43 protein-coding genes and 2 tRNA genes are annotated in these 56,995 nt (G+C 70.9%); 9 read left to right on the top strand and 36 right to left on the bottom strand.

Going from position 1 to position 56,995, the window contains the following annotated elements; genetic code table 11:
* Positions 1-109 precede the first annotated feature (109 nt).
* Together hemW and ACWD2L_RS37145 are read right to left on the bottom strand one after the other, a co-directional pair.
* Positions 110-1,342, bottom strand: a complete 1,233-nt coding sequence (gene hemW / locus ACWD2L_RS37150; protein ID WP_351340105.1) for a radical SAM family heme chaperone HemW — start codon at positions 1,340-1,342, stop codon at positions 110-112.
* A gap of 72 nt (positions 1,343-1,414) precedes the next feature.
* Positions 1,415-3,370, bottom strand: coding sequence for an ATP-binding SpoIIE family protein phosphatase (locus ACWD2L_RS37145; protein WP_351340102.1), 1,956 nt, complete (start codon positions 3,368-3,370; stop codon positions 1,415-1,417).
* A 102-nt stretch (positions 3,371-3,472) separates the two neighbouring features.
* Here ACWD2L_RS37145 and ACWD2L_RS37140 point away from each other — a divergent pair, with 102 nt between their 5' ends.
* Both ACWD2L_RS37140 and ACWD2L_RS37135 read left to right on the top strand, forming a co-directional pair.
* Positions 3,473-7,609, top strand: a complete 4,137-nt coding sequence (locus ACWD2L_RS37140; RefSeq protein ID WP_351340099.1) for a HAMP domain-containing protein — start codon at positions 3,473-3,475, stop codon at positions 7,607-7,609.
* A 12-nt stretch (positions 7,610-7,621) separates the two neighbouring features.
* A complete protein-coding gene (locus ACWD2L_RS37135) occupies positions 7,622-8,200 on the top strand; it encodes a response regulator (protein WP_351340097.1) in 579 nt (192 codons plus the stop codon).
* A 222-nt stretch (positions 8,201-8,422) separates the two neighbouring features.
* Here ACWD2L_RS37135 and ACWD2L_RS37130 read toward each other — a convergent pair whose 3' ends face one another.
* Both ACWD2L_RS37130 and lepA read right to left on the bottom strand, forming a co-directional pair.
* Positions 8,423-10,312 (bottom strand): AMP-dependent synthetase/ligase, encoded by a 1,890-nt coding sequence (locus ACWD2L_RS37130; protein WP_351340094.1) that lies wholly within the window; start codon positions 10,310-10,312, stop codon positions 8,423-8,425.
* Between the two features lie 255 nt (positions 10,313-10,567).
* The gene (gene lepA, locus ACWD2L_RS37125; RefSeq protein ID WP_351340091.1) at positions 10,568-12,439 is read right to left on the bottom strand and encodes a translation elongation factor 4; all 1,872 of its coding nucleotides are present in this window, start codon (positions 12,437-12,439) and stop codon (positions 10,568-10,570) included.
* 233 nt (positions 12,440-12,672) lie between these two features.
* Between lepA and rpsT the strand changes: the two genes are divergently transcribed.
* Entirely contained in the window at positions 12,673-12,939 is a 267-nt protein-coding gene (gene rpsT / locus ACWD2L_RS37120) for a 30S ribosomal protein S20 (RefSeq protein ID WP_351340089.1), read from the top strand.
* A gap of 291 nt (positions 12,940-13,230) precedes the next feature.
* Here the strand turns inward: rpsT and holA are convergent, their stop codons facing one another.
* The 8 genes from holA to leuS form a co-directional block, all read right to left on the bottom strand.
* Entirely contained in the window at positions 13,231-14,217 is a 987-nt protein-coding gene (gene holA, locus ACWD2L_RS37115) for a DNA polymerase III subunit delta (RefSeq protein WP_351340086.1), read from the bottom strand.
* A gap of 126 nt (positions 14,218-14,343) precedes the next feature.
* Entirely contained in the window at positions 14,344-14,589 is a 246-nt protein-coding gene (locus tag ACWD2L_RS37110; protein ID WP_351340083.1) for a hypothetical protein, read from the bottom strand.
* A 42-nt stretch (positions 14,590-14,631) separates the two neighbouring features.
* Positions 14,632-15,444, bottom strand: a complete 813-nt coding sequence (locus tag ACWD2L_RS37105) for a YceI family protein (RefSeq protein WP_351340080.1) — start codon at positions 15,442-15,444, stop codon at positions 14,632-14,634.
* Between the two features lie 202 nt (positions 15,445-15,646).
* On the bottom strand, positions 15,647-18,256 hold the full coding sequence (locus tag ACWD2L_RS37100; protein WP_351340077.1) for a ComEC/Rec2 family competence protein: 2,610 nt from the start codon (positions 18,254-18,256) through the stop codon (positions 15,647-15,649).
* A 41-nt stretch (positions 18,257-18,297) separates the two neighbouring features.
* Entirely contained in the window at positions 18,298-19,287 is a 990-nt protein-coding gene (locus tag ACWD2L_RS37095) for a ComEA family DNA-binding protein (RefSeq protein WP_351340075.1), read from the bottom strand.
* A 138-nt stretch (positions 19,288-19,425) separates the two neighbouring features.
* Complete coding sequence (locus tag ACWD2L_RS37090; protein ID WP_351340072.1) at positions 19,426-20,274, bottom strand: DegV family protein; 849 nt, start codon at positions 20,272-20,274, stop codon at positions 19,426-19,428.
* An 84-nt stretch (positions 20,275-20,358) separates the two neighbouring features.
* Entirely contained in the window at positions 20,359-21,081 is a 723-nt protein-coding gene (locus ACWD2L_RS37085) for a hypothetical protein (RefSeq protein ID WP_351340069.1), read from the bottom strand.
* 127 nt (positions 21,082-21,208) lie between these two features.
* The gene (leuS, locus tag ACWD2L_RS37080) at positions 21,209-24,139 is read right to left on the bottom strand and encodes a leucine--tRNA ligase (protein WP_351340066.1); all 2,931 of its coding nucleotides are present in this window, start codon (positions 24,137-24,139) and stop codon (positions 21,209-21,211) included.
* A gap of 385 nt (positions 24,140-24,524) precedes the next feature.
* On the opposite strand from leuS, the gene ACWD2L_RS37075 reads away from it, so the two are divergent.
* Positions 24,525-25,757: a cytochrome b/b6 domain-containing protein gene (locus ACWD2L_RS37075; protein WP_351340064.1), complete on the top strand. Its 1,233-nt coding sequence runs from the start codon at positions 24,525-24,527 to the stop codon at positions 25,755-25,757.
* A complete protein-coding gene (locus tag ACWD2L_RS37070) occupies positions 25,754-27,331 on the top strand; it encodes an NADH-ubiquinone oxidoreductase-F iron-sulfur binding region domain-containing protein (RefSeq protein WP_351340061.1) in 1,578 nt (525 codons plus the stop codon). The genes ACWD2L_RS37075 and ACWD2L_RS37070 overlap by 4 nt, the downstream gene beginning before the upstream one ends.
* Before the next feature lie 58 nt (positions 27,332-27,389).
* Here the strand turns inward: ACWD2L_RS37070 and ACWD2L_RS37065 are convergent.
* Positions 27,390-27,462, bottom strand: a tRNA-Ala gene (locus ACWD2L_RS37065).
* 148 nt (positions 27,463-27,610) lie between these two features.
* Between ACWD2L_RS37065 and ACWD2L_RS37060 the strand changes: the two genes are divergently transcribed.
* The gene (locus tag ACWD2L_RS37060) at positions 27,611-28,807 is read left to right on the top strand and encodes a glycosyltransferase 87 family protein (RefSeq protein ID WP_351340059.1); all 1,197 of its coding nucleotides are present in this window, start codon (positions 27,611-27,613) and stop codon (positions 28,805-28,807) included.
* Here the strand turns inward: ACWD2L_RS37060 and ACWD2L_RS37055 are convergent.
* From ACWD2L_RS37055 to ACWD2L_RS37015, 9 genes are all read right to left on the bottom strand, one after another.
* Positions 28,776-29,009, bottom strand: a complete 234-nt coding sequence (locus ACWD2L_RS37055; RefSeq protein ID WP_266719727.1) for a hypothetical protein — start codon at positions 29,007-29,009, stop codon at positions 28,776-28,778. The two genes, ACWD2L_RS37060 and ACWD2L_RS37055, sit on opposite strands and share 32 nt — an antisense overlap.
* 9 nt (positions 29,010-29,018) lie before the next feature.
* On the bottom strand, positions 29,019-29,213 hold the full coding sequence (locus ACWD2L_RS37050; RefSeq protein WP_351340057.1) for a hypothetical protein: 195 nt from the start codon (positions 29,211-29,213) through the stop codon (positions 29,019-29,021).
* 225 nt (positions 29,214-29,438) lie between these two features.
* Positions 29,439-29,511: transfer RNA gene (locus tag ACWD2L_RS37045), tRNA-Ala, on the bottom strand.
* 107 nt (positions 29,512-29,618) lie between these two features.
* The gene (locus ACWD2L_RS37040; protein ID WP_351340055.1) at positions 29,619-30,266 is read right to left on the bottom strand and encodes a histidine phosphatase family protein; all 648 of its coding nucleotides are present in this window, start codon (positions 30,264-30,266) and stop codon (positions 29,619-29,621) included.
* Entirely contained in the window at positions 30,263-30,700 is a 438-nt protein-coding gene (gene rsfS / locus ACWD2L_RS37035) for a ribosome silencing factor (protein ID WP_351340050.1), read from the bottom strand. Before rsfS ends, ACWD2L_RS37040 begins: the two co-directional genes overlap by 4 nt.
* A gap of 106 nt (positions 30,701-30,806) precedes the next feature.
* Positions 30,807-32,441: an LCP family protein gene (locus tag ACWD2L_RS37030; RefSeq protein ID WP_351340048.1), complete on the bottom strand. Its 1,635-nt coding sequence runs from the start codon at positions 32,439-32,441 to the stop codon at positions 30,807-30,809.
* Between the two features lie 26 nt (positions 32,442-32,467).
* The gene (gene nadD, locus ACWD2L_RS37025) at positions 32,468-33,130 is read right to left on the bottom strand and encodes a nicotinate-nucleotide adenylyltransferase (RefSeq protein WP_351340046.1); all 663 of its coding nucleotides are present in this window, start codon (positions 33,128-33,130) and stop codon (positions 32,468-32,470) included.
* 44 nt (positions 33,131-33,174) lie between these two features.
* Positions 33,175-33,336, bottom strand: coding sequence for a hypothetical protein (locus tag ACWD2L_RS37020; protein ID WP_351340043.1), 162 nt, complete (start codon positions 33,334-33,336; stop codon positions 33,175-33,177).
* 65 nt (positions 33,337-33,401) lie between these two features.
* Positions 33,402-33,542 carry a hypothetical protein gene (locus tag ACWD2L_RS37015; RefSeq protein WP_351340041.1) on the bottom strand — a complete coding sequence of 47 codons (141 nt, stop codon included), beginning with the start codon at positions 33,540-33,542 and terminating at the stop codon, positions 33,402-33,404.
* Positions 33,543-33,665: 123 nt separating this feature from the next.
* Between ACWD2L_RS37015 and ACWD2L_RS37010 the strand changes: the two genes are divergently transcribed.
* The gene (locus ACWD2L_RS37010; RefSeq protein WP_351340038.1) at positions 33,666-34,772 is read left to right on the top strand and encodes a M48 family metallopeptidase; all 1,107 of its coding nucleotides are present in this window, start codon (positions 33,666-33,668) and stop codon (positions 34,770-34,772) included.
* 41 nt (positions 34,773-34,813) lie between these two features.
* Here ACWD2L_RS37010 and ACWD2L_RS37005 read toward each other — a convergent pair whose 3' ends face one another.
* From ACWD2L_RS37005 to proB, 5 genes are all read right to left on the bottom strand, one after another.
* Positions 34,814-35,896: an SCO2583 family membrane protein gene (locus tag ACWD2L_RS37005; protein ID WP_351340036.1), complete on the bottom strand. Its 1,083-nt coding sequence runs from the start codon at positions 35,894-35,896 to the stop codon at positions 34,814-34,816.
* An 89-nt stretch (positions 35,897-35,985) separates the two neighbouring features.
* Positions 35,986-36,567 carry an SCO2584 family spore wall biosynthesis protein gene (locus ACWD2L_RS37000; RefSeq protein ID WP_451193290.1) on the bottom strand — a complete coding sequence of 194 codons (582 nt, stop codon included), beginning with the start codon at positions 36,565-36,567 and terminating at the stop codon, positions 35,986-35,988.
* A 49-nt stretch (positions 36,568-36,616) separates the two neighbouring features.
* Positions 36,617-37,906, bottom strand: a complete 1,290-nt coding sequence (locus tag ACWD2L_RS36995; RefSeq protein ID WP_351340031.1) for a glutamate-5-semialdehyde dehydrogenase — start codon at positions 37,904-37,906, stop codon at positions 36,617-36,619.
* A gap of 153 nt (positions 37,907-38,059) precedes the next feature.
* Positions 38,060-38,548 carry a hypothetical protein gene (locus ACWD2L_RS36990; RefSeq protein ID WP_351340029.1) on the bottom strand — a complete coding sequence of 163 codons (489 nt, stop codon included), beginning with the start codon at positions 38,546-38,548 and terminating at the stop codon, positions 38,060-38,062.
* 166 nt (positions 38,549-38,714) lie between these two features.
* Entirely contained in the window at positions 38,715-39,869 is a 1,155-nt protein-coding gene (gene proB, locus ACWD2L_RS36985; protein ID WP_351340026.1) for a glutamate 5-kinase, read from the bottom strand.
* A gap of 269 nt (positions 39,870-40,138) precedes the next feature.
* On the opposite strand from proB, the gene ACWD2L_RS36980 reads away from it, so the two are divergent.
* Positions 40,139-42,220: a hypothetical protein gene (locus ACWD2L_RS36980; protein ID WP_351340025.1), complete on the top strand. Its 2,082-nt coding sequence runs from the start codon at positions 40,139-40,141 to the stop codon at positions 42,218-42,220.
* Between the two features lie 470 nt (positions 42,221-42,690).
* On the opposite strand, the gene obgE is transcribed toward ACWD2L_RS36980, so the two are convergent.
* The 7 genes from obgE to ACWD2L_RS36945 form a co-directional block, all read right to left on the bottom strand.
* Positions 42,691-44,139 (bottom strand): GTPase ObgE, encoded by a 1,449-nt coding sequence (gene obgE, locus ACWD2L_RS36975; protein ID WP_351344251.1) that lies wholly within the window; start codon positions 44,137-44,139, stop codon positions 42,691-42,693.
* Positions 44,140-44,266: 127 nt separating this feature from the next.
* Complete coding sequence (gene rpmA / locus ACWD2L_RS36970) at positions 44,267-44,521, bottom strand: 50S ribosomal protein L27 (RefSeq protein ID WP_351344254.1); 255 nt, start codon at positions 44,519-44,521, stop codon at positions 44,267-44,269.
* A 14-nt stretch (positions 44,522-44,535) separates the two neighbouring features.
* The gene (gene rplU, locus ACWD2L_RS36965; protein WP_326024203.1) at positions 44,536-44,856 is read right to left on the bottom strand and encodes a 50S ribosomal protein L21; all 321 of its coding nucleotides are present in this window, start codon (positions 44,854-44,856) and stop codon (positions 44,536-44,538) included.
* A 195-nt stretch (positions 44,857-45,051) separates the two neighbouring features.
* A complete protein-coding gene (locus ACWD2L_RS36960; protein ID WP_351344257.1) occupies positions 45,052-46,365 on the bottom strand; it encodes a phospholipase D-like domain-containing protein in 1,314 nt (437 codons plus the stop codon).
* Between the two features lie 241 nt (positions 46,366-46,606).
* Positions 46,607-50,572: an Rne/Rng family ribonuclease gene (locus ACWD2L_RS36955; RefSeq protein ID WP_351344260.1), complete on the bottom strand. Its 3,966-nt coding sequence runs from the start codon at positions 50,570-50,572 to the stop codon at positions 46,607-46,609.
* A gap of 248 nt (positions 50,573-50,820) precedes the next feature.
* The gene (locus ACWD2L_RS36950) at positions 50,821-51,633 is read right to left on the bottom strand and encodes a TIGR03936 family radical SAM-associated protein (protein WP_351344263.1); all 813 of its coding nucleotides are present in this window, start codon (positions 51,631-51,633) and stop codon (positions 50,821-50,823) included.
* Positions 51,634-51,679: 46 nt separating this feature from the next.
* Entirely contained in the window at positions 51,680-52,522 is an 843-nt protein-coding gene (locus tag ACWD2L_RS36945; RefSeq protein WP_351344266.1) for a hypothetical protein, read from the bottom strand.
* Between the two features lie 123 nt (positions 52,523-52,645).
* Here ACWD2L_RS36945 and ACWD2L_RS36940 point away from each other — a divergent pair, with 123 nt between their 5' ends.
* Complete coding sequence (locus ACWD2L_RS36940) at positions 52,646-53,230, top strand: TerD family protein (RefSeq protein ID WP_351344269.1); 585 nt, start codon at positions 52,646-52,648, stop codon at positions 53,228-53,230.
* 65 nt (positions 53,231-53,295) lie between these two features.
* On the opposite strand, the gene ACWD2L_RS36935 is transcribed toward ACWD2L_RS36940, so the two are convergent.
* Both ACWD2L_RS36935 and ACWD2L_RS36930 read right to left on the bottom strand, forming a co-directional pair.
* Positions 53,296-55,239 carry a TIGR03960 family B12-binding radical SAM protein gene (locus ACWD2L_RS36935; RefSeq protein ID WP_351344272.1) on the bottom strand — a complete coding sequence of 648 codons (1,944 nt, stop codon included), beginning with the start codon at positions 55,237-55,239 and terminating at the stop codon, positions 53,296-53,298.
* 40 nt (positions 55,240-55,279) lie between these two features.
* Positions 55,280-56,806: a CYTH and CHAD domain-containing protein gene (locus ACWD2L_RS36930; protein WP_351344275.1), complete on the bottom strand. Its 1,527-nt coding sequence runs from the start codon at positions 56,804-56,806 to the stop codon at positions 55,280-55,282.
* Positions 56,807-56,995 lie beyond the last annotated feature (189 nt).

Genomic DNA, 56,995 nt, shown 5'->3' with positions numbered 1-56,995 from the left:
ATCGCCGGCGGGACTTGATGATTCAAGCCCCGCCGGCGATTGAGGCGATCTTTCAAGCCCCTGCGGCGATTGAGCAGCGGGGTCCGGGGCGGCGCCCCGTGGCGTGGGCTCAGTCGACCAGGTCGCGGACCACCGCGTCCGCCAGCAACCGCCCGCGCAGCGTCAGCACCGCACGCCCCCGGTCGAACGGCTCCCGCTCCAGCAACCCGTCCCGCAGAGCGCCTCGCGCGGCCGCGAGCCCATCCGCCCGAAGCAGCTCCAACGGGCAACCGTCACGGAGCCGTAGCTCGAGAAGGATCCGCTCGACGCGGCGGTCCTCCTCCGCCAACACCTCACGCCCCGCCCCGGGCGACCGCCCCTCCGCCAGCGTCGCCGCATACGCCCCCGGGTGCTTGACGTTCCACCACCGCACCCCGCCCACGTGCGAGTGCGCGCCGGGCCCGGCCCCCCACCAGTCGGCCCCGCGCCAGTACAGCTCGTTGTGGAGGCAGCGCCCGGCCTCTGACGTCGCCCAGTTCGACACCTCGTACCAGTCGAACCCGGCCGCGCCGAGGACTTCGTCGGCGATCAGGTAGCGGTCCGCGTGCACGTCGTCGTCGGTCATCGGCACCTCGCCGCGCCGGATCCGCCGCGCGAGCTGCGTGCCCTCCTCGACGATCAGGGCGTACGCGCTGACGTGGTCGGGCCCGGCCCCGAGCGCCGCGTCCAGCGTGGCCCGCCAGTCGTCGTCCGTCTCGCCCGGCGTGCCGTAGATGAGGTCGAGGTTGACGTGGTCGAAGCCCGCCGCCCGCGCCTCCGCCACACATGCCTCGGGCCGCCCCGGCGTATGCGTACGGTCGAGGACCTTCAGGACGTGCTGCCGGGCGCTCTGCATACCGAACGAGATCCGGTTGAAGCCGCCGGCCCGCAGCTCCGCCAGGTACGCCGGGTCCACAGACTCCGGGTTCGCCTCGGTCGTGATCTCCGCGTCGTCCGCGAGCCCGAACTCGTCGCGGACCACGGCCAGCATCCGTACGAGGTCGGCGGCGGGCAGCAGCGTGGGCGTGCCGCCTCCGACGAAGACGGTGCGGACCGGACGCGGGTCGTCTCCGAGGACCTTGCGCGCGAGGCGCACCTCGTCGGCGAGCGTCTGCGCGTAGTTGTCACGGGACGCGAGTACGCCGCCCGTGCCGCGCAACTCAGTGGCCGTGTACGTGTTGAAGTCGCAGTAGCCGCAGCGCGTGGCGCAGTACGGGACGTGCAGGTAGAAGCCGAGGGGTCGGGACCCGGCCCCGGCGAGGGCGGACGCGGGCAGCGAACCGTCGTCGGGCACGGGCTCACCATCGGGAAGTGCGGAAGGCATGCCCCCATTGTCCCGCCTCGCGGGAACTTCCTGAGCGCACCCGCACCGACCCGTGCTCCCGCTCCTCCCGCCTCACTGCGCCTGGAGCACCAGCAGCGCCAGGTCGTCGTCCGGCGGGCTGTCGCCGAAGGCGTGCACGAGCCGCCGGATCCGCTCCGCGAGCAGCGGCGCCGTCAGGCCCGCGCACCCGGCGAGCGCCTGCGCGAGCCCGTCGCCGTCGTCGAACTGGAGGGCCCCGCGGCGCCGCTCCGTCACCCCGTCGGTGACGCCCAGGAGCGTGTCCCCCGTGCCCATCACGAACGTTTCGCTCGTGTAGTCCGGGTCGTCGACGACGCCGAGCAGCATCTGCGGCGTGGCCGCGGCGACGACCTCGCCGCCGGGCCGCATGAGCAGCGGCAGCGGATGCCCGGCGGAGGCGAGGGTGCAGAGCACGCCGTCCTCGGTGGGGGTCAGCTCGCCGTAGAGGAGCGACAGGAAGCGGGCGGTGGAGCCCTCCGGTGGCACGCCGCGGCCGTCGGCCGCGGCGAGCGCGCGGGCCGCGGCGTCGGAGGCCTCGGTCGCGTCGTCGAGCAGCAGCCGGTTGAGCCGGTCGAGGACCTGCGAGACCTGGTACTCCTCGCGGGCCAGGAGCCGCAGCCAGGGGCGTACGAGCCCGATGACGACGGCGGCCTCGGGGCCCTTTCCCTGGACGTCGCCGAGCGCGAAGCACCAGCGTCCGGCGCCGGCCGGGAACACGTCGTAGAAGTCGCCGCCGGGGCCGCCTGCCTCCTTCGGCTCGTACACGAGGGCGCTCTTCACGCCGGGGATCTCGGCGATGGACGTGGGCAGCAGGCCGCGCTGCAGGATGCGGCTGATGGTGGCCTGCCGGGTGAAGCGGCGGGCCGCGCTGACGGCGAGGGCGACGCGCCGGCTGAAGTCCTCGACGAGCCCGGTGACCTCGTCGGGGAATCGGTGCAGTCCGGCCCGTCCGATCAGCAGGATGCCGAGCGCGCGGCCGCCCGCGGAGAGCCGGTAGGCGACCGCCGCGCCGGTGTCCTGGGTGACCGGGCCGCCCTGCCCGTCGAAGGGCCAGGGCACGGGGACGGCGCCGGAGAGGCGGTCGGGCAGCCGCGGGGGTTCCTTCTCCAGGAGTCCGCGGAGCTCTTCGGTGCGGCGTTCGTGGGTGTGCCAGACGCGGGCGAGCCGGGGCAGCTGCACCGGTCCCGCGCCCAGCTCGTCGTGTTCGACAACGCCCGGCAGGCCGCGCCCCTCCTCCTCGTAGAACCAGATGGCGCACCAGTCGGCGAGCCGTGGGACGAGGAGCTGGCCGACGAGCGCGGCGACCATGTCCTCGTCGAGCTGGCCGGCGAGCAGGTCGGAGGCCTCGGCGAGGAAGGAGAGCGCGCCGCGGTTGATCCAGTCCTGGTCCTGGGGGGCGCGCCGGGACGCGGGCGCCAGGATCTCCGCGGCGCGCAGGCCCCTCTGCAGGCTGCGCATGCGGGCCGGGGTGTCGGGAATCTCCGCGGCGGCCGGCGGGGCGTCGGCGGGGACGCGCGCCCAGACGGTCTTGGTGCCGTGCCCGTAGGTGATGCCCCACAACTCGGCGAGGGAGGCGACGAGTTGGAGGCCGCGGCCGTACTCTGGGGTCTCCGGTGAGCGGAAGCCGCGGTCGTTGCGGACGGCGCGGGCCGGGTGTCGGTCGGTGACCTCGACGACGAGTCCGGCGGTGACGCTGCCGTCCGGGGCGGCGTCCTCCAGGCGGCACAGGAGGTCGACTCCGGTGCCGGCGTGCACGACGGCGTTGGTGACGAGTTCGCTGAGTACGACGGTCGCGTCGTCCATGAGGCGTCCGTCGAGGGTGAGAGCCACCGAGAGCTCGGGCAGTTCGGTCCAGTCGGCGAAGGCGGCACGCAGGAACCGGCGGGCGGCAGCGGGCGCGAGCGGGTTTCCGGGCAGCGACGTGCGCGCGACGATCGGCTCCCCGGTCGGCTGCTCGGGCGCGTCCGGGGCGCCAAGAGCGCTCTCCCGCTGGATCGGAATGGAACCCACGTTTCGGCTCCTGAGTAGTTGTGGCAAAGACGCCTCAGGCGACACCGACAGAGTGACAGACTGACCACGCCCATAAGCGCGGAGTTACCTAAGTAGGCCGCTATGAGTGAGAACAGTGGTATGCGTGCACCTCAGAAGGGCTACGGTGACGAAGCCATCCGTGCGAGCGATCTCCGGCCTCTGCTGGCGGCGCTGACGGCCGCCCGGGACGGCACGTTCACGCATGTGCCGATCGCCGCGGACGGGATCGTCGGTGAGCTCGGCGCGACATTCAACCAGCTCGCGGACCGCAGCGTGCACTTCAACGCCGAACTCGCGCGGGTGCGGCGGGAGATCACCCGGCACGGCCGACTCGACGAGCGCCTGGAGGCGAGCCCGGGGCAGGGTACCTGGGTGACCCGGGTGGGCGACGTCAACACCATCGTCGACGCGCTCGTCGCGCCGACCGCGAACGCCACGCGGGTGCTGGAAGCGGTGGCGGGCGGTGACCTGACGCAGCGCGTGGACCTGCACGACGGCAGTCGCCAACTCCGGGGCGATCTGCGGCGGTTGGGGCGTTCGGTCAACAAGATGGTGGACCAGCTCTCCCTGTTCACCGGCGAGGTGACGCGGGTGGCCCGCGAGGTCGGCACCGAGGGCCGGCTCGGCGGGCGCGCCAAGGTGACGGGCCTGTCCGGGAGTTGGCGCGATGTGACCGAGGCGGTCAACACCATGGCGTCGCGGCTCACGGCGCAGGTGCGGGACATCGCGCTCGTGACGACGGCGGTGGCGCGGGGCGACCTGACGCGCACGGTGACGATCGAGGCGACGGGCGAGCTGCTCGAACTGAAGCTGACCGTGAACACGATGGTCGACCAGCTCTCCGCCTTCGCCGACGAAGTGACACGAGTGGCCCGCGAGGTCGGCACCGAGGGCCAACTCGGCGGCCGCGCCCAGGTCCGCGGCGTATCGGGCGTCTGGAAGGACCTCACCGACAACGTCAACTTCATGGCGTCGAACCTGACCTCCCAGGTCCGCAACATCGCCCAGGTCACGACCGCCGTGGCCGACGGCGACCTGAGCCAGAAGATCACGGTCGACGCCCAGGGCGAGATCCTCGAACTCAAGTCGACGATCAACACCATGGTCGACCAACTCTCCGCGTTCGCCGACGAGGTGACACGGGTGGCCCGCGAGGTGGGTACAGAGGGCCAACTCGGCGGCCGCGCCCAGGTCCGCGGCGTATCCGGGGTCTGGAAGGACCTCACCGACAACGTCAACTTCATGGCCGACAACCTGACGTCGCAGGTGCGCAACATCGCGCTCGTGTCGACCGCGGTGGCGCAGGGCGACCTCGGCAAGAAGATCACCGTCGAGGCGAAGGGCGAGATCCTCGAACTCAAGTCGACGATCAACACCATGGTCGACCAGCTCTCCGCCTTCGCCGACGAGGTCACCCGCGTCGCCCGCGAGGTCGGAACCGAGGGCAACCTCGGCGGCCAGGCCCAGGTGCGGGGCGTGTCCGGGGTCTGGAAGGACCTCACCGACAACGTCAACTTCATGGCGTCGAACCTGACCTCCCAGGTCCGCAACATCGCCCAGGTCACGACCGCCGTGGCCCAGGGCGACCTCGGCAAGAAGATCTCGGTGGACGCGCGCGGCGAGATCCTCGAACTGAAGGACACCGTCAACACGATGGTGGAGCAGTTGCGCGGCTTCGCCGACGAGGTGACCCGCGTGGCCCGCGAGGTCGGCACCGACGGCCGGCTCGGCGGGCGTGCAACCGTCCACGGCGTGTCGGGCGTCTGGAAGGACCTGACCGACAACGTCAACTACATGGCGGACAACCTGACTTCACAAGTGCGGAACATCGCGCAGGTCGCCACCGCCGTCGCCCAGGGCGACCTCTCCAAGAAGATCGATGTGGACGCGCGCGGCGAGATCCTCGAACTGAAGACGACCATCAACACGATGGTCGACACGCTCTCCTCGTTCTCCTCCGAGGTGACCCGCGTGGCCCGCGAGGTGGGCTCCCAGGGCCAGTTGGGCGGCCAGGCGCGGGTCGAGGGCGTGTACGGCACGTGGAAGCGCCTGACGACGAACGTGAACGAGCTGGCGCTGAACCTGACCACGCAGGTCCGCGCCATCGCCGAGGTCGCCTCCGCGGTCACCTCGGGGGACATGTCCCGCTCGATCACGGTCGACGCGCAGGGCGAGGTCGCCGAGCTGAAGGACAACATCAACCTGATGGTGGCCAACCTCCGCGAGACGACCCGCGCGAAGGACTGGCTGGAGTCCAACCTGGCCCGCCTCGCCGCCCTGATGCAGGGCCACCGCGACCTGATGGAGGTCGCCGACCTGATCCTGCGCGAGCTGACACCGCTGGTGAACGCCCAGTACGGCGCCTTCTTCCTCGCGGAGGAGGACGACGACGGCACGCGGCAGCCAACGGCCGTACCCACCAAGGGGCTTGCGTACATCGCCGGGTACGGCTCGGGCTCCGCATCTGTCATCGACACGGGCGGGATGCCGGTCCACGGCCTCGTACGGCAGGCGGCCCTGGAGAAGAAGCGGATCCTGGTGGAGGAGGTGCCGCCGGACTACATCAACATCAACAGCGGGCTCGGCGAGGCGGCGCCCGCCTCGGTCGTGATCATCCCGATCCTCTTCGAGGACAAGCTCCTCGGCCTGATCGAGCTGGCCTCCTTCTCCCGCTTCTCCGACGTCCACCTGGCGTTCTTCGACCAGTTCGTGAACACCATCGGCGTCGCCATCAACACCATCATCGCCAACTCCCGTACGGAGTCCCTGCTCGGCGAGTCCCAGCGCCTCGCCATCCAGCTCCAGGAGCGCTCGAACGAACTCCAGCGCCAGCAGGCGGAGTTGCAGCGCTCGAACGCTCAACTGGAGGAGAAAGCCGCCCTGTTGGCGACCTCCTCGCAGTACAAGTCGGAGTTCCTGGCGAACATGTCGCACGAGCTGCGCACCCCGCTCAACTCCCTGCTCATCCTGGCCCGGCTGCTCTCCGACAACCCGGACGGGCATCTCAACGGCCAGGAGGTCCAGTTCGCGACGACGATCCACCGCTCGGGCTCCGACCTGCTCCAGCTCATCAACGACATCCTCGACCTGTCGAAGATCGAGGCCGGCCGGATGGACGTACGCCCCAAGAAGCTCCCCCTCATCAAGGTCCTCGACTACGTCCACGCGACGTTCCGGCCCATCACCCTCGACCGCGGCCTCGCCTTCGAGGTGTCGGTCGGCGAGGACGTGCCGCGCGAGATGTTCTCCGACGAGCAGCGCCTCCAGCAGATCCTGCGCAACCTCCTGTCGAACGCGATCAAGTTCACCGCACAGGGCCGGGTCGAACTGCGGGTCCGCCTGGTCAAGGCCCCCGAAGGGGCCCAGTCGGCCGAGGGCGACGATCTGCTCGCCTTCGCCGTCACCGACACCGGGATCGGCATCCCGCGCGACAAACTCGCCGTCGTCTTCGAGGCGTTCCAGCAGGCCGACGGCACGACGAACCGCAAATACGGCGGCACGGGCCTCGGCCTGTCCATCAGCCGGGAGATCTCCGCGCTGCTCGGCGGCCACATCGTCGCGGAGAGCGAGCCCGGCGAGGGCTCCACCTTCACGCTGTACGTCCCCGTGCGCTGCCCCGGGCACGAGCCGCCTCCCGGGCAGGAGCCGTCCACCCTGCCGCAGTCGGCCCTCGTACCCGAGCAGGGCTCCCCGACGGACATGTACGCGTCGCAGCAGCCGGAACAGGAGGACAACTGGCCGGCGCCGACGAAGCTGGAGCAGTGGAAGACGGGCAGGCCGGGCCTGGTCCTGCCGGGCCGCCGCGTCCTGATCGTCGACGACGACATCCGCAACGTCTTCGCGCTCACCCACGTACTGGGCCGCGTCGGCATGCCCGTCCTGTACGCGGAGAACGGCCGCGAGGGCATCGAGACCCTGGAGAGCCACCCCGATGTCGAACTCGTCCTGATGGACATCATGATGCCCGAGATGGACGGCTACGAGACGATCTCCGTCATCCGCGGTACGCCACGATGGGCCGGACTGCCCATCGTGGCGCTCACCGCCAAGGCCATGCCCGGCGACCGCGAGAAGTCGATCGCCAAGGGCGCGAACGATTACGTACCGAAACCGGTGGACGTCGACCAGTTGCTGAACGTTGTGTGCGAGCTGCTGGCCCCCGAGGAGGCGGACCCGTCCGCAACCGAGGTCTCCGGTACACCGGCGACCACTGAGTGAGGCACCGTCAACATGACCACTGCAGAGTCCACTTCAGCGGATCGGGCCAGCATCCTCCTTGTCGACGACATGGAGGACAACCTGACCGCACTCGAAGCCGTACTGGGCCCCCTCAACGAGCCGTTGGTCAGGGCCCGTTCGGGAGAGGAGGCGATGAAGGCGCTGCTGCGCAGGCAGTTCGCCGTCGTCCTCCTGGACATCCGGATGCCCGGCATGGACGGCTTCGAGACGGCGACGAACATCAAGCGTCTCGACCAGACGAAGGACGTCCCGATCATCTTCCTGACGGGCACGGAGGCCGACACCGGCTACGCCTTCCGCGGCTACGCGACCGGCGCCGCCGACTACCTGACCAAGCCCTTCGACCCATGGGTGCTGCGCGCGAAGGTGACGGTCTTCCTCGACCTGCACCGCAAGAACCGCCAGCTGCAGCGCCTCCTGGCGCGCGAGCACCAGCAGTTGGACGACCTCGCGGCCCGCATGACGACGATGGAGCGCCTCCTGGCCGAGGACGCGAACCCCGACGTGCGCGAACTGCGCCACGACATCGGGGAGATGAAGGAGACGCTGCGGATGGTGCGCCGGGGTTAGGGCCTGTCCGGCGGATCATGGCGCAGTCGCGGGCTCTGGCACGCCCATCTGCGGCGTTGTCGTCAATCACCATCGCTCCGCGATGCCTCAATCCTCCGCCTTGCAGCTCGACGCACCAGAGCCCGCTTGCCTGCACCGATCGATCGAGGCCACACGCAAGCGCCATGATCCGCCGGACAGGCCCTAGCGCACTTCGACCGCGGCGCCTCCTTCCTCGGGCCGTCAGCCCTCGATGCTCCCGGCGTACATCTCGTCGAGCAGCGCCTTGTACTCCCGCTCCACGACCGGGCGCTTCAGCTTCAGGCTGGGCGTCAGCTCGCCGTGCTCGATGTCGAGGTCGCGCGGCAGGAGCTTGAACTTCTTGATGGTCTGCCAGCGCTGCAGGCCCTCGTTGAGCTCCTTCACGTAGCCCTCGACGAGCTGCACCGTCTGCGGCGCCGCGACGACCTCCTCGTACGAGGAGCCGCTGAGGCCGTTCTCCTTGGCCCACTCCAGGATCGACGGCTCGTCGAGCGAGATGAGCGCCGTGCAAAAGTTCCGGTCGGCGCCGTGCACCAGGATGTTGGAGACGTACGGGCACACGGCCTTGAACTGGCCCTCGACCTCGGCGGGCGCGATGTACTTGCCGCCCGACGTCTTGATGAGGTCCTTCTTGCGGTCGGTGATCCGCAGGTAGCCGTCGTTGGACAGCTCGCCGATGTCGCCGGTGTGGAACCAGCCGTCCGACTCCAGGACCTCGGCGGTCTTGTCGGGCAGCCCGTGGTAGCCCTCCATGATGCCGGGGCCGCGCAGCAGGATCTCGCCGTCGTCCGCGATCCGCACCTCGGTGCCGGGCAGCGGCTTGCCGACGGTGCCGGTGCGGTAGGCCTCACCGGGGTTCACGAACGAGGCGGCGCTGGACTCGGTCAGGCCGTAGCCCTCCAGGATGTGCACGCCCGCGCCGGCGAAGAAGTAGCCGATCTCGGGAGCGAGCGCGGCAGAGCCGGACACACACGCCCGCAACTGCCCGCCGAAGGCCTCCCGCAGCTTGCCGTAGACCAGGCGGTCCGCCGCCTTGTGCTTCGAGGCGAGCTTGAACGGCACGGACGCGACGCCGGTGCGGCGGAAGTTGTCCTGGCTGACCTTCGCGTACTCGCGTGCGACCCCGGCCGCCCACTGGAAGATCTTGTACTTGGCGGAGCCACCGGCCCGCGCCTTCGCGGCGACGCCGTTGTAGACCTTCTCGAAGATGCGCGGTACGGCGGCCATGTACGTCGGCTGCACGATCGGCAGATTCTCGATGATCTTGTCCACGCGGCCGTCGACCGCGGTGACGTGCCCGACCTCGATCTGGCCACTGGTCAGCACCTTGCCGAAGACGTGCGCGAGCGGCAGCCACAGGTACTGCACGTCGTCGCCGCTCACGAGCCCGGTCGCCGCGATGGCCTTCGCCATGTACGACCAGTTGTCGTGCGGTAGCCGGACGCCCTTGGGCCGGCCGGTGGTGCCGGAGGTGTAGATGAGCGTGGCGAGCTGGTCCTTCTCGATCGCCCCGACCCGCTCCGTCACGGCGTCCGGGTTCTTCTCCAGGTACGCGGCGCCGCGCGCCTCCAGGTCCTCCAGGGTGAGCACCCAGCCGTCGGGGTCTGCGGCGTCGGGCTCGACACCCGTCGCGTCGATCACCACGACGTGCCGCAGCTCGGGCAGCTCGGCCCTGCGCGCCCGCGCCTTGGCGAGCTGCGCGGCGTCCTCGGCGACGATGACCTTGGACTCGGAGTCGGACAGGATGAACGCCGACTCCTCCTCGTTGGTCTGCGGGTACACGGTGGTGGTCGCCGCGCCCGCGCACATGATGCCGAGGTCGGCGAGCACCCACTCGACACGGGTCGAGGAGGCGAGCGCCACCCGCTCCTGCGGGCCCACTCCCAGCTCGACGAGGCCCGCGGCGATGGCGTACACGCGCTGCGCGGCCTGCGCCCAGCTCAGCGACTTCCAGTCGTCGGGGCCCGTGCCGGAGGCCGAGGGCACCGGATAGCGGTAGGCCTCCGCGTCCGGCGTCGCCGCCACGCGCTCCAGGAAGAGGTTCGCCACGGAGGGCGGACGGTTCTCGATCAAGGTCTGTGTGTCGCTCACGACGTCCTCCGGGGCCCGCGGCAGTGCGGCTGGTTCAGCGGCTTGTTTAACTGGTGAGTAACCATTGGGCAGTGATCAGGGTAAGGGTCACCGTCCTGGCGCGTAAGGGGCTCCGGCCTCCGACTTCATCGGACTCTCCCCCATCTCCCCCACCCCACACACGGCCCTCACAAAAGCAGCGGGCGCCTGCCCTGAGAAACGGACAGACGCCTCTTGCTTCGTACGATCCTCATGCGCGGGGACCGGCGCGGCGGGTTACTTCTTGCTCTTGGCGCCGCCACTGTCGTCACTGGAGAGCACAGCGATGAAGGCTTCCTGCGGCACCTCGACGGAGCCGACCATCTTCATGCGCTTCTTGCCCTCCTTCTGCTTCTCGAGGAGCTTGCGCTTACGGGAGATGTCACCGCCGTAGCACTTGGCGAGGACGTCCTTGCGGATGGCGCGGATGGTCTCGCGGGAGATGACACGGGAGCCGATGGCGGCCTGGACCGGGATCTCGAAGGCCTGCCGCGGGATGAGCTCCCGCAGCTTGGCCACCAGACGCACGCCGTACGCGTACGCGGCGTCCTTGTGGGTGACGGCGGAGAACGCGTCGACGCGGTCGCCGTGCAGCAGGATGTCGACCTTCACCAGGTCGGAGGCCTGTTCGCCGGTGGGCTCGTAGTCCAGGGACGCGTAACCGCGGGTCTTGGACTTCAACTGGTCGAAGAAATCGAAGACGATCTCGGCGAGGGGGAGGGTGTAGCGGATCTCCACCCGGTCCTCGGAGAGGTAGTCCATGCCGAGCAGGGTGCCGCGACGGGTCTGGCAGAGCTCCATGATCGCGCCGATGAACTCGCTGGGCGCGAGGAGCGTGGCGCGCACGACGGGCTCGAAGACCTTGTCGATCTTGCCCTCGGGGAACTCGCTCGGGTTGGTGACCGTGTGCTCGGTGCCGTCCTCCATGTCCACGCGGTAGACCACGTTGGGGGCGGTGGCGATGAGGTCGAGCCCGAACTCGCGCTCGAGCCGCTCCCGGATCACGTCGAGGTGCAGCAGCCCCAGGAAGCCGACGCGGAAGCCGAAGCCGAGCGCGGCGGAGGTCTCCGGCTCGTAGACCAGAGCGGCGTCGTTCAGCTGCAGCTTGTCGAGGGCCTCGCGCAGGTCCGGGTACTCCGAGCCGTCCAGCGGATAGAGACCCGAGAAGACCATCGGCTTCGGGTCCTTGTAACCGCCGAGGGCCTCGGTGGCGCCCTTGTGCAGGGAGGTGATCGTGTCACCGACCTTGGACTGCCGGACGTCCTTCACGCCGGTGATGATGTAGCCGACCTCGCCGACGCCGATGCCGTCGGCCGGGGTCATCTCGGGGGACGACACACCGATCTCGAGCAGCTCGTGCGTGGCCCCGGTGGACATCATCCGGATCCGCTCACGCTTGTTGAGCTGACCGTCGACGACTCGTACGTACGTCACGACGCCCCGGTAGGAGTCGTAGACCGAGTCGAAGATCATCGCGCGGGCGGGGGCGTCGGCGACGCCGACCGGCGGGGGGATCTCGGCGACGACCTTGTCGAGCAGCGCCTCGACGCCCACGCCGGTCTTCGCGGAGACCTTGAGCACATCGTCGGGGTCGCAGCCGATGAGGTTGGCGAGCTCCTCCGAGAACTTCTCCGGCTGGGCGGCCGGAAGGTCGATCTTGTTGAGCACCGGAACGATCTTGAGGTCGTTCTCCATCGCCAGGTACAGGTTGGCGAGGGTCTGCGCCTCGATGCCCTGGGCGGCGTCGACAAGCAGGACCGTCCCCTCGCACGCGGCGAGCGAGCGGGACACCTCGTACGTGAAGTCCACGTGACCCGGCGTGTCGATCATGTTGAGGACGTGGGTACTGCCCTTGTCGGGCCCCTCCGTCGGGGCCCAGGGCAGCCGCACCGCCTGGGACTTGATCGTGATGCCGCGCTCTCGCTCGATGTCCATCCGGTCGAGATACTGAGCACGCATCTGCCGCTGCTCGACCACCCCGGTCAGCTGGAGCATCCGGTCGGCGAGCGTCGACTTGCCGTGGTCGATGTGCGCGATGATGCAGAAGTTGCGAATCAGAGCCGGGTCGGTGCGGCTCGGCTCGGGCACATTTTTAGGGATCGCGGGCACGCAGGGTCCTGTCTCTTGAGGCCTTCTGCCTCGGGTCGGCCTCGGTTGGGATCAATACGTAGCCTCCATGGTCCCATGAGCGGGGGGCTGCGCCCGGTTTGGGCCGCCCGGATGACGGCTGATACCGTGGGCAGCTGTGTCTCATGCCCTCTAAGCCGAGGCACACACTCAGTGACAATCACCGGTACGGGTCCCTGACCGGCCCCGTGCCTGAACCTGAAAAGGCTCATTTCGTGGCGAACATCAAGTCCCAGATCAAGCGGATCAAGACCAACGAGAAGGCGCGACTGCGCAACAAGACGGTCAAGTCCTCCCTCAAGACCTCGATCCGCAAGGCCCGCGAGGCCGTTGCCGCCGGTGACGTCCAGAAGGCCGTCGAGGCTCAGCGCGCTGCCGCGCGTCAGCTCGACAAGGCCGTCTCCAAGGGCGTTATCCACAAGAACCAGGCCGCCAACAAGAAGTCGGCGCTTGCTTCGAAGGTCGCGTCCATCCAGGCCTGAACCTGACCTGACCTGACCTGATCGACCGTCGGTGGGACCCGGGCGGGCCCTCTCTCTCCGCCCCCGACCGACACCCAAGAGCCCGCACGCGACTGCGTTCGCCACGCGGGTGCGGGCTCACACAGCTTGACCCGAGGCCCCACCCTTTTCAGGGCGGGGCCTTCGGCGTTCCCTGGAGTCTCTTCCTCTTCTCCAGCCCGTCCGGCCATCTCCAGCCCGTCCGGCGTTTGAGGACAAGGGGGTCTGGGGGCGCAGCCCCCAGGGACGGGAAGGGGCGGCGGGGGCGATTCCCTAACGCCCCCGCGCCCGGGCAGCCCGCGCCACGGTCACCACAGCCTTCTCCAGCGCGTACTCCGGGTCGTCCCCCGCCCCCTTCACCCCCGCATCCGCCTCCGCCACCGCCCGAAGCGCCACCGCAACCCCATCCGGCGTCCACCCCCGCATCTGCTGCCGCACCCGATCAATCTTCCACGGCGGCATCCCCAACTCCCGCGCAAGATCCGCCGGCCGCCCCCCACGCGCGGACGACAGCTTCCCGATCGCCCGCACCCCCTGAGCCAACGCACTGGTGATCAGCACCGGCGCCACCCCGGTCGACAACGACCACCGCAGCGCCTCCAGCGCCTCGGCCACCCGCCCCTCCACGGCCCGGTCGGCGACGGTGAAGCTGGACGCCTCGGCCCGCCCCGTGTAATACCGCCCGACAACGGCCTCGTCGATGGTCCCCTCGACGTCGGCGGCGAGCTGCGACACCGCGGACGCCAGCTCCCGCAGATCACTCCCGATGGCATCGACGAGCGTCTGCGACGCCTCACCAGTGGCAGACCGCCCGATCGCCCGGAACTCGGCACGCACGAACGCCAGCCGATCCGCCGCCTTCGTCATCTTGGGGCAGGCGACCTCCCTGGCCCCGGCCTTGCGCGCCGCGTCGAGCAGGCCCTTGCCCTTGGCGCCACCGGCGTGCAGCAGCACCAGCGTGATCTCCTCGGCGGGCGAGCCGATGTACGCCTTCACGTCCTTGACCGTGTCCGCGGACAGGTCCTGCGCATTGCGTACGACGACGACCTTGCGCTCGGCGAACAGCGAGGGACTGGTCAGCTCGTCCAGCGTCCCCGGCTGCAACTGATCAGAGGTCAGGTCCCGGACGTCGGTGTCCGCGTCCATGGCGCGCGCGGCCGCCACGATCTGCTGCACCGCGCGGTCGAGCAGCAGCTCCTCCTGCCCCACCGCGACGGTGAGAGGAGCGAGCGGTTCGTCATTTGCAGTCTTCCTGGCCATCGCGCCAAGCATCCCACGCACCACTGACAAGCCCCCCCATCAAGCCCCTGCGGCGATTGAGCAGCGGGGTCCGGGGCGGAGCCCCGAGTCGTCACCGCGGACGGCCTCACAGCAACGGCAACAGCCCTACGGCTCCTCGCGCCACCCCTCCCACTCCGCCGCGAACTCATCCAGCTCCCCGGCGGCCAGCCGCCCCGTCGCGTCCTCGACGACCAGCAGCCACTGCGCGTCCTCGGCGTCGTCCTCACCGGCCAACGCGTCCCGTACGAGCTGGGGTTCCTCGGCCACCCCGAAGCGCTCCCGGAGCGCCTCCGAGGCCTCCTCCGCGGCGTCCCGGTCGGGCAGCACCAGTACGTGTCTCACATCGCTCACGCCACCATTTTCCGGCACACCGGCGGCGCCGCACGCACGGGGTCAGTCCTTGGGCACGACCTGTATGTCGAGCTCGATGCGGACGCTGGAGCCGACGACGGCGATGCCCCTCGCCAGCATGGTCTGCCAGCTCACGGTGAAGTCGTCGCGGTGCAGCTCCGTGGTCGCCCGGCAGGCGGCCCGGGTCTCGCCCTCCATGCCGGTGCCCACGCCCAGGTAGTCGGCCTCCAGCGTGACCGTCCGGGTCACGCCGTGCAGCGTGAGCGCCCCGGTGATCGCCCAGCGGCCGCCGCCTCTGTGCACGAAGCGGTCGCTGTAGAACTCCAGCGTCGGGAAGCGCTCGACGTCGAGGAAATCGGCGGACCTGAGGTGGTCGTCGCGCATCTTGACGTTCGTGTCGATGGACGAGGCGTCGATGACGACGTGCATCGCGGAGTCCTCGACCCGCTCGGCCACCCGCAGCACACCGGCGAACGTGTTGAACCGGCCGTAGACCCGCGCCATCCCGATGTGCCGCGCCGTGAACCCGATCGAGGAGTGCGTCGGCTCGACCTCCCAGTCCCCCGGCGTCGGCAGCGCCGGAGGCGCGGACACCTGGAGCGTGACGTCACCGAGCGCCGCCTGCTCGCCCTCGGCCACGGTGGCCCCACCGCGGAACGACGCGTACCCCTCGGCCGACACCGCGAGCCGGTAGTCCCCTGCGGGCACCGTCGCCACGAACGAGCCGAACGGACCGACGCCCCCGCTCACCACCTTGCGCCCCATCACATCGTTCACCGAGAACTCGGCGCCGCGCACCGGCTCACCCACGGCATCGATGATCCGGCCACTGAGCACCCCCGCGCCCGGCGGCATCGCCCTCCCCCCGAGAGAACTCGAATCTACTGACCGGTTAGTACGGTTTCTCCGCCGGAAGCCAAACATGTCCCACCCACCCCAGAACGCCTGGACAACTGCCTGAACTGCTGTATTCGACAAGCATTCGATCATCGTGGGCGGTTTCGAGGCAACATGCGCCCGCATGGCAAGAAAACGACCCTGAGCGGCATCGGCCGCGCTACGAGGCGACCCGGAGCTCCCCACCGCCCCCTCCCACGACCGCCACCGCCCCGTCCCGGTCCGTCCTGAGCACGGCCGCACCGCGCGCCCGCAGAGCCGCCAGGGTGCTGGGCGCCGGGTGACCGTACGAGTTGTCGCGGCCCACCGAGATCAGCGCGACGCGGGGCGCGGCCCTGCGCAACAGTTCCGGGTCCTGGTAGGCCGAGCCGTGATGGGCGACCTTGAGCACGTCCACCTGGGGCAGCCGGGCCCCGGCGGGCGATCTCAACAGGGCGCGCTGCGCCGGGGGTTCGAGGTCGCCGAGGAGCAGCAGGGCCAGCCCCGCGACGCGGACGAGCAGGGTCACGCTCGCGTCGTTCGGACCGTCCGGCGGCGGGGCCGGGTCCGGCGGCGGCCACAGCACCTGCCAGTCGAGCGGTCCCGCTCTGCGCCGCTCCCCCGCCACCGCGCGCACCACCGGGACCCCGCGCCGGGCGGCCTCCCTCCGCACGAACGCCACCTGCTCCGACGGCTCCTCGAACCCGGTCGCCTCGATCTGACCGACGGCCCTTCCCCGCAACACCCCCGCGAGCCCGGCCACATGGTCCGCGTGGAAGTGCGTGAGCACCACCGCCGGGATCCGGGTGACGCCAAGCGAGCGCAGGCACCGGTCGACGAGCAGCGGGTCGGGGCCCGCGTCCACCACCACTCCGGCCCCCGCCCCGGCCGCGAGCACCAGGGCGTCGCCCTGCCCCACGTCGCACATGGCCAGGCGCCAGCCGGCCGGCGGCCAGCCGGTGACGCCCCGCACGAGCGGCGCGGGCCGCGTGATCACCAGGACGAGCAGCAGCGCGCAGACCCCGCAGATCCAGGGTGACGCGAGTGCTCTGCGCCCCACGAGCACGAGGGCCAACGTGCCGAGCGCGAGCAGCGCTCCGCCGCGCCAGCCACCCGGCCAGTCCAACCCGCTGCCGGGCAGTGCGGCCCCGGCCCTGGCGATGTCCGCGATCCACCCGGTGGGCCAACCGGCGCACCAGGCCAGGGACTTCGCCACCGGCATCGCGAGCGGCGCCGTCGCCAGCGCCGCGAACCCGAGCACGGTCGCCGGCGCGACCGCGAACTCCGCGAGCAGGTTGCACGGCACCGCCACCAGGCTCACCCGCGCCGCCAGCACCGCGACGACCGGAGCGCACACCGCCTGCGCGGCGGCGGCGGCCCCCAGCGCCTCGGCGAGCCGCGCCGGCACCCCGCGGCCACGCAGCGCCGCACTCCACCGCGGGGCCAGCGTCAACAGCGCGCCCGTGGCGAGCACCGACAGCAGGAACCCGTAACTCCGCGCCAGCCACGGGTCGTACAGGACGAGCAGCAGCACCGCTGTGGCCAGGGCCGGGATCAGGGATCTGCGGCGCCCGGTGGCCACGGCGAGCAGTGCGATCAGCCCGCACGCCGCCGCCCGCAGCACGCTCGGCTCGGGCCGGCACACCACGACGAAGCCGAGCGTGAGGGCCCCGCCGAGCACCGCGGTCGTCCGCAACGGCAGCCCGATCCGGGGCGCCAGGCCGCGCCGCTCGACGCGTTGTGCCGTGCCGGGCGGGCCGATCAACAGGGCCAGCAGGATCGTGAAATTGGCCCCACTGACCGCCATGAGGTGCAACAGGTCCGTCTCCTCGAAGGCGGTGTGCAGCTCCGGTGTCACACGCGCCGTGTCGCCGACGACGAGCCCGGGGAGCAGTGCGCGCGCGTCCGCGTCGAGCCCGCCGGTGGCCTCGCGCAGCCCCGCCCGCAGCGTCCCGGCCACCCGCTGCGACCGGCTCGGCGACCCCACGACCCGTGCCCGCTCCTCGCTCCCGACCCGCAGCACCGCCGCGACCCGGTCCCCCGCGACCATCGTCGGCGCGAAACTCCCCCGCACCCGCAACCGGGTACTGGGCAGCACGGCCAGCCACGAACTGCCTTGCACCTGCGACCACTTGTCGGGCACCTCCGAGGACGCAAAGCCCGTTTCCCCTCGACCTCCTCCAGACTCCCCCTCCCCTCCGTCCCCTCCATGCCCCCTGTCCCCTCTGTCGGCCCCCTCGCCTCCCGCGTTCACCAGGACCAGCACAGGCGCCCGCGTCCGCACCGTGTCCCCGTCCGGCCCCGTCACCCGCACCACATCCGCCTCCACCAGCACCGACGCCGGCGCCACGTGGTCCCCGCGGATTCGCGGCCGGGTGAGCCGGGGGTCGGAGGTAACCTCCAACTCGACGCCCCCGCGGGCGAATTGAGCCCCGAGTTCAGGCACGGGGCCGCGCCGCAGGTCAGCCCCGTGCAGACCGGCGGAGGCCGCGGCCGCGGCGGTGCACAGGAGCAGCGCCGCCGCCGACGGACCACGCCAGGACCGCGCCACACGCCTGGCCCCGCCACGCCCCGCGATCAGCAACCCCGCCCCACCGAGCGCACACGCCACCGCCACGAGCCCCGCCCACCACGGCGAACCGGCCACCGTCAGCGCCGCCGTGCCCCACGCCGCCAGCGCGGGCGGCACCAACCGCAGGTCCAGCGGCCCCTCTTGGCGAGGATGCGCGTCACCGAGCCGCCCGACCCTGGACACCGCCTCCCCGTCACCGCCAACGACCGGTCGACGCAAGACCGGACGGTTCACGGACGGCGGACGCAAGACCCGACGGTTCACGGCCGCACCGCATTCTGCAGATCCTCGAAGCGGCGATCCCCGATGCCATTGACCTCGCGCAGCTCGTCGACGGAGCGGAAGCCGCCGTGCTCCGTGCGGTAGTCGACGATGTGCTGCGCCAGTACGGGGCCGACGCCCGGCAAGGTGTCGAGCTGTTCCAGGGTGGCGGTATTGAGGCCGATCGGGCCCGCCGGGGCCGACGCTCCCGCCGCCCCGCCCGACGGCGCGGCGGCGGCAGCCGCCGCGGGTGCGCCCACCTGGACCTGCTCGCCGTCCACGAGGAGCCGCGCCCTGTTGAGCCCCTCGGTGTCCGTACCGGGGCGCAGCCCGCCGGCCGCCCGTAACGCGTCCGCGACGCGGGCCCCGGCGGGCAGCCGGTGGACCCCCGGCCTGCGCACCTTTCCGCTGACGTCCACGACGATCCCCGCGGCGCCGCTCGCCACGGGCTCCGGCCCCACCGCGGCGGGCGAGGCATCGCCGTCCGAGGGCGGCCCCACGGCTCGCGGCGCCGCCGCCCGCACCGTCTCGGGCGCCCGCACCGGCTGCGTTCGGCCCGCCCAGAAGTGCTGCACGGCGAAGAGCCCCACCACTGCGACGAGGACGGCCAGCGCCACGGCCCCGCGCCGCTCGACCCCGCACCGCGTCTGCACCCACAGCGGCAACCGGTCCCGCAGGGCGAGCGCCGCACGCTCCCGCCGTGAGGGCGCCGGGACCGCAGCAGGCTCGACCGGCGGCTCGGGCTCGGGATCGGGCTCACGCACCCACGACGGAGCGGGAGCAGCCCGTGCCGTAGCCGTACCCCGCACCTCCCGCTCCGGCGGCGCGAACAGCGCCTCCGCCCGCAGCCGGGTCCGCTCCGCCTCGACGCGCCTGCGCCGAGCGCGCCGCCGCACCACGTGCCGCTGCCGGGCGCGGCTGTCCGACGCGGCGCCGCGCCCCGGCCCGCTTGATGCGTGTGCTGTCCGTGTCCGTGATCGAAGTTCCATGTCACGAGACGGTAGGCACCGCGCCGCCGACAAGTGGATCTTGCTCAACTTCCGGGGACAACCCACAAGTTGTGGAAAACTCCGTCACCCACACGACCCCCACGAGGCCCCCACGCGACCGACGGAGTACGCGCCGCCCTACGTCCGCGGCGAGACCACGGCCCCCAGCAGTCCCGGTCCCGTGTGCGCCCCGATCACCGCTCCCACCTCGCTGACGTGCAGCTCGGCCAGGCCCGGCACCTGCTCGCGCAGCCACTGCGCGAGCGCCTCCGCCCGCTCCGGCGCGGCCAGATGGTGCACGGCCACGTCCACCTGCGCGCTGCCCGCCCGCTCGGCCACGATCTCCTGCAGCCGCGCGATCGCCTTCGACGACGTACGGACCTTTTCCAGGAGTTCGATGCGGCCGCCGTCGAGCTGGAGCAGCGGCTTGACCGCGAGAGCGGACCCGAACAGTGCCTGCGCGGCGCCGATCCGGCCGCCCCGCCGCAGATAGTCCAGCGTGTCGACGTAGAAGTACGCCGAGGTGCCCGAGGCCCGCTTCTCCGCCGCGTTCACCGCCTCGTCGGCCGTGCCTCCCGCGTCGGCCGCCTCCGCCGCCGCGAGCGCGCAGAAGCCGAGGGCCATGGCCACCATCCCGGTGTCAACGACGCGCACCGGGACCGGGGCCTCGCGCGCGGCCAGCACCGCGGCGTCGTACGTCCCGGAGATCTCGGCGGACAGGTGCAGCGAGACGATGGCGGTGGCGCCGGACTCGGCCACCTTGCGGTAGGTCTCGGCGAACCGCTCCGGGCTGGGTCTCGACGTCGTCACCGAGCGGCGCTTCTGCAGCGCCTCCGCGACCGAGCGAGCGGAGATCTCCGTACCCTCTTCGAGCGCCCGGTCACCCAGGACCACGGTCAACGGCACCGCCGTGATGCCGTGGCGCTCCATCGTCCGCTGCGGCAGGTAGGCCGTTGAATCGGTGACGATCGCGACATGGCGGGACATGCACCGGAGATTACCTGCCACGGTCGCCCGGCGGCAGCCCGGCCCCTGCCTCCCGGCCGTCGTCCGACACGGTCCCGGGGGCGATCAAGTCGTGCTCTCCGGACGGGGTTTCTTCTCCCACGGATACGCGGGGCGTACACCTGGCGGAGTGATCGCGGCCCGGTTCCGCTCCCGGTCCCGCCGCTGCCCGCGGTCCGTCCGCGGCGCCTCCCGGGCGGCGCCCGGCTCGGATTCGGCGCCGGATTCCGCTCCCGGCGCCGGCTCGGTCGTCCAGTGCCGCAGCGCCCCTGCCTCCAGGTCGATCTGCGAACTCAGGGCGTCCAGGTCGTCGCTCGCGAACCGGCCGGCCCGGTCGCGAGCCGCGTGCCGCAGCGCGTCGGCGGAGCGCGTGATCCGCTCCGTACGCGTCCTGAGCTCCGGCAGCACCCGAGCCACCTGCTCCTTGTCGGGCTCGCTCTCCATGCGCTTCAGCTCGGCGTCCACCTCGTGCCCGTGCGCGCTCAGGCGCTCGAAGAGGCCGAGGGACTCCTTGAGCGAGGAGTCCTCCGCCACGCGCGCGTGCAGCGCGTCCTGCGTGGCCCGCATGGAGGTGCGCAGATGCAGCCGCAGCTGCGCCAACTCGGCGGCCGCTCCGGGCTGCACATAGCTCCTGGCGCGCAGTGTGGTGTCCTCCACCGCACGCCGCGCCTGCTCGACCTTGCGGTCCACCCCGCGCTTGGCCGCGCCGACCGCCTTCACCGTCACGTACCCGCCGAACGCCAGGAACACGACGAAGAGCAGCGCAATGATCACAAGCACGGTTTCCATAGCGCTCTCTCCTCCAGGTCGCCCCGCCGGGCCGCTCTCTCCACCGTAAACGGAGCGGGCAGGCCGAGGGTTCCAGCGGAACCCCCAACCTGCCCGTAGGGAACAACCCTGAGCCGCGGGACCGCGCCTACGCGGGCACGATGTTCACGAGCTTCGGCGCCCGCACGATCACCTTGCGGATGCCGGCGCCGTCCAGCGCAGCGACGACCTTCTCGTCGGCCAGGGCGATCTTCTCCAGCTCCTCGTCGGAGATCGCAGGGGAGACCTCCAGGCGGGCCTTGACCTTGCCCTTGATCTGGACGACGCAGGTCACGGCCTCGTCGACCGCGTACGCGGGGTCGGCGACCGGGAAGTCCTGGTGGACGACGGAGTCGCTGTGGCCCAGCTTGCGCCACAGCTCCTCGGCGACGTGCGGGGCCAGCGACGCGACCAGCAGCACCAGGCGCTCGGCAACAGAGCGCGGCAGCGAGGCTCCCCCGTACGACTTGACCAGGTGGTTGTTCAGCTCGGTGACCTTGGCGATCGCGGTGTTGAACCGCATGCCCTCCAGGTCGCCGCGGACGCCGTCGATCGCCTTGTGCAGGGCACGCAGCGTGGCCACGTCGATGTCCGCCTCGGGCACGTCCACGACGGTGACCTCGCCGGTCTCCTCGTCGACGACGTTGCGCCACAGGCGCTGGAGCAGCCGGAACTGGCCGACCACCGCGCGCGTGTCCCACGGCCGGGAGACGTCCAGCGGGCCCATCGCCATCTCGTACAGGCGCAGCGTGTCCGCGCCGTACTCGGCGCAGATCTCGTCCGGCGTGACGGCGTTCTTCAGGGACTTGCCCATCTTGCCGAGCAGCCGGGAGACCTTCTCGCCCGCGTAGTAGTAGGCGCCGTCGCGCTCCTCCACCTCGGCGGCCGGTACGGCGATCCCGCGCGCGTCCCGGTAGACGTACGCCTGGATCATGCCCTGGTTGTAGAGCTTGTGGAACGGCTCGGCCGACGAGATGTGGCCCAGGTCGAACAGCACCTTCGACCAGAAGCGCGCGTACAGCAGGTGCAGTACGGCGTGCTCGGCGCCGCCCACGTACAGGTCGACACCGCCGGTGGGCATGCCCTCGCGGGGGCCCATCCAGTACTGCTCGATCTCCGGGTCGACCAGCTTCTCGCTGTTGTTCGGGTCCAGGTAGCGCAGCTCGTACCAGCAGGAACCCGCCCAGTTGGGCATGGTGTTGGTCTCGCGGCGGAACGGGCGCGGGCCCTTGCCGTCGCCCAGGTCCAGCGTGACGTTGACCCAGTCCTCGTTGCGCGACAGCGGCGTCTCGGGCTTGGTGTCGGCGTCGTCCGGGTCGAAGGTGCGCGGGCTGTAGTCGTCGACCTCGGGCAGCTCCAGCGGCAGCATCGACTCGGGCAGCGCGTGGGCGATGCCGTCCTCGTCGTAGGCGATCGGGAAGGGCTCGCCCCAGTAGCGCTGGCGGCTGAACAGCCAGTCGCGCAGCCGGAAGTTGACCGTGCCCGCGCCGATGCCCTCGCGCTCCAGCCACTCGGTCGTCCGCGCCTTGGCGTCGGCGACGCCCAGGCCGTCCAGGGAGATGTTCTCGCCGCTGGAGTTGACCAGCTTCGCGTCGCCCGAGACGAACGCGTCGTCCCACGTCGCCGGGTCGGTGCCACGGTCGTCCGAGGGCTGCACGACACAGCGCATCGGCAGCTCGAAGGCGCGCGCGAAGGCGAAGTCGCGGCTGTCGTGGGCCGGGACGGCCATGATCGCGCCGGTGCCGTAGCCCATCAGTACGTAGTCGGCGATGAAGACCGGGACCTGCTCGCCGCTGACCGGGTTGATCGCGTACGCGCCCGTGAAGACGCCGGTCTTGTCCTTGGCCTCGGTCTGGCGCTCGACGTCGGACTTCGAGGCGGCCTGCTTGCGGTAGGCGGCGACGGCGTCGGCGGGGGTCGCGTGACCGCCCGTCCACACGTCGTGCGTGCCCTCAGGCCAGGCGTCCGGGGTGATCTTCTCGACCAGCTCGTGCTCGGGGGCCAGCACCATGTAGGTGGCGCCGAACAGGGTGTCCTGGCGGGTCGAGAAGACGGTGATCTTCTCCTCGCCGGAGCCAGAGCCGGAGCCGGCACCCTCGGCGGACGGTACGGCGAAGTCGATGCGCGCGCCCTCGGAGCGGCCGATCCAGTTGCGCTGCTGCAGCTTGATCGCCTCGGGCCAGTCCAGGCCGTCCAGGTCGTCGATCAGGCGGTCCGCGTAGGCCGTGATGCGCATGTTCCACTGGCGCAGCTTCGACTTGAAGACGGGGAAGTTGCCGCGCTCGGAGCGGCCGTCGGCGGTGACCTCCTCGTTGGCCAGGACGGTGCCCAGGCCCGGCGCCCAGTTCACGGGCGCGTCGGAGGCGTACGCCAGGCGGTAGTCGCTCAGGATGTCGGCGCGCTCGGCCTCGCTCCGGCCGCCCCAGTCGCCGCCACCGGGCACGGCGCGCTCACCGGTCTCGAACTGCTTGACCAGGTCGGCGATCGGACGGGCCTTCTTCAGGTCGTCGTCGTACCAGGAGTTGAAGATCTGCAGGAAGATCCACTGCGTCCACTTGTAGACCTCGGGGTCGATCGTGGCGAACGACCGGCGGTTGTCATGGCCCAGGCCGAGCCGACGCAGCTGCGCCTTCATGGTGACCATGTTGGCCTCGGTCGACGTGCGCGGGTGGGTGCCCGTCTGCACGGCGTACTGCTCGGCCGGCAGGCCGAACGCGTCGAAGCCCAGGGTGTGCAGCACGTTGTGGCCCGTCATGCGCTGGAAGCGCGCGAAGACGTCCGTGGCGATGTAGCCCAGCGGGTGGCCGACGTGCAGGCCCGCACCGGAGGGGTACGGGAACATGTCCATGATGAACTTCTTGGGCCGCGAGACGACCTGCTGGTCGCCCGCCAGGTCACCGCTCGGGTTCGGCGCCTCGTACGTGCCGTCGGCGTCCCAGAAGTCCTGCCAGCGTGCCTCGATGTCGGCGGCCATGACCGCCGTGTAGCGGTGCGGCGCGACCGCCGCCTCGGAAGCGGCGGCGGTGTTCGTCTCGCTCATGATCCTCAAAGCTCCATCGATCGTCTCTGCCGGCGGCCCGTGCCTGGGAAATGAAAAAGCCCCTCGCACAGGAGGGGACGCCGCGCCGATTCCGACCACTCACCCAGGGGGCGGGTCGGGACTGATCAGCGCGGCTCGCTAAGCAGAAGGCGTACGGCACGCATGGCGTCAGGGTACCGCAGCCGCCACCCGGCCTGCGACGGGCCTCCCCGCGGGCCACCGCACCCCAGGGGTTACTCGGCGTACCGACCCCTATCGGGACAACGTAAAGACCAAACATCTCGTAGATAACAGCGAGATAACTCAAACCTCGTACTGCCCGGTATGCCTCGATCTAGAGTGCGGGCCGTGGGACCACCGTGCCGAACCGTTCGGAGTCACCCCCATGAACCCTCGAACCCCCCGCTCTTTGAACTCCCTTCGTACGACGGGGAGTTCACTCACCCCCGGTGCCAGCCGTCGCAGGAGAACAGGGCTGCTCATCGCGGGAGTCCTCCTCCTGTTGCCCGTGCTCGTGTCCACCGGCGGCGACGCCGTGCGGACGACGCTCGACTTCGGCGCGGGCGTGCTCTGCCTGGTCTCGCTGACCTCGTCCGTCGTCTGGGGCCTGGTCGCCTCCGACCGGGTCTTCCTCACCTCGCGGCAGCGGCTGCTCGCGCAGGCCGTGCACCGGATCACCGCGGTCGCCTCGCTGGTCTTCCTGCTGCTGCACATCAGCGTGAAGCTCGCGCTCTCGCACGTGACGCTGCTCGGCGCGCTGGTGCCGTTCTCCGGGGGCTTCAGCGGCAGCGCGGGCCTGATCGGCCTGGGGGCGACCGCCGGACTCCTCATGGTCACCACGGGCGTCACGGGCGCGCTGCGCAGCTCCATGGCCTCCCCCGCCCGGCTCGCCACCCGCTGGCGCGCGACCCACATGCTCGCCTACCCGGCCTGGTGCTTCGCCCTCATGCACGGCATGTACGCGGGCCGACCCGCGAAGGGGTACGTGACCGTCCTGTACTGCCTGGCACTGGTCGCGGTCGCCGGCGCGATCGCCCTTCGGGCGTCGCCGCAGGCCGTGCGGCGCAAGGTGGCGGTGCGCATCCTCGAATTCCTGGACGCGGGACCGCGCGCGGGCGGCACCAGGCGGGCCGGGTCACCCCTCCCACAGCCCCGCACGGAGCCCGCACCGGCCGCCCCGCAGGCCCGCCCGGAGCCCGCCCCGCAGCCCGCCTTCGACCCGCCTCCCCCGACGCAGGCCGACATCGGCTTCGCGGCCGCCTACCGCGCAGTGTCCGCCGTCCCCCGCTCGGAGCTGCCCACGCAGTCGGTCCCGCACCTGGAGCAGTACCCCGAACCCATGGCATCCGAGCGCTGGCCCGCCCCCTCCCCGCCGCCACCGGCCCAGGCCCCGCCCTCCCTGTACGACCCGACGTACGACACCCCCTACGGAGGCGTGCCCGGCTACCCCGCCCCCTACGGGGACGGCACGAACAGCGGCGCCTACGAAGGTCTCCGCGAAGACGTCTACGAAGGCCTCTACAGAGAAGCGCCCGATCCCACCGAACCGCTCCCCGGCCCCTACCAAGCACCCACTTCCGGTGAGCCCTGGACCACGCCCTACGGAGGCCCGCAGTGAACACCGCACTGCCCGACGTCCCTGAAGTCCGGGTCGTCGGACTTCCCCAGCTCACTTCGGGGTTCGACCTCGTGGAGCGGCTCGACCTCGACATGCACCTGAAGGTGCACGGACCACTGGAAGCCATGGCGGGCGAGCCGCTCGCGCAGCTGGCCCAGGCGATATCCCTGCGCGGCCGGGGCGGCGCGGGCTTCCCCTTCGCCAAGAAGCTTCGCGCGGTCGCGGAGTCGGCGATCCGGCGCGGAGTGCGCCCGGTGGTCGTCGTCAACGGCAGCGAGGACGAGCCGGCCTGCCGCAAGGACACCGTGCTGATCAACCGGGCACCGCATCTGATCCTGGACGGCGCCCTGCTCGTCGCGGAGGCGATCGGCGCGCGCACGCTCGTCATCGGCGTGACCCGCGACAGCACCGAGGCGTCGATGCAGGCGGCCCTCGCCGAGCGCGGCCTGACGAACCGTCGGAACGCACCGCTCCGCGCGCGCGTGCAGCGCAATCCGGTGCGCATGGTCACCGGGGAGTCCTCGGCCCTGATCCGCTCGGCGGACGGCGGCCCGCCCATGCCGCCGGGCCGCAAGGTCCGCGCCTCCGACTCCGGCGTCGGCGGCGCCCCCACGCTCCTGTCGAACGCGGAGACCTTCGCCCAGCTCGCCATCGCGACCCGCACGGGCGCCGAGCGCTACTGCCGCACAGGGCTGCACGACGAGCCCGGCACGGTCCTGCTGACGCTCTCCGGGGCGGTCGCCCGCCCGATGGTCCTGGAAGTGCCGTCCGGCGTCCCGCTGGGCTACGTACTCCAGCTCGCGGGCGCTCCCCCGCTCCCCCAGGGCGTCCTCACGGGCGGCTATCACGGCAAATGGCTCGACGGGATGGGCGCGCAGGACGCCATCGTCTCCCGCGCCTCCCTGGAGGCCTCGGGCGGCGCGCTCGGCGCCGGGGCGATCCTGCCGATCGGCCCGGACACCTGCCCGCTCGGCGAGGCCCTGAAGGTGGCGCAGTGGCTGGCCTCGGAGAGCGCGGGCCAGTGCGGCCCCTGCTACCTGGGGCTGCCCGCGGCGGCGCGCGGCCTCGAGGACGTACTGAACGGAGGCGGCCCGACCGCCCTGGAGGCGCTGCGCGAGGTCACGCGCGCGGTGAAGCGGCGCGGGGCGTGCAAGCACCCGGACGGTTCGGCGGCGTTCATCGAGTCGACGATCTCGGCGTTCACCGACGACCTGGCCGCGCACGTGCTGGGCGCCGGCTGCGGCCGCCCGGTGCTCGGTGTGCTGCCGCTGCACGCGGAGGCGCCTGCGAGCCCGGCGTCCACCGGGAAGCGGCTCGCCGTCGACTGGACGCTGTGCCAGGGCCACGGCCTGTGCGCGGACATCGTGCCGGAGCTGCTGCAGTTGGGCCCCGACGGCTTCCCGACGGTCGCGGAGGCGGCCGTGCCCGGCTACTCCGAGGCGAACGCGGTGCGGGCCGTACGCCGCTGCCCCGCCCTTGCACTGCGGATCGAGGGGGACGCCTCGGCGGCCCCACAGGACCGCAGGCCCTCGCGCCCGGCGCTCCCGCCCGGCCGCAGCCGCGCCCGGAGGTAGCCCGTAGACACGAACAAAGACGGGCCATCCGAATCGGATGGCCCGTCTCACATTCCTGTGGAGCTAAGGAGAATCGAACTCCTGACCTCCTGCATGCCATGCAGGCGCTCTACCAACTGAGCTATAGCCCCGCGCTTTGGTCCTCCGGGGCTCCCTTGTCGGTCTCCCCGGCGGCGTCGCCAACATTACACGGTCACCTGGGTGCATCACCAAATCGTTTCCCTTCCGCCCCCTTCTGTAGGGAAAAGTCGCCCTTGACGACTACTAGTGTTCCCTCATGTGACTGTGCTCGCCCTGCCCCGCACCCGCCATGCACCGGCAGCGCTGGGAGCCTGCCTGCTCTCGTTCACGGCCTTCGTGATCGCCCAGCGCGCGGCCGACGTCTCCATGATCGACCTGATGGTCTACCGGGCGGAGGGCTGGACGGTCCGCACGGGCGGCGACCTGTACGCACTGCGCGCGACCTACGCCGACCTGCCGACCACCTACCCGCCGTTCGCCGCGCTGCTGTTCCTGCCGCTGACGTTCCTGGACGTGGTGACCATGAAGGTCGCCGCGACCGCCCTGAACCTCGCCCTCCTCTTCGGTTTCGTGCACCTCTCCATGCGCCTCGTACGACGCCACGCGCGCGTGGAGCACGCCTTGTGGGTGGCGGCCGTCGCCGTGTGGTGCGAGCCGGTGTGGACGACGCTGCGCTACGGGCAGGTCAACCTGCTGCTCGCCGTGCTCGTCCTGTGGGACCTGACGCGCCGGCCGGGGCACCGCTGGGTGGGCCTGGGGATCGGCGTCGCGGCGGCGATCAAACTGACGCCCGCGCTGTTCGCCGTCTTCCTGCTGTGCACGGGGCTCGCCCAGTTGGCGCGGGGCGGGGCCTGGCGGCCGTGGGTGCGCGGGGCCTGCGTGGCGGTGGGCTCGTTCGTCTGCGTGACCGTACTGACGGCCGTCGTCCTGCCTCGCGACTCCCGGTACTTCTGGACGCGGATGGTCTTCGAGTCGGACCGCCCCGGCCACGCCGAGGAGACCGGCAACCAGTCGCTGCGCGGCGTACTGGCCCGGCTGCTGCACACCGCGGACCCCGGCGCCTGGTGGGTCCTCGCCGCCGCCGTGACGGCCCTCGCCGGGCTCACGGTCGCGGTCGCGGCGGCACTGCGCGGGCGCCTCGCCCAGGCGACGGTGGCGTGCGCGACGACGGCGCTCCTGGTCAGCCCGGTCTCGTGGTCCCACCACTGGATCTGGTGCGTGCCGTTGGCGCTGCTCGTGTGGGAGTCGGGCCGTCAGAAGGCCGCGCTCGCCCTGACCTTGACGTTCTGCACCTACGCACTGTGGTGGGTACCGCACACGCACGGGCGGCCCGAACTCCACCAGAACGTAGGGGAGTCGATGCTTTCGGCGCTCTACGTAGGAGTGGCCTGCGCCTTCCTGGCGTACGCGGCGATCTCGGAGGTCAGGCTCTGGCGAACGAGTAGAAGCGCTTGAGCGTGCAGTGCTCGTCCAGGAGGCGGCCGTAGATCGGCTCGCCCTCCAACTCCCGGTACGTCTCGATCGGGTCGCCTTTTATGATCAGCGCCCGCGCGCACTCCTCGCACCAGTACTGGTAGTCGGGGTTCAGCGGCTCCATGTCGCGCACGATGGGCGTGCCGCTGCCGCACCAGTCGCACTTCCTCCTGTGTGCACCCATGTGTTCCGCTCAGCTCCAGCTGTGGCCGCAGGCCGTGCACACGTACGAGATCCCGCCGTTGTCGCCGAGCATCTGGGCGACGTGGATGGAGCCGCAGGACGGACAGTTGAGGGACGGGGCTTCTTCCGAACCGGCCGGGGGCTCGGCGGATATCGCTGCCATACCGAGGAAGCGATCGGCTTCCTCGTTGATGCTCAAGGGCATCGCGTACTCCCTCCCCAGCGGGCCACCTTCGTCGGTCGGACACAGCCCCGTTCCGGCCGTCCGATTCTGCCACGGCGGAAGCGACCCGGTCAGCGACGCCCGCGTACCAGTCCGGACACGACGTCCGCAGAGGTATACGCCCCGGGCGGCCCCGGCGCCTCAAACCCACCGCGAAATCGGCAACGAAAAATCCCGCCCCTTACGGGACGGGATCTCTGATTCCTGTGGAGCTAAGGAGAATCGAACTCCTGACCTCCTGCATGCCATGCAGGCGCTCTACCAACTGAGCTATAGCCCCTCGCGTTCTTCCCCCTCCGGGCTTTCCCCCGGCGGGCCGAACAAGAAGAACTTTAGCCTGCGACCTGCCGGAAAGTGAAATCCGGCCCAGCGGGCCTGGAGCAGGCCCTAGTCGTCGTCGCCGAGGACCGGTTCGGGCAGCGTGCCGGCGTTGTGCTCCAGCAGACGCCAGCCGCGGACGCCCTCGCCGAGGACGGACCAGCAGCAGTTCGACAGGCCGCCGAGCCCCTCCCAGTGGTGGGCCTCCAGGCCGAGCAGCCGACCGATGGTGGTGCGGATGGTGCCACCGTGGCTGACCACGACGAGCAGGCCGTCGTCGGGCAGCTTGTCCGCGTGCCGCAGCACGACGGGCGCGGCCCGGTCGGCGACCTCGGTCTCCAGCTCACCACCGCCGCGGCGCACGGGCTCGCCGCGCTTCCACGCCGCGTACTGCTCGCCGAAGCGGGCGATGATCTCCTCGTGCGTGAGGCCCTGCCACTCCCCCGCGTACGTCTCGCGCAGGCCCTCGTCGTACGTGGCGTCGAGGCCCGTGAGCGCGGTCAGTTCGGCGGCGGTGGTCGAGGCGCGCGCGAGGTCGGACGCGACGATCGCGTCCGGCCTCAGGGAGGCGAGCAGCCGGGCAGCGCGGTGGGCCTGCGCGACACCGGTCTCGGTCAGGCCGATGTCCGTGGTGCCCTGGAAGCGGCGCTCCAGGTTCCACGCGGTCTGGCCGTGCCGCCACAGGACGACGCGCCGCCCCCGGGAAGCGCTCGTCACAGCACGTCCTCGGCCTCGACCTCCGCGGCCCGCTCCTTGGCGTGCTCCTCGCCCTTGCCGCGGGTGGCCTTGGCCTCCTCGGGCAGGTCGATCTCGGGGCAGTCCTTCCACAGCCGCTCCAGGGCGTAGAAGACGCGCTCCTCGCTGTGCTGGACGTGGACGACGATGTCGACGTAGTCGAGCAGGATCCAGCGGGCGTCACGGTCGCCCTCGCGGCGCACCGGCTTGACGCCGAGCTCCTTGTTCAGCTTCTCCTCGATCTCGTCGACGATCGACTTGACCTGGCGGTCGTTGGGCGCCGAAGCGAGCAGGAAGGCATCCGTGATGGACAGCACATCGCTGACGTCGTAGGCGATGATGTCGTGCGCGAGCTTGTCTGCGGCCGCCTGCGCGGCGACGTTGAGGAGCTCGATGGAACGGTCAGTGGCGGTCACTACAAGGCTTTCCGTCGGCGGTCTGAATCCCCTGAGAGATCCCTCAGGGGGTACCCCAAGGGTCTCACGGTCCGCCGACACGCCCGACGGCCTTACCGGTGGGCGGTCACCGGCCGGTGTAGTCCCGGCCCAGCACGACGGAGACGTCCGCGTTCCGCGCCGCCTTGCCCTTCGTCACGGAGGACGTCGGCAGGCCCAGCGTCTTGGCGACCTCTACGGCGTCCTTCTTGTGCGCGGCGTCCGCGTACGCGACCCGGGAGGTCGCGATCGCCGTTCCGGTTCCGCCCGACACGAACGTGTAGCCGCCGTTGACCAGGGCGACGCGGGCCTTCTCTGTGCGGGCCTTGTCACCGGTGGCGTTCTCGATGCCGACGCGCGGGGAGTCGCCGCTGGACGGGGACTTCACGGTGCCGCCGAGCACGTTCTCGACCACGGAGTCCGCGGTGGACCGGGAGACGCTGCCGCCCTGCTGCACCGGAAGGAGGTCGGTCTTGTAGTCGCCCTCCTTGGCCCGGTCGGCGAGCTTGGCGAGGAAGGCCCCGAGGTCCTTCTCGGTCAGCGACGGGTCGAGGATCTGGGCGAGCGTCTGCACGGTCGTCGTCGCGGCCTGCGGGTCGGACGACAGCTTGCGCAGCACGCCCTGCATGACCTGCCCGAACCGGCTCAACTGCGCCGTCTGCGGCTCGCCCTTGGCCCGGTACGTGGCGTACGCCACGGCAGCGGGGCCGCTGAGGGTCTGGTCCGCGCCCTTGTGGACGAGCACGGTGCCCTTCTTGGCGGGGTCGGGCACGCTCGTGTCGGTGCTGACGTCGATGTTCCCGACGAGCTCGACGAGGTTGTTGAGGTACGGGGTGTCGAGCCGCCAGGTGCCCTGGATGTCGGTGCCGAGCAGGGTGTCGAGGCCGTCGCTCGTGCCGGAGGAGCCGTCCTCGTCGACGGACTTGGCGAGCGTGGTGCCGGTGCCGTCCTCGTCCGCCAGGGCGAGGGAGTTCGGCAGCAGGACGGCGGTGGCCCGCTTCGTGGTGGTGTTGTTCACGAGCAGCGCCGTGGACGTCCCGCCGCCCTTGGTGTTGTGCAGGTGGACGACGATGACGTCACGGTTCTGCGGACCGGTCGCGGCGGCCGCGCCGGCCTTCGCCGCGTCCTTCGACAGGAACGGCAGCTTGTCCTGGGACCAGAGGTAGCCGGCGCCGCCGACCAGGCACAGGGCGAGGACGACGACGAGGGCGACGCCCCGGTTGCGCCCGCGGCGCCGCGCCTCCTCGCGCCGCTCGGTGCGCGACTCGGTGAACTTCAGCCAGTCGATGACGTCTTCGGAGTCCTCGTCCGGCTCCTCGACGAACTCGAACTGCTCGGTGCGGTAGTCGCGCTCGGGCTGCGGGGCCTGTGGCGGCGCGGGCGCCCGAGCCGGCTGCGGGGCCTGCTGCGGGATGTACGCCGTGGCCTGCTGGGGCTGTGGCTGGTACGGCTGCTGGGCCTGCTGCGGTGCTCCGCCGTAGGTGTCGTACGTGTCGTAGGTGTCGTACGAAGGGGCCTGCTGGGGCTGGTAAGGCTGCTGGGGCTGCTGCCCGGTCGGCTGCTGCTGCTGCCCGCCCGCGTACGGGTCGTAGCCGTATCCATACGGGGAGTTCTGCTCGTACGACGGCGCCTGCTGGACCGGCCGGTAGACCGGCCGGCCGGACTCGTCATATCCGACCAGCTCGTAACTCTGCTGGTCGTAACCGTCGTATCGGTCGTTCACCGATGCCCCTCTCGGCGGTGCAGGGTTCAGTCGCCTCGGTACAGCTGGCGCTTGTCGATATAGCGCACCACACCGTCCGGCACCATGTACCAGATGGGGTCACCCTTGGCGACCCTGTCGCGGCAGTCCGTGGACGAGATGGCGAGGGCGGGAACCTCGACGAACGAGACGCCGCCCTCCGGCAGACCCGGGTCGGCGAGCGTGTGGCCCGGCCGCGTGACTCCGATGAAGTGTGCCAGGGAGAACAGCTCGTCGGTGTAACGCCAGGTGAGGATCTGGCCGAGAGCGTCGGCACCCGTGATGAAGAAGAGGTCGGCCTCGGGGTTGAGCTGACGCAGATCGCGCAGTGTGTCCGTCGTATAGGTCGGACCACCGCGGTCGATGTCGATGCGGCTCACCGAGAACTGCGGGTTCTCGGCGGTCGCGATGACCGTCATCAGATAGCGGTCCTCGGCAGGAGAGACGTTCTTGTCGCTCTTCTGCCAGGGCTGCCCGGTGGGCACGAACACGACCTCGTCCAGGTCGAACTGTGCGGCGACCTCACTGGCCGCCACCAGGTGTCCGTGGTGGATCGGGTCGAACGTTCCGCCCATGACGCCGAGGCGTCGCTTGGTCGGTGAGGCCCACTCGTGATCCGGGCCGCCGGCCGGGCTGTTGACCGGGCCGGTAGGCATGTCCTGCGCTCCCATGCGAGCAGAGCCTACTGGCCCGTTCCCCATGGTCTCGCCCGGGTTCAGCGGTCGCGGTTGAACCGGGTGGTGATCCACAGCAGCAGAATGAGGATGATGAAGGCCCCGCCGCCCGTCACGAGGGGGCTGAGGCTTTCGTGGTTGCCGCCGTGCTCGCCCTCGGCAGCGAGAGTGGCGAGCTGGGCAGCGGTGCTGGGGAGGCTCATCGTCAGCAGGACCTATCCGGTGTGGGATCGGGAGAAGGACTTCTGACCCATCGTAAGCGGTGGGTTCAGTCGTCGCTCTTGTAGCCCCGCAACAAGAACCAGGCGAGGAAGCCCGCGCCCAGTACGCCCACAATCAGCACGGTGCGCAACAGGTTCCCCGCGCCCTGTTCCGATGCCGCGCTGATGACGTGATCGATGTGCTCCATGACGGTTCGCTCCTTCGGTGTGCTGCCCCGTCACGGTATATCCGCCTAGGGTGGACCCCACCTTGGGGGCACGGCCGGAACACGGCGAAACACGTCGAATCTCACGGACATGGGGGAAGTCGGATGCCCGACGAACCGAACGAGCAGCACGAGAACGTACCGAGCAGGCAGCGTCGGCGCTTCCCGGGGATCTCCTCGCGGGCGTACGAGCACCCCGCGGACCGCTCGGCGCTTGTGGCGCTGCGCAAGCTCAGCGGGTTCGACACGGTCTTCAAGGCGCTGAGCGGACTGCTGCCCGAGCGCAGCCTGCGCCTGCTGTTCCTGTCGGACTCGGTGCGGGTGTCCGAGGAGCAGTTCGCGCACCTCAACACGATGCTGCGGGACGCCTGTTACATCCTGGACCTGGAGAAGGTCCCACCGATGTACGTCAATCAGGACCCGCAGCCGAACGCGATGTGCATCGGCCTCGACGAGCCGATCATCGTCGTCACCACGGGACTTGTGGAACTCCTCGACGAGGAGGAGATGCGGGCCGTGGTCGGCCACGAGGTGGGCCACGCGCTGTCGGGCCACTCGGTCTACCGGACGATCCTGCTGTTCCTGACCAGCCTCGCGCTGCGCGTCGCGTGGATCCCGCTCGGCAACCTCGCGATCATGGCGATCGTGACGGCGCTGCGCGAGTGGTTCCGCAAGTCCGAACTCTCCGCGGACCGCGCCGGGTTGCTGGTCGGCCAGGACCTGGAGGCCTCCATGCGCGGCCTGATGAAGATCGCGGGCGGCAACCATCTGCACCAGATGAACGTGGACGCGTTCCTCAAGCAGGCCGAGGAGTACGAGGCCGGGGGCGATCTGCGCGACTCCGTGCTGAAGATCCTCAACGTGCTGCCGCGCTCGCACCCGTTCACCACGGTGCGCGCCGCAGAGCTGAAGAAGTGGGCGGCGAGCCGTGACTACCAGCGCCTGATGGACGGTCACTACCCGCGCCGCAGCGAGGACAAGGACACCTCGGTGACGGACTCGTGGCGCGAGTCGGCCTCGCACTACACGGAGAACATGAAGACCTCGAAGGACCCGCTGATGAAGCTGGTCAGCGACATCGCGGGTGGTGCGGGGGACCTGGGCGGCCGGGTGCGGCGCGGCTTCGGGAACTTCGGCGGCGGGGGCAACAGCGGGAACCACGGCACGACCGACGAGGGTGAGGACACGGGCAACGGCAGCGGCGAGCGCTGATCCGCCCCCCTGCCCGAACCGCTCGGGCCTCACGTGCGGGGCTACACGTGCGGTTGCGCGTCCGGCGCGAGTGCGCCGCACAGCGCGGACGCACTGTCCGTCGCGTACGGGTCGGTGCCGGCCGGGCCGCCCTCCTTCGCGCTCTGGCCCGCGAGCAGCGGATGCAGATACCCGGCGGCGTCGGACGAGCAGGCGAGCGGGCCCGCCTGGACGTAGGACACCACCAGTTCGGTCTGGTGGTTGCGCAGGTCCTGGCGGTCGAAGCGGAAGTGCATGGAGCGGCGGACGGTGAACAGGGAGGCCTTCGCCTTCTTGTCGCCGTTGTCGGCTGGACGCAGCGCGTAGACGAAGGTGTGGTCCGAGGTCACTTCGAGGGTGTCCGCGTCGGTCTCGGCCACGTGCAGCGCGCCGCGGACCCGGATGCGCGAATCGGCGAGGGCGGCCTGCGAGGGATCGAAGCGGACGAGCCAGCCGGTGGCCGCGTGCCGCCCGTCGGTGACCGGCCTGTTGACGCTCTGGTCGAACTGCGGGAGCTGCTGCGGGTCGATCAGCATCCGCACGGGGCGCACGGCGCCGCGTGTGAGCACGTCGGGGTCGAGCGAGGAGTCGACGAGGTAGTCCTTGGCCGTGGTCAGCGCGGTGACGACCTGGCTGTCGGAGAAGTGCGCGGTGGCCTTGGGGTCGACCGGGAGGTCGATGGCGCGGGCGGCGCGCTTGAACCGGGCGGCGGGGCTGTGCTCGTACAGCTCCTGCACGGAATCGGAGCCGGGGACCCGGCCCGTCGGCGCGAGCGGTATCACCGTCATCCGCAGCGGCTCGGTGTTCCGGGCCGCCGGGGTGGTCCGGTAGGGGCTCCGTACGCCCATGTAGACGGCGGTGCCGAACGCGATCACGATCAGGACGACGAGTATGACGGCCTGCCGGGTGAGGCCCCGGCGCAGCACGGGCAGTCGGCGCACGGCCGGCGAGTGGTCGGTGATGCGCTCCTGCGCGGAGAACTCCTGGAGCCGGGCAGCCTTGACGAACGATTCGTCGAACACGACGGATCGGTACTCTTCCTCGCTGCCGCCACTGTTGGGACCGCTGTCCGGTGTTCCCTCCGGTGGGTCTCCTGGCCCGCTCATACCCTCAGGGTAGGTCTCCCCGACGTCAGGTAAACGCCCTGGTGCACGTCAACTTCCACGACCCCCGCGCGAGCGCCCCGAGCGCCCCCTCACGGGGTCCGGGGAACCGCCGAGACCGCGGGCTGTGAGTAGTCCGCGGAGGCGGAGGGCGTGCCCGGCACGTTCTTCTCCAGTTCGGTCGTCGCGGGCGGCGGGACCTCGTCCTGGCTGCCCGACGACGCGCCCCGGTAGACGGCCGTGAAGGCGAGGGCGACCATGCCGATGCCCATCAGCAGGGCGAGCGCCCAGGCGACGGGCCTGCGCCAGCGGACGCCGCCCACGGGCCGGCCCTCGCGGTCGAGCTCCTCCTCGTACAGCTCGTCCGACTCGTCCCCGTACGCGCCGAATTCGCCGTCTTCGCCGCGGCCGTACCCGTCCACCTCGTCGTAGAACTCGTCGTCGGGTGCCGGCCGGATGCGGGTCCTGCGGGCCTCGGCCTCCTGGGCCTCGGCGCGCGCCTGCGCGGCGGCGAGCAGCCGCTCGACCGCGGTGGGTTCATGGACCTCGGCAGCCTTGACGAAGTCCTCGTCGAAGACCACGGAGGCGAACTCTTCGTCCCAGCCCCCGCGGTCGTGGTCGTCGTCGGGCTCCCAGCCGTCCGGGAACGGCGAGCCCCCCACGTCCTCCGGCACGCGTCCAGCGTAGACCGAAGGGGTCAATTTGGGCAGACGGTAAGGGAATTCATCGGGTGTGGCCGTCGCCCGTGACGATGTACTTCGTGCTCGTCAGCTCGGGAAGGCCCATCGGGCCGCGGGCGTGCAGCTTCTGCGTGGAGATGCCGATCTCGGCGCCGAAACCGAACTGGCCGCCGTCGGTGAACCGTGTCGAGGCGTTCACGGCGACGGTCGTGGAGTCGACGAGCTGCGTGAAGCGGCGGGCGGCCGCCTGCGAGGTCGTGACGATGGCCTCGGTGTGCCCCGAGGACCACAGGCGGATGTGCTCGACGGCCCGGTCCATGTCGTCGACGACCGCGGCCGCGATGTCGTACGAGAGGTACTCGGTCTCCCAGTCGTCCGGGGTCGCCTCGACGACGGTGGCCTTGGACCCGGCCGCGTACTTCGTGATCCGCCGGTCCGCGTGCACGGTGACGCCGGCCTCCGCGAGCGCGTCGAGGGCGCGCGGCACGAACGCGTCGGCGATGTCCTGGTGGACGAGGAGCGTCTCCGCCGCGTTGCACACGGAGACGCGGTGCGCCTTGGAGTTGACGAGGATGTCGACGGCCATGTCGAGGTCGGCGTCGGCGTCCACGTAGACGTGGCAGTTGCCGGTGCCGGTCTCGATCACGGGGACGGTCGAGTTCTCGACGACGTTCTTGATGAGCGAGGCACCGCCGCGCGGGATCAGCACGTCGACCAGGCCGCGGGCGCGCATCAACTCGGTCACCGAGTCGCGGCTCTCGCCGGGGACGAGCTGGATCGCGTCGGCGGGCAGCCCCGCGCCGCCGACGGCGTCGCGCAGCACCCGGACGAGCGCGGTGTTCGACTCGTACGCCGATGAACTGCCGCGCAGGAGGACCGCGTTGCCCGACTTGAGGCAGAGGGCGGCGGCGTCGACCGTGACGTTCGGTCGGGCCTCGTAGATGATGCCGACGACACCGAGCGGGACCCGGATCTGGCGCAGGTCGATGCCGTTCGGGAGGGTGTTGCCGCGTACGACCGTGCCGATGGGGTCGGGCAGGGCGATGACGTCGCGCACGTCCGAGGCGATGGCCCGGACGCGCTCCGGGGTGAGCGTCAGCCGGTCGATGATCGCCTCGGGGGTGCCGGCCTCGCGGGCCTTGGCGATGTCCTTGGCGTTGGCCTCGACGATTTCCGCGGTACGTACTTCCAGGGCGTCGGCGATGGCGCCGAGGGCGTCGTCCTTGTGGGCGCGCGGCAGGGCGGCGAGGTCGTGGGCCGCGGACCTGGCGCGGTACGCGGTCTGGGTGACCGGGGTCATGGAGTCGTACGGGTTCAGCGGCAGCGACGTCATGCTCCGCAGGGTATCGGGGGCGTGGGGGCGGTCGACCGGTGTTTCGGGGGGTGAGACGTGGCTGAAATGCGGCCTTGGCCACAGTGGCTGAGGTTTCCGCCTCGTGACGGCTGAGCGTGGCTGGGGTGCGCAGTTCCCCGCGCCCCTTTTTGCCTAGAAGGGGTGGACGCCGACCGGAGTTGCCGGCAGGGGGCCGAAGCCCTCCGCGATGCGTTGGTGGTAGGTCTGGCGGTCGATGACCTCCAGGCCGACGATTTCCCAGGGCGGGAGCTGCGACGTACGGCGGTGTTCGCCCCACAGGCGCAGGGCCACCGCCGCCGCGTCGTGCAGGTCGCGGGCCTCTTCCCAGTAGCGGATCTCGGCGTGGTCCACGGCGTAGCGGCTCGTCAGCAGGAAGGGGTGGTCGTGCGCGAGCTGTTCGAGGCCGCGGCGCACCTCCGCGAGCGATGCCTCCTCGCCGGAGACGCTGAGCGTGACGTGCCACAGACGGGGGCCCTGTTCGGCGCTGCCCTCAGCGCTCGCCTCGGCGGTCTCTCCCGCGGTGTCCCCGTCGTACGCGTCTCCCGCGGCCACGCTCGTCAGCACCCGCTCCGCCGAACCTCGGGGCCCCTTGGACGCGACCCCCGGGCGCGCTCGTCTCACGACGGCCTCCTTTGCGCAATGGTCGTGCGACCTTCCCCGGATGAACTCCCTGCCTCAAGAGTTGAGCAGGACACGGAGCTTCTTGGGGCGGTTTTGGGGAAGGTCCCCCACGGGTGGCAGGCTTTCGGCCTTTCACACAGGGGGTTTCGAAGGCACGCGGCCCGTTTCAAGCCTGGAGGATGACCAAGTCGTCCCTGTGTACGACTTCCCGCTCGTAGGCGGGGCCGAGGTCGCGGGCCAGTTCGCGCGTGGAGCGGCCGATCAGCTGCGGGATCTCCTTGGCGTCGAAGTTGACGAGCCCGCGGGCGACCGCGCGCCCCCGCTCGTCGCGCAGTTCGACCGGGTCGCCCGCGCCGAACTCGCCCTCCACGCCCGCGATCCCGGCGGGCAGCAGCGATGTGCGCCGCTCGACGACGGCTCGTACCGCGCCGTCGTCGAGGGTGATCGCGCCCTGCGGCGTCGACGCGTGCTGCAGCCACAGCAGGCGGTCGGCGCTGCGGCGGCCCGTGGCGTGGAAGTACGTGCCGGTGTCGCGGGCGGCTAGGGCGTCGGAGGCGTGGCTCGCGCTCGTCAGCACCACGGGGATGCCGGCGGCCGCCGCGATCGAGGCGGCCTCGACCTTGGTGACCATGCCGCCGGTGCCGACGCCCGCCTTCCCGGCGGAGCCGATCTTGACGTGCGCCGTGTCGGCGGGGCCGCGCACCTCGGCGACGCGGGAGCTGCCGGGCTTGGCGGGGTCGCCGTCGTAGAGGCCGTCGACGTCGGAGAGCAGCACGAGCAGGTCCGCGTGCACGAGGTGGGCGACGAGCGCCGCGAGCCGGTCGTTGTCGCCGAAGCGGATCTCGTCCGTGGCCACCGTGTCGTTCTCGTTGACGATCGGGAAGGCGCCCATCGCCAGGAGTTGGTCGAGGGTCCGCGAGGCGTTGCGGTGGTGGGCGCGGCGGGCCATGTCGTCGCTGGTCAGGAGGACCTGGCCGACGCGGACCCCGTAGCGCGCGAAAGAGGCGGTGTAGCGGGCGACGAGGAGGCCCTGGCCGACGCTCGCCGCGGCCTGCTGGCGGGCGAGGTCCTTGGGACGGCGGGTCAGGCCCAGTGGGGCGAGTCCCGCGGCGATGGCGCCGGAGGAGACGAGGACGATCTCCTTCTCCCCGCCTCCGCGCTGCTTCGCCAGGACGTCGACGAGCGCGTCGACCCGGTCCGCGTCCAGGCCCCCCGCCGCCGTGGTGAGTGACGACGATCCGACCTTGACGACGATCCGGCGGGCGTCCGCCACACCTTGGCGCGCCGCCCCTGCTGCTGCCCCAGTTGTTGCCCCTGACATGCCTGGCAATGTACGTGACCTGCCCCTTCGACCGCTCTTGGGTTTCGAGGTACGGACAACGCCGTGGACGCCCCGTAATCAGGACGCGGGCAGGACGGGGAACCGACCCCGTCCTTTCACGCCATTTGACCCCGTTTCTACTGCTTGTGGGCTTGGAGGATTGCTAGGGGGCCACAGAAAGTCATACGGTCAGTGGTCAGCATTTCCGCGAGGTGGACCTCCCCCACGGTCCCCCCACCCTCCGAGACCCCCTGCCAGGAGCCCAGCCCGTGCCCTCCGCCGGACGTGCCTCGCGCCGCCTCGTGCAGCTTTCAGCTCTGTTCACGATGTTCGCGCTCTATGTGGCCCAGCTCGTCAGCGCGCTCGTTCCGTATGTTCCCCTCTTCGTCGCCGCGAGCGCGGCCGGACTCGCCCTCGACACCTACCTGCAGTACAGGCAGCCGGGGCTGCTCTCGCTGCTCGGCAAGATCCGCTTCGACGTGACGGTGCGGCAACTGCTGCGCGACATGCTGATCTTCGTCGGCCTGCTGCGCATCAGCGGCATCAACCCGCTCGACGAGCAGGCGCCGCTGCTGGTCATGGTGCTCGCGATGTACCTGCTGCACTTCGCCTGCCAGGCGGCAGCGGTCCTGGTGCGCCGCACCCGCACGCTGCCGATCGTCACGCGGAACATCGACACGTCCGCGCTGAACCTGTGTGCCTCGCCGCCGCGCCTGCTGGCCCGGCGGGCGGCGCACCGCCTGCTGACCTTCGCGATCCCCTCCACCCTCGGCCTGGTCATCACCGCGTCGACGACCAACGCCCTGTGGGGCGTCATCGGCATCGGCGTCTCGATCGTCCTGTTCCTCTTCGGCACGGCCTACCTCGGTACGTGGCTGCTGCCCAAGAAGCGTCCGCTGAACGACGACAAGGTCATCGCCTGGCTCGACGCGTGGCTGGCCGACTACCGGCCCACCGTCGGCATGTACTTCTCCGGCGGCACCACCTCCGCGTACCAGGCGAACATGTGGCTCTCCACGCTCGCCGCGGTCGACGGCAAGCCGCTGATCGTGCTGCGCGAGCGCTTCATGGTGAACAAGATCGACGCCACCGATGTGCCGATCATCTGCTTCCCGAAGGTCGCCACGATGTTCTCCCTGGAGAACTCGACGCTGAAGATGCTGCTGCACCCGGCGAACGCCGCGAAGACCTCGCAGGTCCTGCGCATCCCCACGATCAAGCACGCGTTCACCAACCACGGCGAGTCCGACAAGCTGTCGTCCTGCAACCCGTACGCGAAGGCGTACGACGAGGTGTGGGTGGCCGGTCCCGCGGCGCGCGACCGGTACCAGCTCGCGGACGTCGGCGTCGACGACCGGGATGTCGTCGAGGTGGGCCGCCCGCAGCTGGCGCCCATCGAGCTCGCGGACGGGCCGGCCACGGGTGCGTACACGACCGTTCTGTACGCGCCCACCTGGGAGGGCTGGGACGGCAACCCCGGCAATACGTCGGTGATCCTGGCGGGCGAGAACATCGTCCGGCAGCTGGTCGACGACCCCAAGGTCCGGCTGATCTACAAGCCGCACCCGATGACCGGTTCGCAGGTCCCCGCCGCCGGTGAGGCCAACAAGCGCATCATGGCGATGATCGAGGAGGCCAACACCCGCCGCTCCGGCGCGCGTCCGGGTCCCGAGGCCGCCGTCGAGCTCGAGCGCCGCTTCGAGGCGCTGAACGAGCTGACGTCCACCAAGTTCCCCAAGGGCACGGACGAGATGGAGCGGATGATGCTCCAGGGCCGGCCCGACGGGGATCGGGCGGCGGCGGTGGCCGAGGCGACCGAGGCGTGGGAGGAGGCGTACTGGGCCTCGTTCCCCGAGTGGGAGCACCTGATCATCACCGAGGCGCGGCCCGCGATCTTCACGTGCTTCAACGCGGCGGACGTCCTCGTCTCCGACGTCTCCTCGGTCGTCTCCGACTGGCTGAGCAGCGAGAAGCCGTACGCGGTGGCCAACACGTCGGGGCTTTCGGAGGACGACTTCCGTACGGGGTTCCCGACGGTGCGGGCGGCGACGGTCCTGTCGCCCGGGGCGACCGAGGTTCCCGAGCTGCTCGCAGTGGTGCGCGGCGAGGTGGAGGACGTCCACGCGGAGGGCCGGGTGGCCCTGAAGGAGCATCTCCTCGGTCCGTCGGACCCGCCGTCCATCGACCGCTTCAACGTCGCCGTACGCGCCCTGTGCGCCAAGGCCGACGAGCGGCGGGTGCGGATGGCGGCGCGGGGCGAGGATGAGGTGCCGCCCACGCGTGAGGACTCCGTCGAGGAGCAGGTGGCCGAGGTGGAGGCCGCGGAGCCGGAGGACACGGTGACGGCGTAGCCGTCCGTTCACGCGGAGGGGCCCGGGAGACGTTCTCCCGGGCCCCTCCGCGTACGCACACCCCCGCCCCCACGCCACGGTGCTCCGCCCCGGCCCCGGCGCCTCAATCGCCGGCGGGGCTGGAATGGCTCGAGCGCCGGCCGGACGGGAAAGGGCTCGAGCGTCACCCGGGCTGAAAAGATCGGGGCTCTGCCCCGGACCCCGCTGCTCAATCGCCGCAGGGGCTTGATTTTGCCCGCTTCACCGCAGATGACGCCTCGGGCGCCCCGCCCCCTCCGGGGGCGTCGGCCGCACGGGGTGCCCCGCGCGCCGCCTTGGGCAATCTGCCGCCTAGGGCGGCAGGGTGGGCAAGGCGGCACCACGGTGCAGCGCAACGAGGGCGACGGGCGCCGACCCCGGCAAGGCTCGGGAGCCGCGGTGCGGCGCAACGGGACCCGGCCGCGGTCACGGCGCAGTAAACCGGCGGCTGGCTAGAAGGGCTTGAAGTCGTCGTACTCCTGTTGGGAGTCGTCGCGTTCCGCCTCGCGGTCGCGACGGCGCTGCGCGGCCGGCCGCGGCGCCTCCATACGGTGGTCCTCGCCACGGCGACCGAGCATCTCGGCGCCCGCCATCATCGTGGGCTCCCAGTCGAAGACGACCGCGTTCTCCTCGGGGCCGATCGCGACGCCGTCACCGTGCCTGGCGCCCGCCTTCATCAGCGACTCCTCGACGCCGAGGCGGTTGAGCCGGTCCGCGAGGTAGCCGACGGCCTCGTCGTTGTTGAAGTCGGTCTGCCGCACCCAGCGCTCCGGCTTCTCACCGCGGACGCGGAACATCGGCTCGCCCTCGGCGTCCTCGCGGGTGACGGTGAAGCCCGAGTCGTTCACGGCCTTCGGGCGGATGACGACGCGGGTCGTCTCCTCCTTCGGCTTCGCGGCGCGCGCGGCGCCGACCAGCTCGGCCAGCGCGTAGGACAGCTCCTTGAGGCCCTTGTGGGCGACGGCCGACACCTCGAAGACGCGGTAGCCGCGCTCCTCCAGGTCGGGCCTGACCATGTCGGCGAGGTCCTGCCCGTCGGGCACGTCGATCTTGTTGAGGACGACGAGCCGCGGCCGGTTCTCCAGGCCCGCCCCGTACTCCCGCAGCTCCGCCTCGATGACGTCGAGGTCGGACACCGGGTCGCGCTCGGACTCCAGCGTCGCCGTGTCGAGGACGTGCACGAGGACCGAGCAGCGCTCCACGTGGCGCAGGAACTCCAGGCCGAGGCCCTTGCCCTGGCTGGCGCCGGGGATCAGGCCCGGCACGTCGGCGATCGTGTAGACGGTCGAGCCGGCCGTGACCACGCCCAGATTCGGGACGAGCGTCGTGAACGGGTAGTCGGCGATCTTCGGCTTCGCGGCGGAGAGCACCGAGATCAGCGACGACTTACCGGCGCTCGGGTAGCCGACGAGCGCCACGTCCGCGACGGTCTTCAGCTCCAGGACGATGTTCCGCTCGTCGCCCGGCACGCCGAGGAGCGCGAAGCCGGGCGCCTTGCGGCGGGCCGAGGCGAGCGCCGCGTTGCCGAGGCCGCCGCGACCGCCCTGCCCGGCGATGAACGTGGTGCCCTCGCCGACCAGGTCGGCGAGCACATTGCCCTCCTTGTCGAGGACGACCGTGCCGTCGGGGACCGGCAGGACCAGGTCCTGGCCGTCCTTGCCGGTGCAGTGGTCGCCCGCGCCGGGCACGCCGTTGGTCGCCTTGCGGTGCGGCGAGTGGTGGTAGTCGAGCAGCGTCGTGACGTCCTGGTCGACGACCAGGATCACGTCACCGCCACGGCCGCCGTTGCCGCCGTCCGGGCCGCCGAGCGGCTTGAACTTCTCCCGGTGAACGGAGGCACAGCCGTGGCCCCCGCTACCCGCGGCGACATGCAGCTCGACGCGGTCCACGAAGGTGGTCATTGGTCAGTGCCTCCAGAAACGTACGGGAATGTCTCAAGCTCAACACGCGAAAGGCGGACCCGCTTCCCCGACAGGGAAGTGAGGTCCGCCTCGCGAAAAAATCCAGGTCAGAAAGCCGTCAGGCGTTTCAGGCGACCGGGACGATGTTCACGACCTTACGGCCACGGTGGGTACCGAACTCCACCGCACCGGCGGCGAGCGCGAACAGCGTGTCGTCCTTGCCGCGGCCAACGGAGTTGCCCGGGTGGAAGTGGGTGCCGCGCTGGCGGACCAGGATCTCACCGGCGTTGACGGCCTGACCGCCGAAGCGCTTCACGCCGAGCCGCTGAGCATTGGAATCGCGCCCGTTCCGAGTGGACGATGCGCCCTTCTTGTGTGCCATCTTGTCTCAGTCCCTTACTTCGCAGCCGTGGGGATACCGGTGACCTTGATCGCCGTGTACTGCTGGCGGTGACCCTGGCGACGGCGGTAGCCGGTCTTGTTCTTGTAGCGAAGGATGTCGATCTTCGCGCCCTTGTGGTGGTCCACGACCTCGGCCTGGACCTTGATGCCGGCCAGGACCCACGGGTCGCTGGTCACGGCGTCGCCGTCGACAACGAGCAGCGTAGAGAGCTCTACGGTGTCGCCAACCTTGGCGGTGGGAAGCTTGTCAACCTCAACGATGTCGTCGACAGCAACCTTGTGCTGGCGACCACCGCTGCGCACGATGGCGTACACGGATCTCTCTTTTCGCTCGGAACGGGACCCCCGCAGTCCAGCCGCACGAGGCGGCCTCTCCCGGATTTCACGAGGGAACCTGGCGAAAACCGAGAGGAAAAAGGTTTACGGGAGTGAGGCGTATCGATGGACACGCCGACGGTCAAGGTTACGGGGCGCCCCACAGAAGGGCAAACCGGCCCGTGACCGGCAGGCTCACGCGGGCTTGACCTCACCGTCCTGCGGCGGCGTCTTGACGCCCTTGCACAGGTTCGTGTTGTCCGAGACGCCCGGGTAGGCGATGCCCCACACCTTGTTGAAGTGCTGCACGTACGTGTCGTGCACGGAGTCGTCGTCGATCTTGAGGTACGCCTCGTCGTTCTCACGCAGCGCCGGGTTCGAGGCGTTCTGCGAGCCGGTGAACGTGATCTTGTTGCGCGCGCCGTCGTACATGCCGTCGATCGCCACGTACTTGGTGTGGATGATGTACGGCGTCGTCGGCGAGGTCCGCGGGTCGTTGTAGCAGCGCACCGGCGGGGCGCCCGTGGCGTGCATCGACTTCCAGGTGCCGCTGTCGGACGTCGCGTACTCGATCTGGACCGTGCAGCCCGCCTTCTTCAGCGAGACCAGCTTGTCGGCGATGGCCTGCCGGGTGATCTGGAAGATCGCGGCGCGCACGATCGTCTTCTTCGTGGCGCCGGTCGCCGCGTCCTTGTAGGTGCACGCGACGTTGTTGAGCACCGAGTGCAGCGTGTCCGTGGAGTTGGTGGTGCCGGCCCGCGGGAAGAAGTACGCCTTGTAGTGGCCGTTGCTGACCGTGCGGTAGTCCCAGTTCGCCCAGTCCTTGGCGGCCATGTCGTCGAAATAGTCGGCGTACGCGCCGTACAGGACCCGGTTGTTGGGCAGTTGGAGCGCGTCGTTGAAGAACTTCGTGCTCGCGGACGGCGTGGAGTTCGCGGTGGTCTGCACGACGACGTTCGTGGCGCCCTCGACGGCCGAGAACAGCCAGAACTTGTTGTGCATGATCGACTTCCCGAACTTCGGGTCGCCGAGGCAGGACTTGTTCGTGGGGCACAGCTGCACGAAGGACGGGTTGGCGCGGCTGGTGCCGAACAGCGCGACCAGCTGCGCGTACACGGTGTTGTCCGGCCGGTCCGTCTTGCTCGTCGAGTCCAGCAGGATCTGCACGCGCACGCCGCGGTCCCTGGCGCGCTTCAGTGCGTCGACGATCGTCTGCTCCCACACGTGGAAGACGGCGACCTTGATGGTCGAGCCGGGCAGTGCGGCGTCCGTCAGTTCGACGAGCCTGGTGCGGATCGCGTACTGCTCCTGGGTGGCGCCCACCGGGTTGTTGAAGATCGGCCCCTCGGTCCAGGTCCGTGCCTCGTCCGCCTGCGCGGTTCCCGCGGCGACCCCCGCCTGCACCCCGGCCGCCGAGAGCACGGTGGCCAGGGCCACCACCTGCCGTCCGGCCTTGGCCGGCTTCGCGGCACGGTGTCTGCCCGTACCTCTGAGACGCACGTGCGCCATCGATTCCCTCCCCTGACACGAGTACACGTCTCCCCAACGCCCACCCATGTCCTTCACTTGTATGACCGCATGATTTTTACAGGCGGTTGGCCGCGCACCAAGAGGCACGGGGCGAATCGAGCGCTCTTCGAGATCTCTCACGTCGCCGAAAACCACGGCAATGAACGACTTGCCCGTACATACGGCGACGCCCCGCACAGCAGCGCTGTGCGGGGCGTCGTCACTCGGTCCGGGCGGAGCCTCAGGCCTCGTCGGCCGCGGTCGAGACGGACGGCAGCGACTGCTGCTCGGCCGCCGCGGTCTTCTTCGCGGTCGTCTTCTTGGCCGTCGTCTTCTTCGCGGCCGTCTTCTTGGCGGGGGCCTTCTTCGCCGCCGCCTTCTTGGCCGTCGTCTTCTTGGCGGCCGTCTTCTTGGCAGCCGGTTCGGACGGGGCTTCCTCGGAGGCGGCCTCCTCGGTAGCGGCCGTCTTCTTGACTGCCGCCTTCTTGGTGGCGGCCTTCTTCGCCGTCGCCTTCTTGGCCGTCTTACGGACGGCCTTCTTGGCGGCGGGCGCCTCCTCGGGCACGGGAGCCTCCTCCGTGGCCGAAGGGACGACCATGACGGCCGTGTCCTCGGCAGCGGTCGGGGCGGTCGCCTTGCGGACGGCGCGACGGCGCGGGCGGGCCGGGGCCGCGGCCTCGGTCACCTCGGCCTTCGGCGCCTCGGGCTCGACGGCCTTCGGCTCCTCCACGGGCTCGGCCTTGACCGGCTCCGTGACGGTCACCGCGGCGGCCTCCTCCGAGGACGCCTTCGGGGAACCGGCGGGAGCGGACGCCTTGCGCGTGGCACGGCGGCGCGGGCGCGGCGCGGGGGCCTCGTCCTGCACGGGCTCGGGCGCGGGGGTCTCGACCGGCTCGGCGGCCTTCGGCTCCTCGACGACCGGCTCGGGCGTGGCCTCGGCCTCGGCGGCCCTGCGCTCCGCGGCCCGCTCGGCCTTGGACTTCCTGCCGGACCTCGCCGGCTTCTCGTCCTCCGCCTGCGGGGCACCGGCCGGGGCCGACGCACGACGCGTGGCACGACGGCGCGAGCGGCCACGGCTGCCCGCGGCTGCCTCCGCCTCGGCGGCGCTCGAGTACAGATCCTCGTCGGGAACGAACTCGGGCTCGGGCAGCGCCACCGGGGCGGCCGCCTCCGCGGCGACCTCGGCCTCGGACTCGGGCTGCTCGGCAGCCGGGGCCTCGTGCGTCTCGTGCTGGTGGTCCGCGCCGTTGCCGCCGCGACCGCGCTTCTTGCGCTTGCCACCGCCGCCGGCGGCCGTGGGCTGCTCCATGTGCACGATGACGCCGCGGCCGTTGCAGTGCACGCAGGTCTCGGAGAAGGACTCCAGGAGGCCCTGGCCGACACGCTTACGCGTCATCTGGACCAGGCCGAGCGAGGTCACCTCGGCGACCTGGTGCTTCGTACGGTCCCTGCCCAGGCATTCGAGCAGGCGGCGCAGGACCAGGTCCCGGTTGGACTCCAGGACCATGTCGATGAAGTCGATGACGACGATGCCGCCGAGGTCGCGCAGCCGCAGCTGACGCACGATCTCCTCGGCCGCCTCGAGGTTGTTCTTCGTCACGGTCTCTTCGAGGTTGCCGCCCTGGCCGGTGAACTTACCGGTGTTGACGTCGACCACGATCATGGCCTCGGTCTTGTCGATCACGAGGGAGCCGCCGGACGGCAGCCACACCTTGCGGTCGAGCGCCTTGGCGAGCTGCTCGTCGATCCGGTACGTCGCGAAGACGTCGACCTCGGACGTCCACTTGGACAGCCGGTCCGACAGGTCGGGCGCCACGTGGTTGACGTAGCCGTGGATGGTGTCCCACGCCTCTTCGCCGCTGACGATGACCTTGGAGAAGTCCTCGTTGAAGATGTCGCGCACGACGCGGACGGTCATGTCCGGCTCGCCGTACAGCAGGCTCGGCGACGAGGTCGAGATCTGCTTGGACTTCTTCTGGATGTCCTCCCACTGGCCCTGCAGACGCTCTACGTCGCGGCGCAGCTCGTCCTCGCTCGCGCCCTCGGCCGCGGTGCGCACGATGACGCCCGCGTCCTCGGGGACGATCTTCTTGAGGATGGTCTTCAGGCGCGAGCGCTCAGTGTCGGGCAGCTTGCGGCTGATGCCGGTCATCGAGCCCTCGGGCACGTAGACCAGGTAGCGGCCGGGCAGCGAGACCTGGCTGGTCAGGCGGGCGCCCTTGTGGCCGATCGGGTCCTTGGTGACCTGCACGAGCACGGACTGGCCGGACTTGAGCGCGGTCTCGATGCGGCGCGGCCCGTGGGCCATGCCGAGCGCCTCGAAGTTGACCTCACCGGCGTAGAGCACCGCGTTGCGGCCCTTGCCGATGTCGATGAAGGCGGCCTCCATCGACGGCAGCACGTTCTGGACCTTGCCCAGGTACACGTTGCCTACGTAGGAGGTCGACTCCTCCTTGTTGACGTAGTGCTCGACGAGGATGTCGTCCTCGAGCACGCCGATCTGGGTGCGCTCGCCGTGCTGGCGGACCACCATGACGCGCTCGACGGCCTCGCGGCGCGCCAGGAACTCGGCCTCGGTGATGATCGGGACGCGGCGGCGCCCCTGCTCACGGCCCTCGCGGCGACGCTGCTTCTTGGCCTCCAGACGCGTGGAGCCCTTGATGGACTGCACCTCGTCCGAGGACGTCGACCGCTCGGCCCGCTCTTCCTTCTTGCGCGGCTCGCGGACCTTGACGACCGTACGCGCCGGGTCGTCCGTCGGCTGCTCGCCCTCGGAGGCGCCGTCACCGGCACGACGGCGGCGGCGACGGCGGCGACGGCTGCTGCTCGAACCGCCGGAACCGGCGGAGTCGTCGCGCTGCTCGTCGTCCTCGGACCGGTCGTCCTCGGACTCCCCGGCGGCCGGCTCGGCGTCGTCGGACTCGTCGTCGTTCTCGGAGTCGTTGTCGACGTCACCGGACTCGCCGCGGCGACGGCGACGGCCACCCCGGCGACGGCGGCGGGCCGGGCGGTCCCCGTGCTCGTCCTGCTCGTCGTTCTCCGCGTTCTCGGTGCTGTCCGTGTTGTCAGCGTCCCCGGTGTTCCCGGTGTTCTCGTCGTGCTCCTCGACCCGCTGGTCCTTGGCCTCGGTCACGGCCTCGGTGGCCTTGGTGGCCTCGGCCTCGGCGGGCTGCTCGTCGGCAGCGCGACGGCGGCGGCGACGGCGCGGCCCCAGGTCCTCCTCGACGACAGCGGTGGCGGCCGGCTCGGGCTCGGGCTGCTTCTCGACGGCGGCCTCGGCCGCGGCGGCCGCGGCGGCCCGCTCCGGCGTCTGGAACATCGGCTCGGTGAAGACCGGCGCCTGGAACGTGGCGACGGAGGCCCGCTTCGGGCGCGTCTCGTCGTCCTGCTCGTCCCGGCCGGACCGCGCCGGCTTCGATCCGGACCTGGCGGACTTCGCGGCCTTCGTGGCCCTGGTCGCCTTCGGCTCGGCGAAACCGCCGGCGGCCTTGCGGGTCGCGCGGCGCCGGCGGCGCGGCGACTCGTCGTCGCCGTTCTCGGCGTTCTCCGTGGGGCCGGCGTTCTCCGTCGACTCGGCCTCCGTCGTCTCGGCGGCGATGGCGTCGGAGATCTCGGGGGGACCGGCGGGCGCGCTGGGCGCGGCGGCGCCACGGGTGGCGCGGCGACGGTTGCGACGCGGCCCGGAGCCCTCGTCGGCGACCGGCTCCGGCTCGGCGGCGGGCGCCGCGGCCGGCTCGGCCTGCGGCTCCTCGACGGAGGCGGCCGGGGCGTCCGGGGTCGACACGGTGCGGGTGGCACGGCGACGGTTGCGGCGCGGCGCGGCGGGCTCCTCGGCGGCGGCCGGCTCCTGCTCCGCGACGGGCTCGGCGACGGGCTCGGCGGGCTCCGCCACCACGGTCGTCGCCCCGGCCTGCTCGGCGGGCGCACCGGTGGGCGCGGAGGCGCGCCGGGTCGCGCGGCGGCGCGGGCGGGCGGCGGGCTCCGGGGCCTCGGCGGCCGGGGAAGTCTCGGGGGTCTCGACGGTCGCCTCGGCGGCGGCCGGAGTCGGGGTGGCAGTGGCCGGTATGGCCACAGCGGCGTCCTCGGTGGAGGCGGTCGCCGCGACCGGAGGGCCCGCGGGGCGCGACGCGGCCCGGCGCCGACGGCGCGGGGGCAGGGTGTCGCTGGGGCTGTCCAGCTCAGGGTTGGTGGGTTCGGTCTCGGGCATGCGGGTGGATCTCCCGTCGGGCCTCCGGGCGCCGCGCCTGATCCGTGACCGGTGACGTCTGCGGCTCACGCGCATCGAGTCGAGCGCGGTGCCGCCGGTCCGGGGCGCGGGCGCCGCACGGAGGCTCTCTGTCTGTTCTCGCCGGTTCCGGTACGCGATGTACGTACGGCCTCGCGAAAGTCCTTGGGTGGGTGCGCTGCCCGACCCAGATGGCTCCCGAGTACGAGGGCGGCGCTACGACGACCGCCTTACGCGGGACCTTCCACGGCAGGCGCCGTCGCGGTGGCAGTTCCTGCGGTCGCCTTTTGTGGGGCGGCCCCAGCTGCCTCGCGGTCGAGCGCGAGCGGGTCGGTCACCGTGCCTGTCTCTGCGTCGAAGAGCCCCTGCGCCAGCCTGGTCACCGCTGCGGGGACCGGCGGCGCCAGGTCGGCCACGGCGCGAAGACCGGACAGGACGTCGTCGGGTCGTACGGCAGGCGTCACGTGCCGAACAACCAGCCGCAGTATCGCACAGGCCGTGTCGCTGGGCCTATCAGCCGGACCAGCCGAAACGCCGGGTACCTCGTGAGCCCCGTGCGCGTCCAGGCTGACGACGGCCTCACGGGCGTCGAACGTCCGGATCCCGCTCTTTGTCTTCCTCTGTACCTCGACGCTCTCGGCGGCGCGGAACGCCTCCGCGGCGCGCCCGGCCTCCTCGACGCTCACGCCGTCGAGACGCAGCTCCCACACGGAGGCGGTGAGCCGGTCGGCGAGGCCCGAGGTGCGGGCCTCCACGGCGTCCACGATGTCGAGGCCCGTGGGCATCGACTCGTCGAGGAGCTCCCTGAGCTTCTCGGGGTCGCGCGGCGCGGTGAGCGCGATCTCCAGGTACTCGGCCTCACTGCCCGTGCCGGTGGGGGCGGCATTGGCGTACGACACCTTCGGGTGCGGCGTGAACCCCGCCGAGTACGCCATGGGCACCGCGGCGCGGCGCAGCGCACGCTCGAAGGCGCGCTGGAAGTCTCGGTGGCTGGTGAACCGGAGGCGGCCGCGCTTGGTGTAGCGCAGTCGGATGCGCTGCACCGCGGGTGCGGGCGGCGGGCCTACGGGCTGTCGCTTGCCCAGTGTCCTAATCCTTAATGAATGCGGTCTGCGTGAGAGCGGTCGTACTTCCATCAAGACTACGTCCCTGCGAGCCGCCCGGTTCCCTCTGGTCGCTGACCTGCGGTTCCGGCCGCGGCGGTGTGCCGAACAGCGCACGTCGTACATCGGCCCGTGCCTGCCGGGCCGCGGCGCGGGCGCTCGCGGCCACGCGCGCGAGGGGCCGCAGCACGTAGTCGCGCACGACGTGTCCGGCCGGGGTGAGCACGGTGCGGTAGACCCAGCGCAGCGGGTCCACGATCAGCCACCGCAGCGCCCGGCCGACGGCGCGGGACACGTATCCCGCGATCCGCCAGGCGACGCACAGCGCGTCCCGGATCTCGCGAAGCACCACGCCGAGGACCCGGCCGACCGGCACCAGGACGTAGCGCCACAGCGCGAGCAGCGGCACCACGACCAACACCCGTACGAGCCAGGCGAGTCCACGGCCGAGCGGCGCCAACACGTAGTCCCGCAGCGCCCTTCCGACGGGGGCGAGGACATGGGCGTACAGCCACACGGCGGGGACGACCAGCAACACCCGTCCGAGCCAGCGCAGTCCACGGCCGATGGGCGCGAGGACGTAGCGCCACAGCATCAGGCACGGCCACACAAGGAGGCCGTACAGCACCCAGCCGCTCGCGCGCGCGAGCGGCAGCAGGAGCCACCGGCCCACGAAGCGCCCGGCCGCCGCGAGCGCGTCCCACACGAGGCGTACGGGCACCACGAGGACGACCATCAGGATCCGCAGCGGCAGCCGGATCGCGGCCACCAGGCAGCCTTCGGGCGCGGGTTCGGGGCGCGGCCGCCCGTCGCGCTTCTCCAAGTCCATGCCTCTCCAGACGCTCACGGAGCTGTCGCGGATGCGGCCCCGCGTAGCCGGTTCGTGCGCGTACGCCGTATGTTCGGTGAAGTCTGCAATATCGCAGTTATGTCATAGGGGGAGGAGTCACACATGATCACACTCACCAAGGAAGACGGCCCCGCCGACCTGGACGGGGTGACCCACCTGTCCATCGGGGTGTCCTGGGACCCGACCGCCGGCGCCAGCGGCGGCGTGCTCGGTGCGCTGCGCCGCAAGCAGGGCACGGACCTCGACCTGATCGCCGTCGCGATGCAGGGCGGCGACCCGGTGCGCCTGGCCGGGCTCGACTCGCTGGACCCGATGGGCAACGGCTCGCTCGCGCACAGCGGTGACAACCAGACAGGCAAGGGCGAGGGGGACGACGAGACCGTCACCGTCGAGTTCTCGCGCCTTCCGCAGCAGATCACGTCGATCGTGTTCGTCGCCGCCGCGTACAAGAAGGGCAGCTCGTTCCAGAAGGCCCGCAACATCAGCTTCAAGGTGTACGACGCGACGGGCGGCAGCTCGCAGCAGGTCGCCGACATCTGGCCGTCCCTGATGACCAGTGACAACGGCTGCGCGGTCGCCAAGGCCATGCGGGTCGGCAGCTCCTGGAAGCTCGAAGTGATCAACACGCCGGGCAAGATCAAGCAGGGCGACGAGCACGCCCTGATGCGCTTCGCCGCGAGCAAGTAGGCCCAAGTACCGCGAAGGGGCGGCCGGTTGAGAAACCGGCCGCCCCTTCGCGTGTGCGGATACCGCTACTTGACGACCGTCAGCGGCAGCAGCTTCTTGCCCGTCGGGCCGACCTGGATGTCGAGGTCGAGCGCGGGGCACACCCCGCAGTCGAAGCACGGCGTCCAGCGGCAGTCGTCGACCTCCGTCTCGTCGAGCGAGTCCTGCCAGTCCTCCCAGAGCCAGTCCTTGTCGAGACCGGAGTCCAGGTGGTCCCAGGGCAGGACCTCCTCGTACGTACGCTCACGCGTCGTGTACCAGTCGACGTCCACGCCGTACGCGGGCAGCGTCTTGGCGGCGCAGGCCATCCAGCGGTCGTAGGAGAAGTACTCGCGCCAGCCGTCGAAGCGGCCGCCGTCCTCGTAGACGGCGCGGATGACGGAGCCGATGCGGCGGTCGCCGCGCGAGAGCAGTCCCTCGACGATGCCGGGCTTGCCGTCGTGATAGCGGAAGCCGATGGAGCGGCCGTACTTCTTGTCGCCGCGGATCTTGTCGCGGAGCTTGGCGAGACGCTCGTCCGTCTCCGTGGAGCTGAGCTGCGGCGCCCACTGGAACGGGGTGTGCGGCTTCGGGACGAAGCCGCCGATCGACACCGTGCAGCGGATGTCGTTGCCCGCGACCTCGCGGCCCTTGGCGATCACGTTCGCCGCCATGTCCGCGATCTGCAGGACGTCCTCGTCGGTCTCGGTGGGCAGGCCGAGCATGAAGTACAGCTTCACCTGGCGCCAGCCGTTGCCGTACGCGGCGGCGACCGTACGGATCAGGTCCTCTTCGGAGACCATCTTGTTGATGACCTTGCGCATCCGCTCGCTGCCGCCCTCGGGGGCGAAGGTGAGTCCTGAGCGGCGGCCGTTGCGCGTCAGCTCGTTGGCGAGGTCGATGTTGAAGGCGTCCACACGGGTCGAGGGGAGGGACAGGCCGATCTTGTCCTCCTCGTACCGGTCCGCCAGGCCTTTCGCGACGTCACCGATCTCGGAGTGGTCCGCGGACGAGAGGGAGAGCAGGCCGACCTCTTCGAAGCCGGTCGCCTTGAGGCCCTTGTCGACCATCTCGCCGATGCCGGTGATGCTTCGCTCCCGTACGGGACGCGTGATCATGCCGGCCTGGCAGAAACGGCAGCCGCGGGTGCAGCCGCGGAAGATCTCGACGGACATCCGCTCGTGGACGGTCTCCGCGAGCGGTACGAGGGGCTGCTTCGGGTACGGCCACTCGTCGAGGTCCATGACGGTGTGCTTGGACACCCGCCACGGGACGCCCGATCGGTTCGGCACGACGCGGCCGATGCGGCCGTCGGGGAGGTACTCGACGTCGTAGAAGCCCGGGATGTAGACGCTGCCGGTCTTCGCGAGGCGGAGCAGGACCTCCTCGCGTCCGCCGGGACGGCCCTCGGCCTTCCACTTGCGGATGATCTCCGTCATGTCGAGCACGGCCTGCTCGCCGTCGCCGATGATCACGGCGTCGATGAAGTCGGCGATCGGCTCGGGGTTGAACGCGGCGTGGCCGCCCGCGAGCACGATCGGATCGTCGAGCCCGCGGTCCTTGGACTCCAGCGGGATGCCGGCCAGGTCGAGCGCGGTCAGCATGTTCGTGTAGCCGAGCTCGGTGGAGAAGCTGAGCCCGAAGACGTCGAAGGCCTTCACCGGGCGGTGCGAGTCGACCGTGAACTGCGGAACCTCGTGCTTGCGCATGAGTTCCTCGAGATCCGGCCACACGCTGTACGTGCGCTCGGCGAGGACGCCCGCACGTTCGTTGAGCACCTCGTAAAGGATCATGACGCCCTGGTTGGGCAGGCCGACCTCGTACGCGTCCGGGTACATGAGAGCCCAGCGGACGTCGCACTCCTCCCACGGCTTGACCGTGGAGTTCAGCTCACCCCCGACGTACTGGATCGGCTTCTGCACATGCGGCAGCAGGGCTTCGAGCTGCGGAAAGACAGACTCCACCGTCGAGGCGGCGGCTTCGGCAGACATACCGTTGACCTTCGTGAGCTGACAGGGGTGACCCTCAAGGCTAACCCGCCGAAAGCTCTGGCTTCGCCGCCCTCTCCCAGATACCCGGGAGCTCCCGCTCCCGGTCCGCCGCCGACGCCTCCTCCCGGCCGTACAGGAGGCCCCAGGTGAAAGCGGACTCCCCCGCCGCGTGCGCCTGCACCGCGATGTCGCGCAGGGCCTCGCGGGCGACCACGCTGTCCTGGTGGTCGCCGAGCAGCGTCTGTACGTCCTTCATGGCGCGGGCGAACGCCTTGGCCTGCTTGCCGAGGGCGGGGACCGCGGCCTCCCCCGCGTACCGGGCGCGCTTGGCGGACTTGCGGGCGTCGTGCATCGCGAGGTCGCGGTCCTGGCCAGCGGAGAGCGACAGGGCGTGCTCGATGCGTGTCGCGAGGCGGGCGTGGTCCTTGAGGGCGGCCTTGGTGAGGACCTGGGCGGCGGGGCGGTCGGCGGACTTCCCCCGCAGTGGCGGCTCGGCGAGCAGCGCGTCGAGGCTCCGCAGCAGGTCGAGGTAGCGCGTGCCGTCGAGTACGGCGACCGTGTGCCGGCGCGAGCCCTGGCGGCGGGCGACGGACCAGGTGCGCAGGCGGCCGCGGACGGGGCCGAGCAGCAGGGCGCGGGGCAGCGAGTCCATCCGGCCGGTGATCCGCTCGGTGAGCACCTCGCGGTCCCGGTCGATGCCCAACTCGGCGGCGAGCCACTTCAGTTCCTCGCCGACGGGCTCTGTGACGGCCGGGTCGAGCACCTTCTTGTACGTCTTGAACGCGCTGCGCATCCGGCGGGTGGCCACGCGCATCTGGTGCACCGAGTCGGGCAGGTCGCGGCGCACGGCGGGGTCGAGCTCGACGAGGGCGTCGCGCTGGGCGCGCAGATGGGCGAGGACGTGGGCGCCGGCGGTGTCCGCCCCCGCTCCGGCGGGCGCCTCCCGTTTCGCACGGCGTGTGGCTCCGGTCTCTTCCAGGGCGCGGGCCAGCTTCGATGTGGCGGCGGATCGTTCGACGCCGGCCTTGCGGAGGCGTTTTTCGACCTTGCCGAGGAAGGCCGGGTCGGCGCCGTCCGCGAGTTCGACCTCGATCTCGGTCCAGGTGGTGGTGCGTTCGCCGTCGGCCCGTTCGGCGCGTACGGCGTCGACGCACACCTCGGCGAGGAGTGAGCCGTCGGCTCCGGTCAGGTGGGACACGTCCCGCGACGAGCGGAGCCGGACGACGGGGATGAGCTCGTCGCCGCGGACCCGGGAGCGGACGAGGCCCGCGAGGGTGCGGGGGAGGGTGGTGGAGGGCGGGGCCTGCACCTCGTCGCGGACGCCCTCGCTAAGCGCGACCGGGAGTTTGAGGTGCCAGCCGGCGTCGGCGCCGCCGCTGCGGTGGCGCAGGGTGATGCGGTCCGTGGCGAGGCGCTGGTCCTCGGTGTCGTAGTAGACGGCGTCGAGTTCGACGACGCCCTTGTCGATGACGGCCTCTACGCCGGGGACCTTGAGCAGGTCGGGCAGCCGGAAGTGGTCGGTCGGGGCGTCGTACTTTCGCTCGATCTCGCGCTTGGTCTCCGCCATGACCTGAATTTAGGCGTAACCGGCACCGCCGCCAAGGCCTCGGGGCTCCGCCCCGGACCCCGCGCCTCAATCGCCGGCGGGGCTTGATAGATCAAGCCCCTGCGGCGATTGAGCAGGCCCGCCCGGCAGGGCTGCTTACAGCCCCTGCGGCGATTGAGCAGGCCCGTCCGGCAGGACTTTCGGGAAGGG

This window comes from Streptomyces sp. NPDC002754 (assembly GCF_053592315.1).
The sequence above is the reverse complement of the archived record's forward strand: the minus strand, read 5'-3'. Positions and strand labels throughout refer to the sequence as shown.

Excerpts from the sequence above, each read along its gene's own strand:
- hemW (WP_351340105.1), bottom strand. The coding sequence starts at position 1,342 with ATGCCTTCCGCACTTCCCGATGGTGAGCCCGTGCCCGACGACGGTTCG.
- ACWD2L_RS37140 (WP_351340099.1), top strand. The coding sequence starts at position 3,473 with ATGAGTGAGAACAGTGGTATGCGTGCACCTCAGAAGGGCTACGGTGAC.
- ACWD2L_RS37135 (WP_351340097.1), top strand. The coding sequence starts at position 7,622 with ATGACCACTGCAGAGTCCACTTCAGCGGATCGGGCCAGCATCCTCCTT.
- holA (WP_351340086.1), bottom strand. The coding sequence starts at position 14,217 with ATGGCCAGGAAGACTGCAAATGACGAACCGCTCGCTCCTCTCACCGTC.
- ACWD2L_RS37105 (WP_351340080.1), bottom strand. The coding sequence starts at position 15,444 with ATGCCGCCGGGCGCGGGGGTGCTCAGTGGCCGGATCATCGATGCCGTG.
- ACWD2L_RS37095 (WP_351340075.1), bottom strand. The coding sequence starts at position 19,287 with ATGGAACTTCGATCACGGACACGGACAGCACACGCATCAAGCGGGCCG.
- ACWD2L_RS37090 (WP_351340072.1), bottom strand. The coding sequence starts at position 20,274 with ATGTCCCGCCATGTCGCGATCGTCACCGATTCAACGGCCTACCTGCCG.
- ACWD2L_RS37085 (WP_351340069.1), bottom strand. The coding sequence starts at position 21,081 with ATGGAAACCGTGCTTGTGATCATTGCGCTGCTCTTCGTCGTGTTCCTG.
- leuS (WP_351340066.1), bottom strand. The coding sequence starts at position 24,139 with ATGAGCGAGACGAACACCGCCGCCGCTTCCGAGGCGGCGGTCGCGCCG.
- ACWD2L_RS37075 (WP_351340064.1), top strand. The coding sequence starts at position 24,525 with ATGAACCCTCGAACCCCCCGCTCTTTGAACTCCCTTCGTACGACGGGG.
- ACWD2L_RS37055 (WP_266719727.1), bottom strand. The coding sequence starts at position 29,009 with ATGGGTGCACACAGGAGGAAGTGCGACTGGTGCGGCAGCGGCACGCCC.
- ACWD2L_RS37050 (WP_351340057.1), bottom strand. The coding sequence starts at position 29,213 with ATGCCCTTGAGCATCAACGAGGAAGCCGATCGCTTCCTCGGTATGGCA.
- nadD (WP_351340046.1), bottom strand. The coding sequence starts at position 33,130 with ATGGGAGCGCAGGACATGCCTACCGGCCCGGTCAACAGCCCGGCCGGC.
- ACWD2L_RS37020 (WP_351340043.1), bottom strand. The coding sequence starts at position 33,336 with ATGAGCCTCCCCAGCACCGCTGCCCAGCTCGCCACTCTCGCTGCCGAG.
- ACWD2L_RS37015 (WP_351340041.1), bottom strand. The coding sequence starts at position 33,542 with ATGGAGCACATCGATCACGTCATCAGCGCGGCATCGGAACAGGGCGCG.
- ACWD2L_RS37010 (WP_351340038.1), top strand. The coding sequence starts at position 33,666 with ATGCCCGACGAACCGAACGAGCAGCACGAGAACGTACCGAGCAGGCAG.
- ACWD2L_RS37005 (WP_351340036.1), bottom strand. The coding sequence starts at position 35,896 with ATGAGCGGGCCAGGAGACCCACCGGAGGGAACACCGGACAGCGGTCCC.
- ACWD2L_RS36995 (WP_351340031.1), bottom strand. The coding sequence starts at position 37,906 with ATGACGTCGCTGCCGCTGAACCCGTACGACTCCATGACCCCGGTCACC.
- proB (WP_351340026.1), bottom strand. The coding sequence starts at position 39,869 with ATGTCAGGGGCAACAACTGGGGCAGCAGCAGGGGCGGCGCGCCAAGGT.
- obgE (WP_351344251.1), bottom strand. The coding sequence starts at position 44,139 with ATGACCACCTTCGTGGACCGCGTCGAGCTGCATGTCGCCGCGGGTAGC.
- rpmA (WP_351344254.1), bottom strand. The coding sequence starts at position 44,521 with ATGGCACACAAGAAGGGCGCATCGTCCACTCGGAACGGGCGCGATTCC.
- ACWD2L_RS36960 (WP_351344257.1), bottom strand. The coding sequence starts at position 46,365 with ATGGCGCACGTGCGTCTCAGAGGTACGGGCAGACACCGTGCCGCGAAG.
- ACWD2L_RS36955 (WP_351344260.1), bottom strand. The coding sequence starts at position 50,572 with ATGCCCGAGACCGAACCCACCAACCCTGAGCTGGACAGCCCCAGCGAC.
- ACWD2L_RS36945 (WP_351344266.1), bottom strand. The coding sequence starts at position 52,522 with ATGGACTTGGAGAAGCGCGACGGGCGGCCGCGCCCCGAACCCGCGCCC.
- ACWD2L_RS36940 (WP_351344269.1), top strand. The coding sequence starts at position 52,646 with ATGATCACACTCACCAAGGAAGACGGCCCCGCCGACCTGGACGGGGTG.
- ACWD2L_RS36935 (WP_351344272.1), bottom strand. The coding sequence starts at position 55,239 with ATGTCTGCCGAAGCCGCCGCCTCGACGGTGGAGTCTGTCTTTCCGCAG.
- ACWD2L_RS36930 (WP_351344275.1), bottom strand. The coding sequence starts at position 56,806 with ATGGCGGAGACCAAGCGCGAGATCGAGCGAAAGTACGACGCCCCGACC.